This is a genomic window from Bradyrhizobium sp. 160, assembly GCF_023073735.1.
Taxonomy (GTDB): domain Bacteria; phylum Pseudomonadota; class Alphaproteobacteria; order Rhizobiales; family Xanthobacteraceae; genus Bradyrhizobium.
Window position 1 is genome coordinate 1 of sequence record NZ_JADPKD010000013.1, and the last position, 57,671, is coordinate 57,671.

General features: G+C 62.5%; 46 protein-coding genes and 1 pseudogene (1 of these 47 running past the window's edge). 15 read left to right on the top strand and 32 right to left on the bottom strand.

All coding sequences use genetic code 11. The annotated features are described in order from the left end of the window. Window positions 1-357: 357 nt before the first annotated feature. From amaB to IVA98_RS06190, 8 genes and pseudogenes are all read right to left on the bottom strand, one after another. A pseudogene (amaB, locus tag IVA98_RS06155) lies at window positions 358-1,923 on the bottom strand (L-piperidine-6-carboxylate dehydrogenase). A 29-nt stretch (window positions 1,924-1,952) separates the two neighbouring features. Beyond that, window positions 1,953-3,098, bottom strand: a complete 1,146-nt coding sequence (locus IVA98_RS06160) for an alpha-hydroxy acid oxidase (RefSeq protein WP_247303493.1) — start codon at window positions 3,096-3,098, stop codon at window positions 1,953-1,955. Window positions 3,099-3,106: 8 nt separating this feature from the next. Next, window positions 3,107-3,904 (bottom strand): IclR family transcriptional regulator, encoded by a 798-nt coding sequence (locus IVA98_RS06165; protein ID WP_247354464.1) that lies wholly within the window; start codon window positions 3,902-3,904, stop codon window positions 3,107-3,109. 105 nt (window positions 3,905-4,009) lie between these two features. Next, window positions 4,010-4,915, bottom strand: coding sequence for a 4-hydroxy-tetrahydrodipicolinate synthase (gene dapA, locus IVA98_RS06170; RefSeq protein ID WP_247303490.1), 906 nt, complete (start codon window positions 4,913-4,915; stop codon window positions 4,010-4,012). Window positions 4,916-4,950: 35 nt separating this feature from the next. After that, window positions 4,951-6,723, bottom strand: coding sequence for an ABC transporter permease subunit (locus IVA98_RS06175; RefSeq protein WP_247354465.1), 1,773 nt, complete (start codon window positions 6,721-6,723; stop codon window positions 4,951-4,953). Window positions 6,724-6,726: 3 nt separating this feature from the next. Continuing rightward, complete coding sequence (locus IVA98_RS06180; protein WP_247354466.1) at window positions 6,727-7,827, bottom strand: ABC transporter ATP-binding protein; 1,101 nt, start codon at window positions 7,825-7,827, stop codon at window positions 6,727-6,729. 28 nt (window positions 7,828-7,855) lie between these two features. Continuing rightward, window positions 7,856-8,941, bottom strand: a complete 1,086-nt coding sequence (locus IVA98_RS06185) for an ABC transporter substrate-binding protein (protein WP_247354467.1) — start codon at window positions 8,939-8,941, stop codon at window positions 7,856-7,858. Further along, window positions 8,938-10,407: an FAD-binding oxidoreductase gene (locus tag IVA98_RS06190; protein WP_247354468.1), complete on the bottom strand. Its 1,470-nt coding sequence runs from the start codon at window positions 10,405-10,407 to the stop codon at window positions 8,938-8,940. Before IVA98_RS06190 ends, IVA98_RS06185 begins: the two co-directional genes overlap by 4 nt. A gap of 180 nt (window positions 10,408-10,587) precedes the next feature. On the opposite strand from IVA98_RS06190, the gene IVA98_RS36920 reads away from it, so the two are divergent. Both IVA98_RS36920 and IVA98_RS06195 read left to right on the top strand, forming a co-directional pair. After that, window positions 10,588-10,719, top strand: a complete 132-nt coding sequence (locus tag IVA98_RS36920) for a hypothetical protein (protein WP_256468155.1) — start codon at window positions 10,588-10,590, stop codon at window positions 10,717-10,719. A gap of 702 nt (window positions 10,720-11,421) precedes the next feature. Continuing rightward, window positions 11,422-12,855: an FAD-binding oxidoreductase gene (locus tag IVA98_RS06195; protein ID WP_247354469.1), complete on the top strand. Its 1,434-nt coding sequence runs from the start codon at window positions 11,422-11,424 to the stop codon at window positions 12,853-12,855. 184 nt (window positions 12,856-13,039) lie between these two features. Here IVA98_RS06195 and IVA98_RS06200 read toward each other — a convergent pair whose 3' ends face one another. From IVA98_RS06200 to IVA98_RS06250, 11 genes are all read right to left on the bottom strand, one after another. After that, window positions 13,040-14,362 (bottom strand): NAD(P)/FAD-dependent oxidoreductase, encoded by a 1,323-nt coding sequence (locus IVA98_RS06200; RefSeq protein WP_247354470.1) that lies wholly within the window; start codon window positions 14,360-14,362, stop codon window positions 13,040-13,042. Between the two features lie 292 nt (window positions 14,363-14,654). Beyond that, window positions 14,655-15,983 (bottom strand): aspartate aminotransferase family protein, encoded by a 1,329-nt coding sequence (locus IVA98_RS06205; RefSeq protein WP_247354471.1) that lies wholly within the window; start codon window positions 15,981-15,983, stop codon window positions 14,655-14,657. 77 nt (window positions 15,984-16,060) lie between these two features. Continuing rightward, window positions 16,061-17,134: a phosphotransferase enzyme family protein gene (locus tag IVA98_RS06210; RefSeq protein WP_247354472.1), complete on the bottom strand. Its 1,074-nt coding sequence runs from the start codon at window positions 17,132-17,134 to the stop codon at window positions 16,061-16,063. Between the two features lie 49 nt (window positions 17,135-17,183). Continuing rightward, window positions 17,184-18,647: an aldehyde dehydrogenase family protein gene (locus tag IVA98_RS06215; protein WP_247354473.1), complete on the bottom strand. Its 1,464-nt coding sequence runs from the start codon at window positions 18,645-18,647 to the stop codon at window positions 17,184-17,186. Between the two features lie 73 nt (window positions 18,648-18,720). Beyond that, on the bottom strand, window positions 18,721-19,890 hold the full coding sequence (locus IVA98_RS06220; RefSeq protein WP_247354611.1) for an alanine racemase: 1,170 nt from the start codon (window positions 19,888-19,890) through the stop codon (window positions 18,721-18,723). Between the two features lie 27 nt (window positions 19,891-19,917). Beyond that, the gene (locus IVA98_RS06225; protein ID WP_249816806.1) at window positions 19,918-20,787 is read right to left on the bottom strand and encodes a GNAT family N-acetyltransferase; all 870 of its coding nucleotides are present in this window, start codon (window positions 20,785-20,787) and stop codon (window positions 19,918-19,920) included. A 186-nt stretch (window positions 20,788-20,973) separates the two neighbouring features. After that, entirely contained in the window at window positions 20,974-22,284 is a 1,311-nt protein-coding gene (locus IVA98_RS06230) for an NAD(P)/FAD-dependent oxidoreductase (RefSeq protein ID WP_247354474.1), read from the bottom strand. Between the two features lie 53 nt (window positions 22,285-22,337). Further along, entirely contained in the window at window positions 22,338-23,216 is an 879-nt protein-coding gene (locus tag IVA98_RS06235; protein WP_247354475.1) for an ABC transporter permease, read from the bottom strand. Between the two features lie 38 nt (window positions 23,217-23,254). Further along, the gene (locus IVA98_RS06240) at window positions 23,255-24,205 is read right to left on the bottom strand and encodes an ABC transporter permease (protein WP_247354476.1); all 951 of its coding nucleotides are present in this window, start codon (window positions 24,203-24,205) and stop codon (window positions 23,255-23,257) included. Between the two features lie 55 nt (window positions 24,206-24,260). Further along, complete coding sequence (locus IVA98_RS06245; protein WP_247354477.1) at window positions 24,261-25,928, bottom strand: peptide ABC transporter substrate-binding protein; 1,668 nt, start codon at window positions 25,926-25,928, stop codon at window positions 24,261-24,263. Beyond that, a complete protein-coding gene (locus IVA98_RS06250; protein ID WP_247354478.1) occupies window positions 25,925-27,616 on the bottom strand; it encodes an ABC transporter ATP-binding protein in 1,692 nt (563 codons plus the stop codon). Before IVA98_RS06250 ends, IVA98_RS06245 begins: the two co-directional genes overlap by 4 nt. 654 nt (window positions 27,617-28,270) lie before the next feature. On the opposite strand from IVA98_RS06250, the gene IVA98_RS06255 reads away from it, so the two are divergent. Together IVA98_RS06255 and IVA98_RS06260 are read left to right on the top strand one after the other, a co-directional pair. After that, the gene (locus tag IVA98_RS06255) at window positions 28,271-29,596 is read left to right on the top strand and encodes an NAD(P)/FAD-dependent oxidoreductase (RefSeq protein ID WP_247278840.1); all 1,326 of its coding nucleotides are present in this window, start codon (window positions 28,271-28,273) and stop codon (window positions 29,594-29,596) included. Window positions 29,597-29,709: 113 nt separating this feature from the next. Then, complete coding sequence (locus tag IVA98_RS06260; RefSeq protein ID WP_247354479.1) at window positions 29,710-30,186, top strand: Lrp/AsnC family transcriptional regulator; 477 nt, start codon at window positions 29,710-29,712, stop codon at window positions 30,184-30,186. Between the two features lie 15 nt (window positions 30,187-30,201). Here IVA98_RS06260 and IVA98_RS06265 read toward each other — a convergent pair whose 3' ends face one another. Beyond that, window positions 30,202-31,578, bottom strand: a complete 1,377-nt coding sequence (locus IVA98_RS06265) for an aspartate aminotransferase family protein (RefSeq protein ID WP_247354480.1) — start codon at window positions 31,576-31,578, stop codon at window positions 30,202-30,204. Window positions 31,579-31,917: 339 nt separating this feature from the next. On the opposite strand from IVA98_RS06265, the gene IVA98_RS06270 reads away from it, so the two are divergent. Next, complete coding sequence (locus tag IVA98_RS06270; protein WP_247354481.1) at window positions 31,918-32,607, top strand: haloacid dehalogenase type II; 690 nt, start codon at window positions 31,918-31,920, stop codon at window positions 32,605-32,607. A gap of 111 nt (window positions 32,608-32,718) precedes the next feature. Here IVA98_RS06270 and IVA98_RS06275 read toward each other — a convergent pair whose 3' ends face one another. The 3 genes from IVA98_RS06275 to IVA98_RS06285 form a co-directional block, all read right to left on the bottom strand. Next, window positions 32,719-34,176, bottom strand: coding sequence for an NAD-dependent succinate-semialdehyde dehydrogenase (locus IVA98_RS06275; protein ID WP_247354482.1), 1,458 nt, complete (start codon window positions 34,174-34,176; stop codon window positions 32,719-32,721). 203 nt (window positions 34,177-34,379) lie between these two features. Then, window positions 34,380-34,736 (bottom strand): cupin domain-containing protein, encoded by a 357-nt coding sequence (locus IVA98_RS06280; protein WP_247354483.1) that lies wholly within the window; start codon window positions 34,734-34,736, stop codon window positions 34,380-34,382. Window positions 34,737-34,749: 13 nt separating this feature from the next. Then, a complete protein-coding gene (locus IVA98_RS06285; protein WP_247354484.1) occupies window positions 34,750-35,673 on the bottom strand; it encodes a 2-hydroxyacid dehydrogenase in 924 nt (307 codons plus the stop codon). 346 nt (window positions 35,674-36,019) lie between these two features. Here IVA98_RS06285 and IVA98_RS06290 point away from each other — a divergent pair, with 346 nt between their 5' ends. Continuing rightward, entirely contained in the window at window positions 36,020-36,898 is an 879-nt protein-coding gene (locus tag IVA98_RS06290; protein ID WP_247354485.1) for a GNAT family N-acetyltransferase, read from the top strand. Between the two features lie 62 nt (window positions 36,899-36,960). Beyond that, a complete protein-coding gene (locus IVA98_RS37470; protein WP_524536351.1) occupies window positions 36,961-37,062 on the top strand; it encodes a hypothetical protein in 102 nt (33 codons plus the stop codon). Between the two features lie 17 nt (window positions 37,063-37,079). Here IVA98_RS37470 and IVA98_RS06295 read toward each other — a convergent pair whose 3' ends face one another. After that, the gene (locus IVA98_RS06295) at window positions 37,080-37,271 is read right to left on the bottom strand and encodes a hypothetical protein (RefSeq protein ID WP_247354486.1); all 192 of its coding nucleotides are present in this window, start codon (window positions 37,269-37,271) and stop codon (window positions 37,080-37,082) included. A 596-nt stretch (window positions 37,272-37,867) separates the two neighbouring features. Between IVA98_RS06295 and IVA98_RS06300 the strand changes: the two genes are divergently transcribed. Then, a complete protein-coding gene (locus IVA98_RS06300; RefSeq protein WP_247354487.1) occupies window positions 37,868-39,634 on the top strand; it encodes a hypothetical protein in 1,767 nt (588 codons plus the stop codon). A 286-nt stretch (window positions 39,635-39,920) separates the two neighbouring features. Next, complete coding sequence (locus tag IVA98_RS06305; protein ID WP_247354488.1) at window positions 39,921-40,754, top strand: hypothetical protein; 834 nt, start codon at window positions 39,921-39,923, stop codon at window positions 40,752-40,754. Between the two features lie 48 nt (window positions 40,755-40,802). Here IVA98_RS06305 and IVA98_RS06310 read toward each other — a convergent pair whose 3' ends face one another. Both IVA98_RS06310 and IVA98_RS06315 read right to left on the bottom strand, forming a co-directional pair. Further along, window positions 40,803-41,585: an enoyl-CoA hydratase/isomerase family protein gene (locus tag IVA98_RS06310; protein ID WP_247303486.1), complete on the bottom strand. Its 783-nt coding sequence runs from the start codon at window positions 41,583-41,585 to the stop codon at window positions 40,803-40,805. A gap of 136 nt (window positions 41,586-41,721) precedes the next feature. Continuing rightward, window positions 41,722-43,812: a molybdopterin oxidoreductase family protein gene (locus IVA98_RS06315; RefSeq protein WP_247332795.1), complete on the bottom strand. Its 2,091-nt coding sequence runs from the start codon at window positions 43,810-43,812 to the stop codon at window positions 41,722-41,724. Window positions 43,813-44,046: 234 nt separating this feature from the next. On the opposite strand from IVA98_RS06315, the gene IVA98_RS06320 reads away from it, so the two are divergent. The 4 genes from IVA98_RS06320 to IVA98_RS06335 are packed head-to-tail and all read left to right on the top strand — an operon-like array spanning window position 44,047 to window position 48,331. After that, complete coding sequence (locus IVA98_RS06320) at window positions 44,047-45,021, top strand: tripartite tricarboxylate transporter substrate binding protein (protein WP_247354489.1); 975 nt, start codon at window positions 44,047-44,049, stop codon at window positions 45,019-45,021. A gap of 15 nt (window positions 45,022-45,036) precedes the next feature. Then, on the top strand, window positions 45,037-45,507 hold the full coding sequence (locus tag IVA98_RS06325) for a (2Fe-2S)-binding protein (RefSeq protein ID WP_247354490.1): 471 nt from the start codon (window positions 45,037-45,039) through the stop codon (window positions 45,505-45,507). Then, window positions 45,504-47,636, top strand: coding sequence for a xanthine dehydrogenase family protein molybdopterin-binding subunit (locus IVA98_RS06330; RefSeq protein ID WP_247354491.1), 2,133 nt, complete (start codon window positions 45,504-45,506; stop codon window positions 47,634-47,636). The genes IVA98_RS06325 and IVA98_RS06330 overlap by 4 nt, the downstream gene beginning before the upstream one ends. Further along, the gene (locus tag IVA98_RS06335) at window positions 47,633-48,331 is read left to right on the top strand and encodes a molybdate ABC transporter substrate-binding protein (protein WP_247354492.1); all 699 of its coding nucleotides are present in this window, start codon (window positions 47,633-47,635) and stop codon (window positions 48,329-48,331) included. Before IVA98_RS06330 ends, IVA98_RS06335 begins: the two co-directional genes overlap by 4 nt. A gap of 14 nt (window positions 48,332-48,345) precedes the next feature. Here IVA98_RS06335 and IVA98_RS06340 read toward each other — a convergent pair whose 3' ends face one another. The 4 genes from IVA98_RS06340 to IVA98_RS06355 all read right to left on the bottom strand — a co-directional run bounded on the left by IVA98_RS06340 (window position 48,346) and on the right by IVA98_RS06355 (window position 52,042). After that, window positions 48,346-49,152: an SDR family NAD(P)-dependent oxidoreductase gene (locus IVA98_RS06340; protein WP_247280618.1), complete on the bottom strand. Its 807-nt coding sequence runs from the start codon at window positions 49,150-49,152 to the stop codon at window positions 48,346-48,348. A gap of 22 nt (window positions 49,153-49,174) precedes the next feature. Beyond that, window positions 49,175-50,467, bottom strand: coding sequence for a TRAP transporter large permease (locus IVA98_RS06345; RefSeq protein ID WP_247354493.1), 1,293 nt, complete (start codon window positions 50,465-50,467; stop codon window positions 49,175-49,177). Further along, window positions 50,458-51,003 (bottom strand): TRAP transporter small permease, encoded by a 546-nt coding sequence (locus IVA98_RS06350; RefSeq protein ID WP_247280616.1) that lies wholly within the window; start codon window positions 51,001-51,003, stop codon window positions 50,458-50,460. Before IVA98_RS06350 ends, IVA98_RS06345 begins: the two co-directional genes overlap by 10 nt. A 67-nt stretch (window positions 51,004-51,070) precedes the next feature. After that, on the bottom strand, window positions 51,071-52,042 hold the full coding sequence (locus tag IVA98_RS06355; RefSeq protein WP_247354494.1) for a TRAP transporter substrate-binding protein: 972 nt from the start codon (window positions 52,040-52,042) through the stop codon (window positions 51,071-51,073). 302 nt (window positions 52,043-52,344) lie between these two features. Between IVA98_RS06355 and IVA98_RS06360 the strand changes: the two genes are divergently transcribed. Further along, the gene (locus IVA98_RS06360; RefSeq protein ID WP_247354495.1) at window positions 52,345-53,127 is read left to right on the top strand and encodes a cyclase family protein; all 783 of its coding nucleotides are present in this window, start codon (window positions 52,345-52,347) and stop codon (window positions 53,125-53,127) included. A gap of 4 nt (window positions 53,128-53,131) precedes the next feature. Here the strand turns inward: IVA98_RS06360 and IVA98_RS06365 are convergent, their stop codons facing one another. Together IVA98_RS06365 and IVA98_RS06370 are read right to left on the bottom strand one after the other, a co-directional pair. Beyond that, window positions 53,132-53,860, bottom strand: a complete 729-nt coding sequence (locus IVA98_RS06365) for a Crp/Fnr family transcriptional regulator (protein WP_247332784.1) — start codon at window positions 53,858-53,860, stop codon at window positions 53,132-53,134. A gap of 292 nt (window positions 53,861-54,152) precedes the next feature. Continuing rightward, complete coding sequence (locus IVA98_RS06370; RefSeq protein WP_247354496.1) at window positions 54,153-56,846, bottom strand: bifunctional acetate--CoA ligase family protein/GNAT family N-acetyltransferase; 2,694 nt, start codon at window positions 56,844-56,846, stop codon at window positions 54,153-54,155. 342 nt (window positions 56,847-57,188) lie between these two features. On the opposite strand from IVA98_RS06370, the gene IVA98_RS06380 reads away from it, so the two are divergent. Then, window positions 57,189-57,671: the start of a bifunctional aminoglycoside phosphotransferase/ATP-binding protein gene (locus tag IVA98_RS06380; protein ID WP_247354497.1), read on the top strand. It continues 1,050 nt past the right edge of the window; the window shows 483 of its 1,533 coding nt (coding positions 1-483); the start codon lies at window positions 57,189-57,191; the stop codon falls past the right edge of the window.

The window sequence follows — 57,671 nt, forward strand, 5'->3', positions numbered from 1 at the left end:
GGATGCCGTCGGGCGCATCATCGACACTTACACGCCCGCAGAATCCTCAAACTACTTCACTGCCGCGGGATACTTGCAACCTGATCGGCTAACGCTCTAGCAGGCGTTTCCAAATGTGGAAGCGTCTCTCCCTGCAAGGGATGGGTATTCGAACGGCACCGACCTGCTCACGTGAGAGGCCGTTAGCACATCGCTACGTCAGCCATTCTCATCCGGTGATCTGTTCGGGAAGCGGCGCGGACCACTGCTAAACACCTGTTTGCTATCGCTCTGCAGCATAACTCGCCAAGAGTGCTTCTTGGAAATCCCTCACGCCAAGATCTACCCATCGAGCAAAATTTCCCGGACCGAAGCTCGTCACATCACGTCGAACTCGACGCCTTGAGCCAGCGGGAGCGTGCGACCGTAATTGATGGTGTTGGTCGCGCGCCGCATATAGGCTTTCCAAGCATCGGATCCGGATTCACGCCCCCCGCCGGTCTCCTTCTCGCCGCCGAATGCGCCGCCGATCTCCGCGCCGGACGGGCCGACATTGACGTTTGCGATCCCGCAATCGGAGCCGCGCGCCGACAGGAACGTTTCAGCTTCGCGCAGGTCGTTGGTGAAGATCGACGACGACAGCCCCTGCGGGACGGCGTTGTGCAACGCGAGCACGGAATCGAAATCGCGATACTTCATCACGTAGAGGATCGGCGCGAAGGTCTCGTGCTCGACGTGCCCCGTCTGCGCTGCCATCTCAACCAAAGCAGGGCGGACATAGTGAGCGTCGGGCGCGCCCTCGACAACGACCCGTTCGCCTCCATAGACCTTTCCATCAGCTGCCCTTGCAGCTTCGAGTGCGCTCTGCATCGCGCGATAGGCCCCTGCATCGATCAAGGGCCCCACCAGCGTGCCGCTCTCCAGCGGCGAGCCAATCGTCACGGATGCATAGGCCTGCTTCAGACGCGGCACGAAGCTCTCATACACGCTCTCGTGCACAAACAGGCGGCGCAGCGTCGTGCAGCGCTGCCCGGCGGTCCCCATTGCGGCAAAGGCAACGCCTCGCAGCGTCAAATCGAGGTCGGCGGTCGGCGCGACGATCGCCGCGTTATTTCCGCCGAGCTCTAGCAGCGCGCGGGCGAACCGTTTGGCGAGCCGCGGACCGACCGCGCGACCCATTGCCGTCGAGCCGGTCGCCGACACCAGGGGGACCTTCGAATGGTCAACGAGCGCCTCCCCAATCTCGCGGCCGCCGAAGAGCACCGCTGCAATCCCCTGCGGCGCGCCGCCGCCGGCTTCGTTGAAGCGCTTGAGCGCGCGCTCGAACAGAGCGTGCGTTGCAAGCGCGGTTAGCGGCGTCTTCTCCGACGGCTTCCAGACCAGGCTGTTGCCGCACACCAAGGCCAGCGCAGCGTTCCAGGCCCAGACGGCGACGGGAAAGTTGAAAGCCGAGATGATGCCGGTGACGCCGAGCGGATGCTAGCTCTCCATCATGCGATGCTCGCCACGCTCGGTCGCGATCGTCAGGCCGTAGAGCTGGCGTGACAGCCCGATCGCGAAATCGCAGATGTCGATCATTTCCTGGACCTCGCCGAGGCCCTCGGAAGCGATCTTGCCGACCTCGATCGAGACCAGCCGGCCGAGAGCCTCCTTGTTGGCGCGCAGTTCCTCGCCGAACAGCCGCACCAGCTCTCCGCGCCTGGGGGGCGGCACGAGGCGCCACACCAGGAAAGCCGCGTGGGTCCTCTCGATCACGGAAGCGGCCTCGGCGGCGCCGATCTCGGTGACCCGCCCGATCATTCCGCCGGTGATCGGCGTGCGAACGACCAGCGTGCCTTCCGTATAGTCGGGACGGCGAACCCCGAGGCTTGTGAGGAGTCCGTCGACTTCGCCGGCAAGGCCGGCGCTGCTGAAGGACTTAGGCGATGCTGATCTGGTGGACATGGCGGTTTTCCAAGTACTGGCGTCTAAATTCAATTGTTCGTTTGCGCGCATGGACGCAAGTCCGGAGCGCGATCCGCTCCGAGAAAGGCCATCGCGGTATCCATCTCGCGCAAGATCATGCGCAGGGCGGCTTCGGCGCCCGTCTCTCCTCCCGCGGCAAGACCCCATAGCGGCAAGCGGCCGAGAAGAACTGCCTCTGCACCCAAGGCCAGATATTTCAGGACATCCGTGCCGCGGCGGACGCCACTGTCCGCCAGAATGGTTAGACGCCCCTTGACCGCTCCCGCAATCGCTGGAATGCAGTCCGCCGGCGCCGGCAGGCAATCGAGATTCCGTCCGCCATGGGCGGAGACCACGATCGCATCCGCGCCGATCTCGGCTGCCTGTTCGGCATCCTTAGCCGTGAGCACACCCTTGATGGTGAGCCTGCCTGGCCAGATCTCGCGCAGCCAGCGCATGTCGTCCCAGCTCAGCCGCGGCTCGAGCCGGACCGCCTCGCAGATATCGGCGCGGGTCACGGCGGTGCGAAATGTGTGCGGATAGTGAGCGTAGTTCGGTATACCCTCGGTGACGAGATAGCGCGCAAGGACCCCGAACAGCCACGTCGGATGCAGTGCCATGTCGATCATGCTGCGCAGCCGCGGAGTGAATGGGATACCGAAACCGCTGCGCTGATTATATTCCCGGTTCGGCGAGACCGGCGTGTCGACAGTCACGAGCAGGTTCTCGCAGCCACAGGCAGTCGCCCGTTCCAGAAGACGCTCGGTCAGCGCGCGATCGCGCCAGACATAGAGCTGGAACCAGAGCAGCGCGTCCGGCGCGCCGCGCCGGATCGTCTCCACCGTGGTTACCGACTGCGTCGAGATACAGACGGGAATCCCTACCCGCGAGGCTGCGCGTGCGAGTTTGGTCTCGCCATCATGGGCGACGAGACCGGCAAGCGCCGTTGGCGCCACCGCGAGGGGCGCTGCCAGCTTTCGACCGAATAGCATCGTCTCGAAATCGCGCCTGTCATGCCCTGTCAGCACTGCGGGCATCAAGGTGATAGCGTCGAGCGAGCTGCGCAGGCGCCGCAGCGCCGTCTCGTCCTCCGTGCCCCGATCGATATATTCGAACAGCCCGCGCGGAAGGACTTGCCGAGCGCGTTGACGATAATCGCTTGCATTGAGGAGCATCGGCATCTTCAAGCCGCGTGGCGTTTGAACTTGGATTTCGAGATCGAAGTCGCGGCGACGTGAACGTGCTGCACCAGCTCGGCCTCGACACGCTCGGTGGTCCAACGCGTCGTAGGGACGGAAATGTTGACCGCGGCAACTGCTCGTCCGTGCTCGTCGATGACCGGCGCCGCGACGGAAATATCCCCCATGACGCTCTGGTTGATCTGGATCGAATAGCCGCGGGCGGCCGCGAGGTGCACCTGCTCGCGCAGCTTGTCGGGATCGGTGATCGTGTACGGCGTGAGCGGCTCGAGCCGTGTCCGCTTCAGCAGGTCCTGCCGCTCATTCTCTGGCAAGGCTGCCAGGATGGCGATACCGGACGCCGTGAAGTAGGCCGGCAGCCGGCTGCCGATCACGAAGTCGATATGAATGAGATGCCGGCCGGGAAAGCGAGCGACGAACACCACCTCATGGCCATCGAGCTCATGCAGGTTGCAGGTCTCGCCGAGATTTCGACTCATATCCAGAAGATACGGCGAGGCCTTGTCGATGAGCTCGTGGGCCTTGAGATAGCTGTGCGAGAACTGCAGCACCTTCGCGGTCAGACCGTAGTTGCGTGTACCTTCGATCCGCCTGAGGTAGCCGAGCGATTCCAGCGTATAGACCAGGCGTTGGGTGGCACTGCGATCGAGATTAGCCGCGCGGGCGATATCGGCAAGCGTCATGAAGCGGCGCGGCCCATCGAAGGCGTGCAGGACCTGGAATGCCTTTTCGGTCGAGCCAACGAACAGGGACGAGCGTGCCGGCGTCGTGCTCTTGGCCACCCTTTTTTCAGAGCCCGTCCCCGCACGAGCTTTCGGCGGGCTTTTGGCTTTGCCGGTTTTCCGTGGACCACCCTGGCCACTACGCGCCATGTTGCCGTGCCTCCATCATCCAACGTTCTCGGAAACCGCCAACTGCTTGCCGAACTCGGCGCGCAGGGCGGACACCAGCGCCGGCGCCGGTTGCAGCAGTGGTGCCAGCATGCGTGGCGCGTCGATGCCGATCATGTCCATGACCGCCTTCATCGGCCCCGGATTGGTCTCCGCGAACGCCATGTTCATGAGCGGGATCAACCGGCGATGCAGGCTCAGTGCCTCCGCCGTGCGGCCCGCAATCGCCGTCTCATAGATCTGGCGCCAGGCGCGCGGCAGAAGGCACGCCGTGACGATAATGCCGCCCTTCGCGCCGGCTGCGAGGTGCAGCGGAAACAGGCTGTCTTCGCCGCTCAGCACCGCAAAGCTATCGTCAACGTCAGCAACCACCTGGAGGAAGTGATACATGTCGAGATTGCAGGCCTTCATACCAATGATGTTGGGATGCCTTGAGAGCTCATGGAGGACCTTGGGCTCGATCGCGATCCGGGTTCGGTAGGGGATCTCGTAGATCAGGATGGGCACCGGCGAGGCATCGGCATAGCGTAGAAAATAGTCGCGGATGCCGGCCTGAGTCGGATTGGTGTAGTATGGGGTCAGGACGAGCAAACCGTCCACGCCCTCAGTGGCGAATTCACGCCCCGCCTGCAGGGCATCGTGAAAGCCGGTGTCGAGCACGCCCGCGATCACCGGCCCCCTGCCCGCCATCGCTTTTACCGATAGCCCCGCCATCTTGATGCGCTCGGCACGCGCCAGCGCGCCATATTCGCCAGTGCCGCCCAGCGGCACGACGCCGTCGATACCTTGCTTGATCAGCCAGGCGAACAACGCCGAGACCGCGGCGGCATCGATGGTGTCGTCGGCCTTCACCGGGGTCGGAATCGCGGGGAACAGGCCGCGGAGACGAGATGCAGTGAGCATGGAAGAGAAACCTCAGTTTTGATGGCGTTGAAGGCCTAGCTCGCTGCGGCGCGCCGGCGCAGGCGCTCCGCGAAGAAGATCAAGAGCCCCATGAAGACGAACAGGCAGGTGGAGACGGCAGCGATCACGGGCGAGACCTGAAGCGTCACCTCGTCCCAGAACTGCTTGGGCAGCGTGGCGTTGAGGCCGCCGGTCGCAAACAGCGCAATCGTCAGCTCGTCGAACGAGGTGGCAAAGGCAAACAGGAACGACGACATCATGCCGGCGCCGAGGATCGGAAACGTAACGTATCGTAGCGTCGCGACCGGCCGCGCGCCGAGGCTCTGCGCCGCAAGGTCAAGCCGCGTGTCGTAATTGCGCAGCACCGCCATCATGGTTATCACCACATAGGGCACCGCGACGACCGTATGCCCGAGGATCAGACCGAGGGCGCTGCCAACCAGACCGATGCTCGCGAACAGGTAGAACAGTCCGACCGCGATGATCATGCGCGGCACGACGATCGGCGACAGGATGAAGGCGAGCCAGGCAGCCTTGGCGGGGATCTCGCTCCGCACCAGCAGGAAGGCTGCGGGCGTGCCGATCAGCATCGCAAACAGCCCCGTGCCAACGCCGACCATAAGCGAACGCAGCAGCGCTTGCGCCCAGACCGGCGAGGTCAGCACGGTCTCATACCAATGCAACGTGAAGCCTTGCGGCGGCCAGTTGAGACCACCACTACCGAAGGACAGCGGGATCATCAGGAGCGTCGGTAGGCTGATGACCAGGAGCATGAGCCAGACGAAGACCTGCAAGCCGAGACCCGGCTGGTCAGGATTGGGCTTGCGTCGCTGCGAGGAGAGCAGGTGAATGATGCCGTCGAAGAGCGGCCCTAGCATAGTCAACAGCGCATCGCCGGCCTTCTGGATCGGACCGCTCAGGCGCGACGGCTTGGCCTTCCTTGCGGTGGCGGCTCCCGTCATCGTCGACAGGCCGAGCAGCCGGTCATAGGCGGCAAAGACGATCAGCACGACGAGCAGGAGCAGCACCGAGATCGCTCCGGCAAAGCCCCAGTTCATAGTCTGCTGGATCTGGTCGATGATGAGCTGCGTGATCATGGTCTCGCGGCGACCGCCGAGCAGCGCCGGCACGATGAAGAAGCCGATGGCGGTGACGAACACCATGATGCCCGCGGCCGCGACGCCGGGCAGCGACAGCGGGAAATAGATCTTCCAGAACGCCATGCCGGGCCTTGCCCCGAGCGTTGCCGCCGCACGCGGCAAGTTGCGGTCGATGTTATCCATCACCGACAACATCGTCAGTACGGCGAGCGGCAGCAGTGCATTCACCATCCCGACCAGGACGCTGCCGAAATTGTAGAGCAGGCCGGCCGGCGTCGAGATCATGCCGAGCGAGGCGAGAAGCTTGTTGATGACGCCGTTGCGCCCGAGCAGCACCACCCAGGCGAAGGCACGCACCAAAAAGCTCGTCCAGAACGACAGCAGCACGAAGAACAGCAGCCTTGCCTTACGCTCCTTGCCGACGATCGAGATCAGATAGGCGATGGGATAGCCGGTCATGACGCACACCAGCGTCGTCATCAGCGAGATCTTCAGGGTGATGAGGAGGACGTCGACGTAAACCGAGGATGCGAAGAGCTGGCGATATTGCGCGAGCGTGAAGCCGTTGTCGTTATGAATGCTCAGCAGCAGCAACTGGCCGACGGGGTAGACCAGGAAGCACGCGAGCAACAGCGCAAGGGGGCCACCCATCGCGACCCAGCGCCAGATCTGGCCTTGCGTTAGCACGCGTGTCTTGGCCGACACCATGGTTCAATGCCCTCCGCCGTCGCGGATCGCGACCGCGTCCGCCGGATTCCAGCCGAGCGAAACGAGCTGCCCGATCTCGTGAGGAACCGAGCTCGAGCGGGTCGGGTAGGCCGCGACGAGCTGCGGCAGGCCGGCCGTTTCGGGCGCAATATAGAGCCGAGTCAGGCTGCCGCTGATCATCACGTCGACCAGCCTGCCGGTCAGTCCGCCGGCTCCGTTTGCTGCGGCCTCGACGTGCAGGTTCTGCGGCCGCACCATGATCTTGATCGGCTCGCCGGCGGAAAAGCGCGATCCGTTGCCGACGGCGCGCGATCCGGCGTGTTGATGGGCCAGCACGATGTCGAGCCCCTCCGCATCGACACCGCTCACGGTGGCGCCGAGCAGATTGGATTCGCCGAGGAAGTCCGCGACGAACACCGAACGCGGACGGAAATAGAGATCCTCGGGCGTGCCGAGCTGCTCGATCGCACCGGCGTTCATCAGGCAGATGCGATCCGACATCGTCATCGCCTCTTCCTGATCGTGGGTGACGTAGACGATGGTAGTGCGGAGCTCGCGATGGATGCGCTTGATCTCGAGCTGCATCTGGTCGCGCAGCTTCTTGTCGAGCGCGCCCAGCGGCTCGTCCATCAGGATGATCGCGGGCCGATAGACGATGCAGCGCGCCAGCGCGATGCGCTGCTGCTGGCCGCCCGAAAGCTCGCGCGGATAGCGCTTTGCGACCTGCGGCAGGCGCACCGTCTCCAGCGCCTCCATCGTCCGCTTGCGCGCTTCGGCATCGTTCACCTTCCGCATCTTCAGTGGAAAGGCGATGTTGTCCTCCACGGTCATATGCGGAAACAGCGCGTAGTTCTGGAACACCACGCCGATGTCGCGCTCATAGGCCGGGCTATGCGTCACATCGGCATCGTCCACCAGGATCTGCCCCTCGTCGGGATGGGCGAGGCCAGCGATCAGGCTGAGCAGCGTGGTCTTGCCCGACCCCGACGGCCCGAGCAGCGTGAGGAACTCCCCCTTGCCGACGTCGAGACTGGTCGGCGCCAAGGCGACGAAGTCCCCATAGCACTTTGACAGCTTCGAGATGCGCAGGCTCGACGAGACCATGGACGGCTCCAATCCGCGGCAGGACGGCTCAGCTTAGGACCCAGCTGTCGAAGCGCTCGATCACGGCCGCCTGGTTGTCGAGCCAGTATTTCGCATCGATCTTCAGGCCGACCTTGATGTTGTCGGGATAGGTCGGGCAGTTCTTGGCGATCTCCGGCTTGACGTAGTGGAAGGCCTCCGGCTGGGTGAGACCGGCGGGGAAGTATTCCGTCAGCGCGGCCTGGCGCTTGGGGTCGGAAGCGAACTTGATGAACTCGCGACAGGCATCCGCATTTGGCGTGCCGGCCAGGATCGACCAGTTGTCGCCGCCCCAGATGCCCTGGTTCCAGACGATCTCGATCGGCGCGCCCGCTGCTTGCGCAGCCTGCGGACGCGACACCCAGGTCGGCAGCAGGTCGATCTCGCCCGAGGTCAGCATCTGCTCGACCTGCGCGCCGCTGGTCCACCACACCGCAACGTGTGACTTGATCTTGTCGAGCGAGGCGAAGGCTTTGTCGAGGTCGCAAGGATAGACCTGCGCGGTCGGCGTGCCCGCCCCCATCAACGCCTCTTCGACGGTGTCGAACGGGTGCTTGCGCACAGCGCGGCGGCCCGGGAATTCGGCGACATTCCAGAAGTCGGCCCAGGACTGCGGCGCCTTGCGACCCTTGAAGGCATCGGTGCGATAGGCCAGGACCGTGGTGTAGACGTTGGTACCGACGCCGTAGGGCGACATGAATTCCGCGGGGATCGACTTGATGACCGGCTCGGCCTCGAGGCCGTGCTTTTCAAGATAGGCCTTGTTGCCGGTGGTCAGCAGGAGGATCGCGGGCCAGCTGATCTTGGCCATGTCCCAGGTATAATTCTTGGTCTCGACCATGGTCTTGATCTGGGCGACCGGCTCGGCATTGGCCTGGACGCCGACGACCTCGATTCCCGTCGCCTCGGTGAACGGACGGTAGAACACCGCGCCATATGCCTTGGTGTAGATACCGCCGTCGTCGCGCACCACGATGCGCTTGCCCGCGGCGCGGGTGGGCGACCAGACCGCCGGTGCGGCAACTGCCATTGCGCCGGCTCCGGCACCGAGCAGCAGGCGACGGCGGGAGGTGATGATCTTCGGAAGATGGCTCATGTCTTCAGTCCCCTCTGTGATGGCGCGATTGATGGCGAGGCACTTGGTGACGGCGGCAGAACCTGGCCGGGATTGAAAAGGCGTTTGGGATCGAAGGCCTGCTTCACGGCGCGCATCAGCGCGAGCTCGACCGGCGGCTTGTAGCGCGACATCTGCTGCATCAAGGTGCGGCCAATCCCATGTTCGGCACTGAACGTACCGCGGAGTGAGACTGCGACATCGTTGACGGCATGACGAATGCGCTCGCCGACCGCATCGCGATCCGGCATGGAGTCCCACTCGGCAAAAGTGAAGAACGGGATCAAATGGATGTTGCCGTCCCCCACATGGCCGACGATGACGAAGGGCAGATCCGGAACGATGTCGTTCACCGCGCGCATTGCCTGCGCGATGAAGGCGGGGACCGCCGAAACCGGGACGGCGCTGTCCGACGTCAGCCCGACACCCGCCTTCTTGTTGGCTTCCGAGACGCTGTGACGCACCAGCCACATTGCCTTGCGCTGCGCCTCGCTCGACGCCACGACGCCGTCGCGGATCATGCCGGCTTCAAGCGCCTGCTCGAGCAGACCCTGCATCGTTGCGGTCAACGCTGCGATGTCGCCGGTGTCGGAGAGCTCGACCAGAACGTGCCAAGTGTCGATGTCCGCGACTGGGCATCGCCGCCCCGGCACCTGCTCGATCACCAACCGGACCTGCTTGGCGTTCATCAGTTCGAACGCCGATAGGCGCGAATTGCAGGCGGCCTGGAACAGCCCGAGCACGTCGAGCGCCTTTTGCGGATCGTCAACAGCGAGCCAGGCGACCGATTCCGCTGTCGGCAGCGGATTCAGTTTCAGCACCGCGCCGGTGATGATGCCGAGCGTACCTTCGGAGCCGATGAAGAGATGCTTGAGATCGTAGCCGGTGTTGTTCTTGCGCAGCGCATAGAGCCCGTCCCAGATCGATCCGTCCGGCAGCACAACCTCGAGACCGAGCACGTTGTCGCGGGTGTTGCCGTAACGCAAGACGCCGGTGCCGCCGGCATTGGTGGCAATGTTGCCGCCGATCTGGCAGGACCCTTCGGCGCCGAGGCTCACCGGATAGAGCCGCCCGGCCGCTGCCGCCGCTTCCTGGATGGAGGCGAGTACGCAGCCGGCGTCGGCGACCATCGTGTTGTTGACGGGATCGAGCGAGCGGATCCGCCGCATGCGAGTCAGAAGGACGATGACGGGGCGCTCACCCTGCTCGAAGGGCGTGGCACCGCCGCACAGGCTGGTGTTGCCGCCCTGCGGCAGCACCGGCACGCCGCCCGCGGCGCAGAGACGAACGACGGCCGCAACCTGCTCCGTGTTCGACGGCAGCACCGCGCAAAGCGCCGGCGCCCGGTAGCGGCCGCGCCAATCCTCGGTCACGCCCGCGAGGTCTTCCTCGCGTGTCAGCACGGCTGCATCACCCAGTAACCGCTCGAGTGCCTCGATCAAGGCCATCGATGTGCCTCCCTGGAGGGCCGACGATGGCCCGACCGTCAAGCCGCGATAATCGCACTACGATTAATTCAATCGTACTATGGTAACTATGAATTTCGTGCCGCGGCGAGTCAAGGCCGAACGAGATGAATCAAAGAACTCCGCCCTGAGAGAACGGGAGCTGGAACGAGCGTTGCAGGAGTGGCGAAGCCGACCAGGAGTAGATCATCGCGGGCGATCGAAGCGCTGATCGTGGCGGCCCAGGGCTTCGCAAGCGGGCTGTCGAACAACCGCAAGACATCGAAGGCGGGCAAGCATGCGACGCAGAAATGAACCCCACTGCGACTCGTTGAGTCGGTCGCAAGAGAGTGTCAGTCAACATCAGTTGAAAGAAGGCCGCGGGATGAGCGCGACACGAGGGCGCCCGGTCCGAACCTCTGGAGTGAGTCGAAAGCCTTTCAACGGCCGTGCGATCTGAATGAGCGATTCAGGCGTCTAGCACCAAGAGTGCGGAATCGAAGAAAATCGTAGTGTGGCGTACAAGATCGCGCGATTGGAAGCGGAGGTCCGCTACATCGCTAAACCCACTATTTCGGAGGCCTTGTTTTCCTATCGAAGGGCAGCCTAACTGGCGAATTGAGCCCGCGATAGTTCGTCAATAGGCGCCGTTCGTACGCAGAGCCAAGCAGGTTCAAATCGCGGAGGCGCAACCACTGATGCCGACATTCAGTTCGGGTTGCGATCTAACCAAGGGCCCATCGTCACATTTCGCATCCGACGTCGATCGGCTCGAGCTCCGTGCGCCACGTCCGTCCTCCGACCCCACGCTCCGAAGCCACAGTTTGCGCGGTTACCTGTGAAGTCATCGACCACTCCTCTCAAGTCCCAAAGGCTTCGCGATCAAGTGTTCGACCGCGGCGCAAGCTGCCGACAATCGTAGCAATTCGGCATTGGTTTCTTCCGAATGCCCCCCCGAACGGCAGCCAATGCGGCACAAGCGCGCAAATATGACCCGATGCCAATCGGGAGCTGAGCATGTCCCAGTCAGTACACGTTCGGGCCTTTCGCGATCTTGTCGGCGACGGAGGCTTCGTTGACGACCCGGAGCGGATGGCTACCTACACGACGGATCAACGCCAGCTCTCCACGGGCTCGACGTTTGCCGTGCTGAAGCCGACGACGACGAAGCAAGTCGCCGACATCGTGCGGCTGGCGGCCCACCACGGTATCGGAATCGTTCCGCAGGGCGGCAACACCAGCTACTGCGGAGGCGCGACGCCGGACGCCTCTGGACGCCAGATTATCGTGAGCCTCGAGCGGATGGACAGGATTCGCGAAATCGATCCGGTCTCCATGAGCATCTCTGTGGACGCCGGCGCCATCCTGAAGAACGTACAGGACGCCGCGGCGGCCGCCGGACTTCTGTTGCCGCTCAGCCTCGGCGCGGAAGGCAGTTGCCAGATCGGCGGCAACATCGGGACGAATGCCGGCGGGCTATCCGTCGTGCGTTACGGGATGACGCGCGATCTGCTACTCGGAATCGAGGCGGTGCTGTCGGACGGCACGGTAGTCTCCGACATGCGCAAGCTGCGGAAGAACAATACCGGCTACGACGTCAAACAGTGCTTCGTCGGAAGCGAGGGGACTCTCGGCATCGTCACGGGCGCAGTGATGCGTCTGGCGCCCTTGCCGACCCGCCGCGCGACGGCCTGGCTGAAACTGGCGCGGGGCGCGCCGCTCGCCGATCTTCTCGCTCTGATCCGTCGTGAATCCGCGGACCTGCTGACCGCATTCGAGTTCATGGCAGCCCGATCGATCGCGCTCGCGACCGAAGCAATGACCGATCCGTCCATCCTTCGAGCAGGCCCGGAAGGCGCCGTCCTCGTCGAGTTCGCCTCTTCGTCACGCCATCTCGACCTCGACGAGCTGATGGAAGCCGTTCTGGCTGAGGCGATCGAGTCCGGATGGATCGAGGATGCGCTCCTGGCGCAGAGCGGATCGCAGCGGGCCGCGATGTGGCGGCTCCGCGAGACCATCCCGGAGGGCGAGAAGCGGCGGAACGGATCGGTCAAGCATGACATCTCGGTACCGCTTTCGTCCATTCAGCGCTTCCTGGATCTGGCAGGCTCGCAGGTGCGATCGTATGACGCCGACCTTGAGCTCTCCGTGTACGGCCATGTCGGCGACGGCAACCTGCACTACAACGTTCTCGTTCCTCCGGAGGCCGACCGCATGGAGTTCACCAGGCGGATCGAAAGCGGCCTGTCGCTGCAACTCTACGACACGGCCGCCGCGCTCGGCGGCACGTTCAGCGCAGAGCACGGCGTCGGCCGGTTCAAAAAGCATCTCCTGGAGCGGTACGGCGATGCCGGCCGCATCACTGCGATGCGCCGTATCAAGACTGCCTTTGATCCAGCGGATATCATGAACTCAGGCGCGATCGTTGGTCCGTTCGGGAAGTCTGCCTGATGAACCGTCGGCCGGCGAACTGCGATGCTTTTGTCCAGGCCCAAACGGTGGGTCTTCGGCTGAGGCCGCCTCGATCAACCAAATCGTCTTGTCCATAAAGAAAGAAAGAGCCACTCCTTCGGAGTGGCTCAAGTTGGGAAGGAAACGCCAGGGTACGCGTCAGGCCTGAGTTCCGGCTCGATCTTCAGATGGCGGCGATGTCCAGCTTGGAGCCGTCGACCAGACGTGACAACCGGAATGGTGTGGGATCGACGCAAGGCGTGTCGTTGACGACAAGCTCTGCGGCCAGATAGCCGAGCCCGGGGCCCAGACCGAAGCCGTGGCCCGAGCAGCCCGCTGCGAGCACAAGGCCCTTCACCCCGTCCACCTGCGACACCACGGGCACTGCATCCGGCGTGCAGTCGACGAAGCCGCCCCAGGCGCTGTCGATCTTAATCTCGCCGAGTTGGGGGAAGGTTTTCCGGACGCTCTCCACCACTTGGCTCACCAGCCATTTCAAGGGCGGAGGATCCAGCACGCGATTCCGTTCGAAGATCCGATCGTCGTTGGTCAGCAGCGCCGGAAGTGAATCCGGCCCGGAAACGAACGATTGGCCGACGCCGAGCCTGACGTTCTTCAGGCGACGCAAGAACTGCGGCATGAATTCCCGGTTATACCGGATAGCCTGGGGCGTGATTTCGAGGTTCGCCTTGCCGCTGATCGCAAGTGTGTAGCTGCCGTCCAGTCGGCGCGTGATCGTGCAGTAGGGTGTCGAGACCGCCTCGCCGATATTGATTGTGGGGGTGGAACGCAGCGCAGTCTGCCGGATGCTCGCTTGGGGGAAACTGACCCCGAGCGGCCGAAGGAAGCGCGAGGACCAGGCGCCGGCTGCGCAAAGCACCGCGCTGGTTCTGATGTAGCCCTTCTCCGTGTGCACGCCCGCAATCTTGCCATTGGTCAAGTCGAGCGCCCGCGCCGCACATCCCTGGTGGATCGTGGCGCCCAGAACTCTGGCCCCCTCAGCGATCGCCGGCGCGGCGAGCGCAGGTTCGGCCTTGCCGTCTCGTTCCGAATAGGTCCCGCCGACCCATTTGTCGCGCGCTTCGGGGACGCGCTCGGCCACCTCGGCCCGGCTCAGCACACGGGTATCGACGCCGTACTCCCTGGCGACCTCGCGCCACTTTTCCCAGCCCGCGAGCACAGCCTCGTCATGGGTCGCGTAGACGAGACCGCAGCGACGAAATCCAAGGTCCCGATTGATGTCGCGCGTGAGTTCGTCCCACAGCCGCATGGAGAGCACCGAGAGCGGCAGTTCGCGCCGGTCGCGGTTCTGCTGACGGCACCAACCCCAGTTTCGGCTCGATTGTTCACAGGCGATGTGGCCCTTCTCGAGGAGCGCCACCGAGAGGCCGCGCTTCGCCAGGTAATAGGCGGCCGTAGAGCCGAGGATACCGCCGCCAACGATGACGACGTCGGCCTCGGCCGCGAGACGCTCATCGCTGTGAATGCGCTCGACGTGGGGCGACATGTTCCAACGAACCTCGGCTGCCAAGAACGCGGAAGCACAGTTCCGATCAGCCCTTCTTCGCACGGTGCGCCCGATAGAATGTGCTGAAATCATCTAGGGCTTCGCAAGATGTTCGTGTTTCTGACCGCTTCAGTGATACAAGCTGCTCAAGCGCGAACGAGTCCCAGTTCGGCGCAGGGCGGCGTAGTGGCTGCCAAGACAGGTGCAGATTTCGTTTAAAGCGTGATCGGGTTTGGTAGCCCGCGCCGCAGCTCGCCCCCGGAACGGGTGCCGCTCCGATGAGGTCTGCGATCTAACGTGCGATATTGATGAGCGCGCGCTCCATGGCTGCCAGGAACAGGTCAATATGCTCGGCTTGGCAAACGAGCGGAGGACGCACTTTAAGTGTATCTTCATTGGCCCCGGTCGTGCTGATAAGCACGCCGTCATCCCGCATTGCATTGACCAGGTCCAAAGCCATCGCACGACAGCTTGGCGCCGGGGTTCCTTCGGGCCCTATATCGACGCCAAAGAAGAGACCGGCGTTCCGGATCGCACGAACCTCATGACGTTGCTTTGCAAGCTTCTCCAGTCCGGCGCGGAGGCGCTCGCTCATCGAAAGCGCCTTCTGCGGGATTTGGTCGCGCTGCAGGATCGTTAACACTGCGTTCGCCGTTGCTATTCCGACTGTGTTTCCAGCGAATGTGTTCGAATAGCGAGAGGTGGCACCAAATTGGTCCATCCATGCTCTGCGACCAACGACAGCGCCAATCGGGAATCCGTTGCCCATCGGCTTGCCGAGGGTAACAAGATCCGGAACGATCCCGTGGCGCTCAAAGCCCCACATACGGGCGCCGGTTCGTCCGAAGCCCGGTTGAACTTCGTCGGAAATGACGAGACCACCCGCTTCCTGCACCGCCGCGACTCCGCTCGCGATGAATCCAGGAGGATCCACCCATACGCCGTCGCTGGAAAAAATACTGTCGAAGAGCATGGCCGCAACGCCGATGCCACGACGGCTCAGATCCATCATGGCTGAACGAATCTGTGTCTCGAAAAAATCCGCAGCCTGGGCTTCCGGTATGCCCGCTGGTCCGGGTAGGGACACCATCCGCACGAACGGGCTGAGCTTGACTGCGTCGCCCAGGTTCGGCGAAACCGCGGCCGTCGCAGCACTCGTGCCGTGATAGGCGTAGGTGGAAACGATCACGCCCTCATTGCCGCTGGCACACCGCGCAATGCGAAGCGCCAGATCGTTGGATTCACTCCCCGTGCAGGTAAACACCACGCGATCGAGCTCGTCCGGGAAAGTCCCGACGAGCCGCTCAGCATAATCGACAAGCTTTGGCTCGAGATAGCGCGTATTGGCGCTTATTCGGCCCGCCTGCTCAGCCATTGCAGCGTTTACTTCCGGGTGACAATGGCCGAGGCACGGCACGTTGTTGTAGAAGTCGAGATAGGCCCGCCCGTCGGGATCGTACAGCCACATACCTTCGCCGCGAACGAAGTGCACGGGCCGGCGATACTGGAGCCGATAGGAAGCGCCCAGAACTTTGTCCCGGCGAGCAATCAGCTCGGTTTCGCGGCTGGGAAGGTTTACTTCGCCAGGTCGGTAGCGATTGGGCATGAGATCTGTGGACATGTGCTGCTGCCTGTCTGAAAGAATACTGGGTCACTTCGCAATTTTACGGCCTGTCGATCGACCAAACCTAAGCGGCATCACGGCAAGCACGACGATACTGCCGCCATGACTACCGCCTCGCCCGATGCGCCATCCATAGGCTCCAGGATAGAAAGGCCGTGCTCGGCACGCGCGACGTTCTTTTTGATGTACTGGGCGTCGGCTGGAAAAAGGTGGGCGCGCCAGTAATTGACCAATATCAATGCGCTTTGTCGCGCCCGCATCAGTCCGACGAGGAGTCTTGCTTCAAGCGGCGAAAGCGCAATGACAGAGGCATAGCCACCAATGAGATGTTCGGCGCCACCGAGAGGAAGAGTCGGATCTGATACGAGGTGGCCTGCTGCGATCGCCAGATCTTGTATCCTGGGGCTCCAGCAGCCGTCACCAAAATCGATGAAGCCCAGACCTCGGCCAGTCACAATCATATTGAACGGACTGGGATCGTTATGAGTGACCTGCCAGACGACATTCGAGATTTGTGGCTCGACAAACTCCAGATACTCGGCCATGGCGGCGCGAACGCAATCGGCAATGCTCCCGCTTGGCAGGTACTGCTCTAGTTCCATCAGGCGCGACCAGCACCCGACGTGCCAAAGAACGGGCCGGTGGGCTGCAGGCACCTTGACTTGCGCAAGCGCTAAATCAAGCAGAGCAAGGGCGCGTCCAGTCCGAAATAGCAGGTCGGGAGTGCGCATCACCTGGTGCAGCGGAATGCCCTCGAGCCGGGTTTGCAGGAACCCGCATATGCCTTCTTCCTCAAACATCAATTCCCCGCTGCTCGTTCGCAGCACTGCGGGTGCAACGAAGCCCACAGCCCCCTCCAAGCCTGCCAAGGCTGAGGTCTGGAAGCAGAAGCTGTCGACAGCCTCCGGTCTGGTCGACGTCTTCAGGATGCACCGGCGGCCGTCCGGGGTGTCGACTTCAACGGTGCGCTCGATCTCGGAGGACAACGTCGCGATCGAGCCGGTCACTCCGTAGTGACGCTTCAGCAGCGCCGCCGACATGTCCGGTCCGGAGGAGTCGGACCGCATGGCCAGGACTGCGACGGCCGCGCGAAAATAGGTTTCGGTTGACGCTGACGCGCAAGAAAGCTGGTCGACTGTTGCAATCACGGGTGTTTCTATGCCGGTGCTTGAAAGCGGCTTCTGATGCTGCCAGCATTCATCGAAAAAACCCGAGAATGGCCTTGGTCTCAAGATACTCCTCCATGCCCTCGATGCCGTATTCGCGACCGTTGCCAGAACGCTTGTATCCGCCAAAGGGAGCATTGGGGTCCCAGTCAGGATAATTGAGATGGACTTGACCCGACTGGATCTGTCCGGCGACGGTTCGCACCGTCTCCATATCGGTGCCCTGCACGTGGGCGCCGAGACCATAGACCGTGTCATTGGCGATCGCGATCGCCTCGTCCACGGTGTCGTAGGGAATGATCGACAGCACCGGGCCGAATATCTCCTCCTGCGCGATCCTCATGTCGGGACGGACGTTCGAGAAGATGGTCGGCCGCGCATAGAAGCCAATCTGAAGATCGCCGGGCCGCCCGGGTCCGCCGACGACGAGCTTGGCGCCTTCTTCCAGGCCGACACCGATCATGGCCTGGACTCGCTCAAACTGTGGACGGTTCGCAATCGGACCATGAGTCGTGTTTTCCGCAAGCGGGTCGCCGACTACCAATTGAGAAGCGGTCGCCCCTGCAAGGATCTCGACCTCTTCCATGTGTGAGCGAGACACGAGCATGCGCATCGGCGCGCTGCAGGATTGGCCGAGATTGCGGAAGGCGCCGGCGACGCCGAGCGGAACAGCACGGCTGAGATCGGCGTCCGGCAAGATGATATTCGGCGACTTGCCGCCGAGCTCCTGGGCAACGCGCTTGACCGTGGGCGCCGCCGCTTGCGCGACAAGAACGCCGGCGCGTGTCGAGCCGGTGATCGAGATCATGTCGACCTGCGGGTGCGACGCCAGAGCGGCGCCCACGATTGGACCTGTCCCGTTAACGAGGTTGAAGACGCCGGGCGGACAATCGGCATCGTCCATCAGCTCCGCGAATAGCAAGGCGCTCAGCGGCGACAATTCGCTCGGCTTCAACACCACCGTGCAGCCAGCCGCGATCGCCGGGCCCACCTTGGCGGTGATCTGGTAGAGAGGCCAGTTCCAGGGGGTGATGAGGCCGCAGACGCCGATTGGCTCGCGCATGATCGCGGTGCTGCCGCGCGCGGCGACGAACCGATAATTCGCGAGATTGTCGCGGGCGAGGCGGATATGTTCGGCGGCCAACGGCACCTGAGCGCGGCGCGCGTAGGTGATCGCAGCTCCCATCTCGCACGTAAGCGCCTGCGCGAATAGCTCCAGCCGCTCAAGGAGCAAGGCGTGAATCCGGTCGAGCAGCGCCGCTCTCTCAGCAGGCGGTGTCGTGGACCAGCCGGCAAAGGCTCGCCTGGCGGCTGCGATGGCGCAGTCCACGTCGTCGTCATCGCCGAGCGCGACGTCAACGATCGGCTGCTCCGTCGCCGGATTGACGACGGTTGCTGCTGCCGTGACTGATCCGATTGGCTTCCGCCATTCTCCGTCGATGTAGAATTTTCCGAGAAAGCCGGCTTCCGTGAGGTGTCGAAGGTGCGAGGTCATTGGAAGCGATCCTTGATGCGGTAATGGGGGCTGATCAGCGGCAGACAACAGGGCCGGGAATGGCCGGCCAGCCCTACCAGCCACGCATCCGCGGCCATTGAGCTTCGATGGCGTCGCTGCCGGTGGAGACGACATTGTACAGCTCGTGTTGCGAGGCCGTCGCGCAGGCGTGATTGGGCAGGATCCTGACTTTCGCGCCGATCGAAAGATCCGGCAAAGCCTGCGCCGACCCGGACCTGATGGCGAGGATGCCGTGCTCCTGGTTCGCCTGCGCAACGATCAGGTCAGGATAGATTTTGCCGGACAGGTCGCAAACGAGGCCGTAGCCCTGGTCGACCGCCTGCGCCGCAGTGCCGCGATCGCGCGACAACGCCATCCAGCCTGCGTCGACCAAGATCCAGCCCTTCTCCGGCTTCGTACCGATCACGGTGGCGAGCACCGAGATCGCGATGTCGCCCGTCGTGCAGACACCGACGCCGTGCATCACCAGATCGAAGAACATGTAGACGCCCGCCCGCACTTCCGTGACGCCGGTCAGGTCTTTCGCGAAATGGGCAGTCGGCGTCGAGCCGACGCTCACGATGGGGCATTCATGCCCCGCGGCCCGCAACGCCGCCGCAGCGGCGACAGCCACGGCCCTTTCATTCTCGGCCGCGCCCTCAAGAGCCTCCGGCGTGGAGAGGCTATAGGATTCGCCGGCATGGGTGAGAATGCCGGCAAGTTTAACGCCGGCCTCGGCCAGGGCGACCGCGACCATGCCGAGCTTGGGATCGGTGGCGGTCAGCCCACCGCGGTGACCGTCGCAGTCGATCTCGATGAAGGCGGACGGGGTCACGCCGGCGGCGCGGCCGGCCGCGCCCAGCATCACCGCCTGCTCAGGCGAATCGAGCAGCACCTTGAGATCGATACCTGCTTTCCGGAGACGCATCGCTCGCTCGGCGGTATGTGGCGCCAGACCCACAGCATAGGTGATGTCCTTGAAACCGTGCTGGGCGAAATACTCTACCTCCGCCAAGGTGGAGACGGTGATTGGTCCAGGACCCGACCGATGAGCGCGTCGCGCGACGTCGATGGATTTCGCCGTTTTCATATGGGGACGCAGCACGACGCCTCGCGCTTCCATACGCGATGATAGACGGGCGAGATTGCGATCGAGCCGGTCCTTGTCTAGCAGGAGGGCCGGTGTTGCCAGCGCGCCCACCGTTTCGGCCGTCTCGCTGCTTCCGATAGTCAGTCCGCGCAAATCCGAGCTTCCCACGTCGATGTCTCCTTAGCCAAACGACTGGTTAGCGAACGCGAACAGGCGCGCTGGTCCGGTCGAAGGCGCCGGTGTCCCCAGGATCATGGTCGTGGCGTCGCTGACCTGCTGCAGGCCGATGCCATCGAGCCACTCTCCGAGCTGCGACGTGGCAGAGGTGTCGATGCGGACGAAGGAACGCCCGAGCGGTGCGAGCGCAGCCTCGATCAACGCGCGGGCATCGGCCGGGCTATCGGCGACGACAGGGCCGATGACATGGCCGCGGCCGAAGAGGCGACAGATGGCGTAGCCGCGCGGCGTGCCGCCACGTTGCAGGACATAGCCATCACCGCTCTGGAGGAGTCGATCCAGCATCCGCCGCCTCTCCAAACCCGTAGCTTCCTGATCGAGCCGCGTGATGGCCTCAAAATCCGATACAGCCATCGGCTTGATGAGGCCGGACGGCGGCATCTCAAAACACCCTCGTGGGATGCCGTGATGCTGATGGATGGTCCCTAAAGGCACGAAGCCACGGCGTCGGTAGAGCATGATGCCTTCCGCCGTCGAATTCAGCATGACCGTCCGTGGGCGCGCGGACGCCAAGAGCGCGTCCATCAGGCGCGCCCCGTAGCCGCGGCCCTGGGCGGCTTTCGCCACGATAATCATCCCGGCGGACGCATAGGTGTCGCCATACGGCCACCAGGCCGCGGTCCCGATCACCTCACCTAAGCGCTGGAGAACATAGCCATGGCCCAACTGCAGCGCGACATCCCAATCCTCAAGCCGATAGGGCCAGGACATCTCCTGCGAGAGCTTTAGGGCGCGGTGCAGATGCTCTCTGGCGAAGGGAACCAGGACCACGTTTTCTTCGACACGATTTCCCTGGTACGCTGCGCTTGTCATGATGCTTCGATGTCTTTTGCTCGGAGTTGCCCGACTAATCGCCAGTGGCCGATGGTGATGAGGGCTTTCTGTTGGTCCTCGGATCGCCTGCAGCGTATCTTGAGCTCGACGGCATTACGCAACCAAGCTGGAGCAAAGTTCGGCATAGTGTTTCGAAGATGATGCAGCATCGCAGCCAATCTGCCGTCAGCGGCTGGCGCGCCACATCGCGATCCGGTCACGCATCCGGTAGCTCTGAATGAACGCAGGCATGAACCACGGATTGCCGCGATAGAACGGGATGAAGGCTGGAGGCCTGAAGTCCAACGCGGTGCGCGCCCGCTCCTCGTGTCCCATGAGCTTTTGGGCGGCATGCATTCCGACCCATGGCGCCCAGACCACGCCCGAGCCGCAGAAGCCGGTTGCATAGACGATGCCGTCCTTTTCGAAAATGCGCGGAATCATGTCGCGGTTCATGGCGACATTGCCGAACCAGCTGTGCGAGAGGCGAACGCTCTCCAGTTCCGGAAATAGATTGACCAAGCCCTTGCGCAAAAGCAGCTTCGGAGCGATGGGATCGCCGACGCGGGAGCTGTCGCGGCCGCCGAGCAGAATTCGTTTGCCATCGGGCGAAGGCCGGTAATAGAAGCCGACCTCCCGATTCTCCGTGATCATCATGCGTTTCGGCATCAACCGCGCCATGACTTCGGGTGCAAGCTCTTCCGTTGCAATGATCCGGCTGCGGACCGGGACCAGCCGGCGGCGCAGGAAGGGTACGGCGCCGTCGGTGTAACCGTTGGTACACACCAGTACCTGACGCGCCTGCACCGGACCGGCCGCGGTGACGACGCGGAAATCGGAGCCATCTCTGTCGATCGAGATCACGGGCGTCCGCGCGTGGACTGTCAGTCCAGAAGCGAGCGCGACCCGCAGCAGTTCGGCGTGGAACTTCGCCGGGTGCAGCCCGCCGATGTCCATCCGAACCGTCCCGCCGCGATAGAAATCGGTGCCGATGTACTTGCGCTGCTCGGCATACGGAACTGCGTAAGCTTCGATTCCAAGTTTCCTTGCGAGCCTCTCCGCGGTGCGCGCCATGGCCTCGTATTGCTCATAGCCGAAGGCGCCCTTGAACTGCCCCACCGGCTGGAAGTCGCAGGCGAGGCCTTCCATCCTGATGAAATCGTACAGGAACTCGCGCGCGGCCTTGCCTTCCGCCTCGATCGCCAGCGCCTTCTCATCTCCGAACCGGCGCGTGAGCGTCGCGTAGTCGGGCCGAATGGATCCGCTGGTGATACCGCCGTTGCGCGTCGAAGCTCCTTCGCCAGGGTCCATGGCATCATAGGCCGCAACCGAGCGGCCCTCGCGCGCCAGCACCAGACCGGCCGAGAGCCCTGCATAGCCCGCGCCCACAATCAACACGTCGAGCTTCTTGGCTATTGGCTGCTGGCGCGGTGGCTCAAGCGGCGCGGCTTCCCACCAATAGGGCGTGGCCTTCTCGGCAACTCTCGGCGCGTGCATGGCTTTGCTTCTCGTATGGTTGATGGGTTCAGCCGCGGCTCGGTTCAAATCGTTCAGATGTGGTCGTTTCGAGCGTCGAGTGCATCGCGCAGACCGTCACCGATGAAATTGAAGCTCGTCACCGCCATCGTAATGGCGGCGCCGGGAATGATGGCGAGCCAGGGAGCGCTCGCCAGATATTGCTGGGCGCCATTGAGCATGTTGCCCCAGCTGGGCAGCGGCGGCTGGATGCCGTAGCCGAGAAAGCTGATATAGGCCTCCAGAAGGATCGCGCGCGCGACGGCCAGACTTGCGGCGACGATGATGGGACCCATGGCATTGGGCAGGATCTCGCGGAACATGATGTGCGCCCTGCTAAGCCCGACCATGCGCGCAGCCTGGACGAACTCGCGCTCGCGCAGCGAGCGGACCTCCGCCTCGACGATTCGCGCAGTCTCCATCCAGCTCGTGACGGCAATGATCACGGTGATCATGACCGGGCTCGGCCGCAGCGTTGCGGCCAGCGCCAGCACGAGGAAGATCGAGGGATAGGCCAGGAAGCCATCCACCATCCGCATCAGTGCCGCCCCGACCCAGCCTCCGCGATAACCGGCCGTCACGCCGACGAGCGTACCGATCAACGTCGATAGCAACATCGCGGAGAATCCCACCGCCAGCGAGACGCGCCCGGCCATCAAGAGCCGCACGGCGAGGTCACGCCCCAAAGGATCCGTGCCGAAATAATGGTTGCCTGTCAGGGGCGGAGCAAAGCGGGCGCGTAGATCGATCTGGAGGGAGTCGTAGGGTAGAGCATAGGGACCGATGGCGCACGCCAGCACAAGCAGCGTGATCATCGCGATTCCCAGCAGTGCCAGATGGTGGCGCATGAAGCGGTTAACGGCACGGCTGTTCCACCAGCGGGTCGGAGCTGCGTGCGCGACGATGGTGGTCATATCTACTCGCTCCTCTTATCTGGCGTGAGTCCGCAGGCTCAGGCCAGGCGAATGCGTGGATCGACGGTGGCGATCACGATATCTGCGATCAGATTGCCCAACACGACCAGGGTGGCCGAGAAGATCAACAGCCCCATCACGACCGGATAGTCGCTGTAGCCAAGGCTGTCGAGAAACAGCCGCCCCATGCCCGGCCAGGTGAACACGGTCTCCGTGACCAGCGCGCCGGTGAGAATGCTGGGCAATTGCATCCCTGCCAGCGTGATCATCGGCAACAGCGCATTGCCGATGACGTGTTTCAGCAAGATGCGGCGTTCGCTCACGCCCTTGGCCCGGGCCGTCTTGACGAAATCCTGACTGAGCGCATCGAGCGTTGCCGTCCGCATGTAACGGCTCCAGATCGCGACATGAACCAGCGACAGCACCAGGCTCGGCAAGATCAGGTGATGCAGATAGTCCAGCACCGAGCCGTCGCCGATCGTGTACATGTTGCCTGCGGGCACCCAACCGAGCTTCAGAGTAAAGATGTAGATGCCGATCAGGCCGAACCAGAAAGTCGGAACGGACAGCGCCACCATGGCGCCGACAGTGGCGCAGTAATCGAAGAGGGAATAGCGGTGGGTGGCACCGCGGATTCCGATCCACGTGCCGGCCGCGATCGCCAACGCGGTGGATGTGCCCATCAGCAGCAGCGTCGCCAGCAGATGGCGACCGATCACTGCGAGCACGGAAGAGCCGTCGCGGAAAGAGTGTCCCCAGTCGCCCTGCACCAGTCGCCAGGCCCAGTCGAAATACTGGATCCACAGGGGGCGATCGAGGCCCAGTTGTGAAGCGAGCCGCTCGACGTCCTTCTGGGTCATGCCGGGGTCGAGCCCGAATTGCGCGAGGGGGCCGCCCGGCATGAGGTTGAGAACCGTGAAACCGATGATCGAGACGATCACCAGCAGCACGATGCTCTGGACGAGGCGATTCAGCAGGAAGGCGGACATTTGAGTCCTCCATTAGCGTGGCAATGCCATCCGCAGCGGTCGGTCTGGCAAGACATCAGCTCGCCCAATACCAGGCAAGCGCGTTCCAGGACTCAGTGCGAGTATTGCCGTTCGGGACGAATCCATTGATCCCCTTCTTGAGACCTTCGACCGAGTTGCTCTGGTACAGCGGCAGGAAAGGCAGGTCGCGGCGCACAAGTTCCTGTACGCGAGAGTAGATCGCGCGACGCGCTTCGGGATCGAAGGTGCGTGCACCTTTGTCGAGGAGGGCATCGACCTCCGGATTTGCATACTGCGCATTGTTCGAGCCGCGGCCGCCCTTCGCTCCGATCGAGCGCGAGTGCAAGCGATTGGTGACATCCGGATCGGCGCCAATCAGATACGAGCTGCCGACGATCACGGAATCGAACTGCGATTGCATCCAGAACTCGCCCCACATCACGGCGGCCGGTAGGTTCGATATTCTCATCTCGACGCCGAGCTGCGCGAAGGTCTGCTGCAGGAATTGCTGCAGCTGCTCGCGAAGCGGATCGCCCGACGTGGTCGAATTGGAAAAGGACAGGCGAACGCCGTTCTTGGCACGAATGCCGTCCGCGCCCTTAGCCCAGCCGGCTTGATCGAGAATCTTGCCCGCGCGATTCACGTCGAATTGGTGCGGGGGCAGATTGGGGTTGAAGAAGAAGGACTGCCTGGGCATGAAGGTCTCTGTCGCGGTCGGCACCCCGTAATAGAGCCCCTGGATGATCGACTCCTTGTCGATCGCCGCATAGAGCGCCTCGCGAACCGCAAGCTCCTTGAACTGCGGGCGCTCGAGATTCAGGTAGAAGGACTCGAACGAGGTCCTTGGGACCAGCGTCACGACACGGTTCGGCAGCGTCTTGGCTTCCGCATAGTGATCGGGCGTGATGTAGGGTTGACCTACGAGATCGATGTCGCCGCTCTTGAACTGGGTGTAGAGGACGGTGAGATCGGGAATGTATTTGAACACTAGCCGCTCGATATGCGGGCCTTCACCGAAATAATCGGTGTTGGCCACGAGCTCGAGATGGTCGCCGGCAACCCGCTTTTCCCACTTGAAAGCACCGGTTCCGACCGGCGCCTGGTTGAAGGCGGCGTTGTTCGGATTGGCCTCTTTCTCGAGGATGTGCTTGGGCACAATGAAGGTTTCGGTCAGGAAGGACAAATACGGCGCAAAAGCCTCTTCCATTCGCCACGAGATCTCCGTGGGTGAGACCACCGTGATGTCGCGCACGAGAGCATGGCCCGCCGTGCGCCAGCTCCGGAAGTTGGGGTTCGTGATCAGTTCAAGCGTGAACTTCACGTCCTCGGCGCTGAATGGTTTGCCGTCGTGCCAGCGGACGTCGTCGCGCAAGCGAATGCGCCATTTCAGGCCGTCCTCCGAAATGCCCCCGTTCTTCTGGTTCGGCACTTCCACGGCGAGATTTGGCTGAATGACGCCTTGAGGATCGATGCGGAAGAGCGCATCGAAGACCGAGAAATGCACGCCATCATCCACTTCAATGTGGGCCATCAGCGGATTGAAAACGGTCGGCTCTTGTCCAAGCCCGACGATCACGCGGCCACTTGGCTTTGCCGAAGCGCGAGCAAACGCAGGCTTGCCCAACAGGTTTGGCGCGAAGATGCCGACAGCTCCCCCGATGGCCACCATTCGCAGAGCATCGCGCCGCGAGTAGTTCGGTGTCGTCGCAGAATGCTTGGTCATAACGTAGCTCCTCCGTTGTGCTGTCCGCTATAATCTGCACGTTCGGGCATGCTCCCGGGTTGCTCGCCCGGGATCGCTGCCACCAGTTCTCGCGTGTAGGTGGATTTCGGATCGAGGAAGATCTGGGACGGCGGCCCACGTTCCACGATTTGTCCTCGATGCATGACGGCGATTTCATCGCAGATTTGGCTTGCGACGCGCAGATCATGGGTGATGAAGATCATCGAGACGCCGGTCTCGCGCTGGATCTGGTCGAGCAGCTTCAAGATCTGGGCCTGGATCGATACGTCGAGCGCCGAGACCGCTTCGTCGGCAATCAGCAATTTTGGTTTGAACATCAGCGCGCGCGCGATGCCGACGCGCTGGCGCTGCCCGCCGGAGAACTCGTGCGGATAGCGCTCAAAGGCGCCTGCATCCAGCCCGACATGGGCCAGAAGCTCCCGCGCGCGCTCGCAAGCTTCGTCATAAGGCATGCCATGCGCGACCGGGCCGACTGCGAGAATTTGCCCGACCGTCGATCGCGGATTGAGCGATGCGAAAGGATCCTGAAAGATCATCTGGATCTTCGGCCGTAGCGGCCGAAACTCGGCTTCGGAAAGCCCGGCGATGTCGCGGCCTTCGAATAGAATCGAGCCGCCGTCGCACGCCATGAGCTTGATCAGCAGCCGCCCGAGCGACGACTTGCCCGAACCGCTTTCCCCGACGACGCCGAGCGTGCGTCCCGACGTGAGGTCGAAGCTGACCCCATTGACCGCGGGCACGATGCGCTGCGTACGGAAAAGCGCGCTGCCGCTGCGATAAGTCTTTGCCAGGCATTCGACCTTCAGAATCGACGCTCGTTCCCCGGCTTCCGAGGGAACGCGGTCCTTGCCGGTCAGGTGGGGCACGGCTGCGATCAGGCGGCGCGTATAGAGATGACCGGGCGACTTCAGCACCTGCGCGGCACTGCCCTGCTCCACGCAATGGCCCTTCTCCATCACCACAACGTGGTCGGCAATCTCCGCGACGACGCCGAAATCATGGGTGATGAACATGACGCTCATTCCCTTGCGGCGCTGAATGTCGCGGATCAATTGCAGGATCTGCGCCTGGGTCGTCACGTCGAGTGCGGTGGTCGGCTCGTCTGCGATCAGGATCGCAGGTTCGAGCGCCAGAGCCATGGCGATCATCACCCGCTGCCGCTGCCCGCCCGAAAGCCGGAAGGGATATTGGTGATACATGAGCTGCGGATCAGGCAGACCCACTTCAATCAATAAGTCTATGGCCCGGCTGCGACGCGAGGCCGGCGTACCGACGTCGTGCGCGGCCATCACCTCCTCGATCTGCGCGCCCACGGTCATCAGCGGATTGAGCGCCGAGAGAGGATCTTGAAAGATCATCGAGATGACTCGGCCGCGCAGGCTGCGGAGCTTCTCAGGCGCGAGGCCTACGATGTTCGTCCCATTCAGGTGGATCGCCCCCGAGGTGACTCTGATCACCTTCGGCAGAAGCCCCATGATCGCATTGGCGGTGACCGACTTGCCCGATCCAGATTCCCCGATGATACAGAGAATCTGTCCGCGTTTCAGATCAAAAGAGACGTTTTCGACGGCGTGGGCCCGCTCCATTCCTTCAGGCAGACTCACCGTCAGCTCGCGCACCGACAGCGCGACATCGGCGGGGCTTACCACCTGGCTGCCAGAAGCCATATGAGCATCCTCCCCTTTCAAGCCAGTGCCGTCATCTTGACGCGGCCGGCGCCTTCGGATCCTTGCGCCTTCGCGCTCCCTGGGCAGGTCGTAATTCGCCGCTCAACTTGCCATTCCTTCATTGGAGGCTGCGACATGATTCAGGCCTCTTCGCGCATGAAGCAAGAGCTATTGCTCAGAGCGTAGCGACCCGATCGGCCTTTTCGATCAAAGCGAACCTCAGCTGGCATCCACGTCATGGCTTGATCGCTTCTGCGAAGGCCTGCTCCTGGACACGGCTCATGCAAGTTGCCTCCGTGGACCTTGGCTGATCGATCGATTGGTGCTGCCAATCTTGATGATTTCGATCACCGCGGAGTCGCCGAAAGGTGGCATCCGGGCAGCATGAACTTCTGAAAACGAAGGCCGGTTTGGCATTTCAGTCTGCGCCGCCATGCCTGCGACGCCCCCTGCTCAGGAGGCAGGCCAATGGAATGCGAGAGGCGCGTGAATCAGCCCCAAAAGGCTGCAAGCTGCGGCGAGCAAACTAATTACGCAATAATTGCCTGTATCGAAGGCAGCAAACCGCACGATGTTTGGTCCCGCCGTGAAAGTCCGCCGGGCCTGCCGCAATCCGCCGGCTACGATGCGGCAACCACCGGAGATCATACCCCGATGAGCGCGCCGGTCCTGCACATCGAATCCAGTCCGTCCCTGCCCCGTGAGGCGGACGTCGTCGTCATTGGCGGCGGCGTCGTGGGCGTATTCACAAGCTACTATCTCGCCCGTCGCGGCCTCAAAGTTGCTTTGCTTGAGAAGGGCCGCATCGCAGCCGAGCAGTCCAGCCGCAACTGGGGATGGTGTCGCCAGCAGAACCGCGACGCGCGCGAGCTGCCGCTTGCAACCAAGAGCCTCGATCTCTGGGAGAAGGTTGCCCATGAGACCGGTGAGGATACCGGCTTCCGCCGCTGCGGGCTTTTGTATCTGTCGAACGACGAAAATGAGTTGGCCGGCTGGGCAAAGTGGCGCGACTTCGCCAGGACCGTTGGCGTCACGACACATATGTTGAGCTTGGAAGAGGCGAGCGAGCGAGGCAAGGCGACGGGCCGCAAATGGAAAGGCGGTGTCTTCTCTCCAACCGATGGGACGGCAGATACCTCAAAGGCAGTGCCCATCGCCGCGCGCGGGATCATGGCGGCGGGCGGCACGGTGCACCAGCTTTGCGCGGCCCGCGGCATCGAGCTCAGTGGCGGCCGGGTCAGCGGTGTGGTGACCGAGGCGGGCACGATCCGGGCGAAGACGGTGGTGATGGCGGGAGGCGCCTGGGCTTCGTCGTTCTGCAACCAGCTCGGAATTCGATTCCCGCAGGCATCGGTGCGCCAGTCCATTCTCGCCGTGGGACCCGGCGCAACTGGCCTGCCTGACGCCATGCACAACTCGCTGGTGTCGGTCACGCGACGTGGCAACGGCGGATACACGCTGGCAATCAGTGGTCGCGCACGCGTCGACCCGACGCCGCAGCAGTTCAGGTTCAGCCGCGAATTCCTGCCCATGTTCGTCCGGCGGTGGCGAAGCCTTGCCCCTGGGGCGTTCGAGGGCTTGCGGCAGGGGCATGAATCTATGGGGAAGTGGGCGCTCGATCAGGTCACCCCGATGGAGCTGAATCGGATACTTGATCCCCGTCCGGACATGAGACAGATTCGGCTGACACATCAACGAGCTTGCGAGTTGTTGCCTGAACTCCGGCGCGTTGCAATCTCCAACGTCTGGGCCGGCTATATCGACAGCACGCCGGACGGCGTGCCGGCCATCGGTGAAGTTGAGGCAATTCCAGGTTTCATCCTCGCGGCGGGGTTCAGCGGTCACGGCTTCGGAATCGGCCCCGGCGCAGGGCACATGATTGCCGACATCATCACTGGTCGTACGCCGATCGTCGATCCACGCCCCTACAGGCCGGAGCGGCTGAAAATGAGCGCCTGGGGCAAGGTCAGCGAGTTCTAGATCCGGTCTCCGCCCCGGTTGGGAAAAGATGCTGATTGATGCTATGAGACTACATATGACGCTGAAGCTCGAAGCCTAGACGCCGTTGTCTCACCCCATCTCGTGGCATCTCTATGAAGCTCGACAAGATCGACATCAGGATTTTATGCGAACTGCAGAAAAACGGGCGGATTTCCAACGTCGAGCTCGCAGAGCTGATAAATCTTTCCCCGAGCCCATGCCTGATGCGCGTCAAAAGGCTCCAGACGGAAGGCTTCATCACCGGCTATTCCGCCCAGATCGATGTTGCCAAGCTCGGACAAACTCTAACTGTCTTCGCTGAAATCACCCTCAAGAATCACCGGCAGATCGATTTCGCGCGCTTTCTCACGACCATTGAAACGATCGATTCCGTGGTTGAATGCCATCTCGTTTCGGGCGGGTACGACTATCTCGTCAAGTTCATTACGGCGGGCATCAGCGAATACCAGGCCGTCATGGAACGGCTGGTCGAGATGGATATCGGGATCGACAAGTATTTCAGTTTCGTCGTGCTGAAGTCCCCGATCGTGAAATCGCATCTGCCGCTCGAAAGCATATTCAACGGGTAGCGACAGGCTCGGCCCTTATCCTTTCATCGCCGCGCGGACGTCCTTGTCTTCGAGGGTCTCGTCGAGCGTCATCCTGGTCCGCTCGATGATGCCGTCGATGTCCCCATCCGTACAGCACAGCGGCGGCGCATAGCCCAGCACGCCTTGCGCGAAGGCGCGGATGACGAGGCCGTTATCCCATGCACGGTCGAAAATGCGGCGCGCCGCGTCGGCCTCCGCCGGCAAAGGTGTCTTGCGCTCCTTGTCGGTGACAAGCTCGATTGCCGCCAGCATGCCGCGACCCCTGATATCGCCGACAAGCGGATGATCGGCCAGCGCGCGAAGACCTTCCATCAGGCGGTGCCCGGCCTTCCGGCCGTTTTCCAGCAAGCCATTTTCATAGAGATCAAGGCACGCGAGCCCAACGGCTGCGCTGACGGGATGAGCGGAATAGGTGTAGCCGTGGCCGACGGCCGCCTTCCCGGCGCCATCGGCAATCGTGTTGTAGACGCCGTCGCACATGAGAACGGCCCCCATCGGCACGTAACCCGAGGTCAGCCCCTTTGCCGTGGTCATGAGATCCGGCACGACGTCATCCTCTTCACAGGCGAAGAGCGGACCGACACGGCCAAAGCCAGTGATGACCTCGTCGGCAACGAACAGAATATCGTGCTCCTTGCAGACTGCGTGCATTGCCTTCAGCCAGGACGGCGGCGGAACGAGGACGCCTCCTGACCCCTGTATCGGCTCGACATAGAAGGCGGCGACGCGTTCGGCGCCAAGTTCGGCGATCTTGGCCCGAAAGGCCGCGACCGACGCCGCAATGATGGCCTGGGGATGGGAACCAACAGGATTGCGATAGGCGTAGTGCGACGGGATTTTGTGCTGCCAGGTGTGGGGCACCCCAAAGCCTGCATGAAAGGCGGGCAGCGCCGTCAAGCCAGCCCCTGCCGTCGACGATCCATGATAGCCAGACTCGACGGAAATGAACTGGTCCTTCTGCGGCCTCCCTTTGGAATGATAGTAGTACCTGATGAAGCGGATCGTGCTGTCGACTGCATCGGAGCCGCCCAGCGTGAAATAGACATGGTTCAGATCGCCAGGCGCCAGTTCAGCCAGCCTTGCGGCCAACCGGATCGCCGGGTCGGAGCCCAACCCGAAGTAACCCGTCGCATAAGGCAGCTCCTGCAGCTGCCGCGTAGCCGCTTCAACGATGCTGTCCTGTCCGTAGCCGGCATTGACACACCACAGACCCGCAAAGCCATCCAGCAATTGACGTCCCGAGGCATCGGTCAGCGTCGCGCGCTTGCCTGACTTCAGCACGCGGACGCCCGTCGCCTCATGACTTCGATAAGAAGAGACCGGGTGAATCAGATGCGCGCGATCGAGCTCAATCAGCGAGTTGCTCAACATATTGTCCTCCAGATCGGCCGCGATGTTTGTGCGAGCAGCCCGTTGTGTGCAGGCTCAACATAAGTTGCCGAAGACAGCAGTTGCTCCCAGGCAGGACATGGACGAAGGGCGTTTTGACTTTGATTGGGCACCACTGTGGCATCTTATGCCGGCATGGTGCGGCGACGGCATTGAGGCTAAACGAGGAGAGCCGTCGTCGCGCAACTCTCTACCACGGCTGCGATCCGATACGACACAATCTGCTCCCGACCACCGCGACATCGGCGCTTTATCTCGTCGGCTGCTCGCTATGGTGGGTGTCGTACCGGCAAGCGGTGCGAGATCGCAAGGATTGGAGCTATGGCGACGTTCAGACCCAAATATATCACCTTCGACTGCTACGGCACGCTGACCAATTTCGACATGGCCGGCGCGGCGACCCGTGTCTATGGCTCGGAGCTTTCTGCCGCGGCGATGGCAAAGCTCATCAAGGACTTTTCAGCCTATCGCCTGGACGAGGTTCTCGGCGCCTGGAAACCGTACTTCGAGGTGGTGCACAACGCCCTGGAGCGCGCCTGCAAGCGCAATGGTATCGTCTTTCAGCCGGAGCATGCCCAGCGAATCAATGAAGAGATCCACACGTGGGGTCCGCATGCCGACGTCCCGGCTGGTCTGGCCAAGGTTGCCAAAGAGATCCCGCTGGTCATCTTGTCGAACTCAATGAAGAACCTCATCATGTCCAACGTGGAGAAGCTCGGCGCTCCCTTCCACATGGTCATCACGGCCGAGGAGACTGGCGCCTACAAGCCGCACATGAAAGGCTTCGAATACATGCTCGACAAGCTGGGCTGCGGCCCGGAAGATATCACTCACGTCTCCTCCTCGTTCCGCTACGATCTGATGACGGCCTACGATCTGGGTATCAAGAGCAAGGTATGGGTGAACCGCGGTCACGAGCCGGCGAACCCCTTCTATGAATACACCGAGGTCTCCGGCATCGGTGGCTTGGCTGCCGCAGTCGGCCTGGAGCCTCTTCGCAAAAGCGCCTGAGCGCAGTTCTTTCGGGATCTCTCGCGGGACTTCAGTAATAGAGATCTGCGCTGGTCAAGGAAAAGGGGGCGGTTCAACCGCCCCCTTTCTTATTTCAGATGCGATGGACGCTCAGCCCAAGCCGCCGACATGGAGAGCCTTGCTCTCGAGATATTCTTCGATCCCGAGCTGAGATCCCTCGCGTCCCAGTCCCGACTGTTTGACACCGCCGAAAGGCGCGACCTCCGTCGAGATCAGGCCGGTGTTCAGGCCGATCATGCCGAACTCCAGCGCTTCGGCAACACGCCAGGAACGCTTCAGGTTTTCAGTGTAGAAATACGCCGCAAGACCGAAGGGCGTACCGTTTGCGATCGCTATCGCCTCGTCCTCCGTCTCGAACCGGAAAAGCGGCGCGACCGGCCCGAAGGTCTCCTCCGAAGCCAGTAGCATCTCAGTCGTCGCGCCGCCGAGCACGAGGGGCCGGACATATTGCCGACCTTCCGGCACCGCCTCACTCTCCGAGATGATCTTTGCGCCCTTGTCCAGGGCATCCACGACGTGCCGCCTGATCTTTTCGATCGCCGCGCCATTGATCATCGGCCCAATCGCGACTCCTTCTTCCGTACCGGCGCCGACCTTCATTTTCGCGACCTTGCTGGCGAGCTTCTGTGCAAAGGTATCGTAGATGCCTGATTGCACGAGAATGCGATTGCAGCAGACGCATGTCTGTCCGCCGTTACGGAATTTAGATGCAATTGCGCCCTCCACGGCGCTGTCGATATCGGCATCGTCGAAGACGATGAACGGCGCATTGCCGCCGAGCTCGAGGCTGAGCCGTTTGATGCTGTCGGCGGCACCTTTCATCAGCAGCGCGCCGACGCGAGTCGATCCCGTGAACGAGATCTTGCGGACGGTCTCATTGGCCATCAGCTCCTTGCCAATGTCCGCCGGCATGCCCGTCACGATGTTGATCACGCCAGGTGGAATTCCTGCCCGCTCCGCCAGCACACCGATCGCGAGGGCCGAGAACGGTGTGAATTCAGAGGGCTTGATGACGACGGTGCAGCCCGCGGCCAGCGCGGGTGCCACCTTGCGTGTAATCATCGCGTTGGGGAAATTCCAGGGCGTAATGATCCCGCAGACGCCGACTGGCTCTTTTAAAACCAGAATGCGGCGATCGATCGTGGGTGACGGGATCGTCGATCCGTTGATCCGGCGCGCCTCTTCCGCAAACCATTTGACGAAGGAGGCCCCATAGCGGATTTCGCCGAGCGATTCCGCCAAGGGCTTGCCCTGCTCCAACGTCAGCAACAGCGCGAGGTCCTGCTCGTGGCGCCGCATGAGGTCATACCAGCGCTCCAGCAGAACTGCACGTTCAGCATGAGCCGTGGTCTTCCAATGCTTGAACGCGTCAGCCGCAGCGTTGATGGCGGCCCTGGTCTCCTCGCACCCCATATCGGGGATGGTGCCGAGAACTTGCTGGCTAGCAGGATCGATGACATCAACCGTCGCCTTCGCACTCGCGTCGCGCCAGTGGCCGCCGATCAGTGCCTGCTGGCGAAACAGATCCTCGTCTTTCAATGCAACCATGTATTTGTTCCCTTGCTCTTCGGGGTCAAACCGCCATCACTGCCGGATATGTGATTGGCGAGACAAAGCCGTCTCATACAGCACCGCGCGCCGCATATTTCATCGAGAAGGAAGCGTCTGGCCGCGTTGAATCCGGTCAGATGGGATCTCGAAAGTCGATTGTTCTGGCCGTCGTTTAGTGAGGCCGCAGTCAGGCATCGTGCTCAGTCATAGTGGCAGACATAGATCTTCCGCACGGTCTCGATCGTGCGCCAGACGCCTACAAAGCCCGGCTTCATCACAAAGCTGTCGCCGGCGCGGAACGTCTTCGTCTCACCACCTTTTTCCTCGATTTCGATACGACCCGAGATGATATGGCAGAACTCGAAGATGGTGCCCTTGATGGAATGGGTCTCGCCGGGGGTTGCCTCCCAGACGCCAGTCAGCACCTTCTCGCCTTTCGAGGCGTCCTGCGCCCAGGTCTTGAAGGACGGATTGCCCGAAATGAGCCGTTCCGGAGCCGGCACGGCCTTCTTCGGTGCGAAGTCCGGATTCGTGTCGATGGCAATCAGAAGTGACATGGCATCTTTCCTGTTAGTAGCCGAGCGTTCGATCGACCAGGCCGATCGGATTTCGTCCGGCGTGATGGCGCCGGATGTTCTGTATGACGGATTGCGCGGCCGTATGCGGTTGCGTCACGGACGCGATATGCGGCGTGATGATCACCCTCGGATGCGACCAGAGCGCGTGGTCTTCCGGCAGCGGCTCGGGATCGGTCACGTCGAGCATCGCTGCGGCCAGACGCCCGCTATCGAGCGCTTCGATGAGTGCGCCCTGGTCAAGCTGCGGACCACGGCCGACATGCAGCAGCCTTGCTCCGGCCGGCAGGAGAGAGAACAGCTGTGCGTTCAGGATGCCGCTTGTTTGCTCCGTCAGGGGCAGAAGACAGACCAGAACGTCCGTTGCTTTCAGAAAATCGCCAAGCTGACCATCGCCGTGGAAGCAGGAGACACTCTCGATCTTCTTGTTGCTGCGGCTCCACGCGGCAAGCGGAAATCCAAACGGCTTCAGACGCTCAATCGCGGCTTGCGCCAACATGCCGAGGCCCAGAAAGCCGACGCGCCGATCGGCCGCCTGTGGCGTTGCAAGAGCCTGCCATAGGCTTCTTCGCTGCTGCTCCCGATAGGCAAGCATCTCGCGATGGAGTGTCAGGACCCCAAGCACGACGTACTCCTGCATCATGCGTATGATGCCATCCTCGACCATGCGCACGAGCTTGACGCGGTCGGGTATGGTCTCCGGCTTGAATTGATCGACCCCCGCACCGATGGAAAAGAGCATCTCCAGATTTCGAAAGCGCGAGAGATCGTCGGGCACGTTCCAGGTTAGTAGGTACCGTACCTTTTCCGGCTCGAAGGATTCGCTGGAATGATAGAATTCGAGATCAGGGAGCTCGCGCGCAAAGACCTGCCGGAAAATAGCCGCCCGAGCAGCATCGGAATTGAAAAGGAACGCCATCGACGTGGTCCTCTCAGGTCCTCGCCCGGGATGCGGCGCGTTGAGAGCGGCCTGGCCCGCCACCGAGGGCTGGAAAGGCGGCGAGCCCTCCAGCGAAGCCTACAACGTTCACGGGGCTCACCCTGTCTGCTGTTGCTGGCTATCGATAGGCCGCAACCAGTAGCTTTCCCTGCTGAATCGAGTTGCACTGGCGGCGGATCATTCCGAATACCGCGTGCCAAACAGGCGAAACCTGCTGGCCTTCTGCGCTATGCTGCTGCAAAAGAGGGCTTGTGCGGCACGCAGCAGAAGGCCGGCGGGAGATAGGCCGCGGGCTTTGAGCCCCGCGAAGGAATGGATGAGCTGAATGGGACGAATGGTACGCGTGAAGTCCTTTGAACTGGTGGCCAAGGACATCAATGACGTTGATGTGAAGCTGCTCCACGCGCTTTCGATCGGAGTCGGCTGGCCGCATCGCCCCAAGGACTGGGATTTCCTACGCCGCGTCGGCCACGGTATCGTCGCCGTTGATGGCATAGACCGCGTTTTCGGCAGCGCGATGTGGTTCCCTTATAGTCAGGAATTCGCGACGATTGGCCTAGTGATCACATCGCCCCGAACCCAGGCGCAAGGTACTGGCCGCTGGCTCATGGAGCAGGTTTTCGAGCGGTGTGGCGACCGGAATTTAGCCCTCAACTCAACCCATGCCGCCTATCATCTATATCTGTCGCTGGGGTTCACGAAGGAAGCCACCGTATATCTGTGGCAAGGAGAAATCGTCTCACCACCTCCGCCGGTGCCGGCTCTGGTCGGTGAAGTGAGCTCGCTGTCCACGGCGAACATCGGCGAGATCGCGGCACTGGATGAACGCGCGTTCGGAACTAGCAGGCAGAGGCTGCTCGCATTGCTTTCTGAAGGTGCGTCAATCTCCGTCTTGCGCCGCGGCGGAGAGGCCGTCGGTTTTTCCATGAAACGCGGATTCGGGCGCGGTCATGTGATCGGCCCGATCGTCGCCAGCAATGATTGTGACGCGATCCATCTCACCGCTGTGCATCTTAAGGATCTCGCGGGACAATTCGTCCGCGTCGATACGCGGGAGCAGACGGGTCTGTTTGCCGACTTCCTTCAACAGAGCCGCCTCGGAATGACCGAGACCGTCACAACGATGTCTAAGGGCCGGCGATTCCTGAACCGCAAGGAAAATGAACCGTGGGTCTACGGGCTAGCCGGTCACGCGTTGAGCTGAGGCTATGAAGCGATGCTCCGTGAGGACCGTGCCATGGGCAGTGGACAGATCAAGGCGGATCACTGTTCCGCAGTGAGCGGCTCGCGAAATACGATCGCCTACTCGAAATCGAGCGCGAGCTTGGCGCTGGGACCGTTTACCAAAGTCCATTTCCGAACGCCTGAAAGCAGGGCGAATGCAGCTATAGTGCTGCCTGCGAGTTGCGATTCGTCCTTTTCGGCGAGATAGCGATGCCTGTGCGGCTGGGCCTGTTTGCTTCGAACTGCTCGCGTGCAAGACCGATCAGACGAGCGAGCGTCTTGAGGGCCTGATCTGCGCGGATCGAAATAACGTAAGTGTCAGTGATCGGAATTTCTTCGTTCTCTTTCCTCATGAATGAAATCCTAAAAATCGCCAAGATAAGCGGTGCTCGGCCGGCACGCGTTATGTTTTCTGGATTCGGATGGCCAAGCTCAGCGCAGCCGGAGCAGTAATGTCTGCAACCGTGACGAAGCGATGAGTGTGGTTGCGGGTTGATTTGAACCTGTGGGCTAAGCCGTTGATGTTATTGGGCTCGATTTCAGACAAAAAATAACCCCAGCAAGTCCTTCAGACTGCTGAGGTTATTTGCCAACTTGGTTGCGGGGAGGCGCAACCACCGATACCGACATTCGGTTCAAGTTGCGATCTGATTAAGGACGGCCCCTTCATCCGGATAAAGTGGGAATCTTCTAAGTTATTGATCTTTCTCTTGATATGAGCGCAACACTCAGCGTCGCCCCCCAAACATGATAGAGAGCAGAAATGTGCTTTCGCAAAAGTGCTGGGCGACCTAGGCTCGCGCTTACCGAGCGAAAAGGGGATGCTAGTGCCCGAACAAAATGGCGCCCCCAAATGACGCTCAGAAAACCATCCACAATATCGCAATTACTTTGTTGTCTTTATCTTGCAATGCCGGTCTCCAACTGCCGCGTTTCGCGAGAGGTATCTGTGTTTAAGCCGATTTCCGTCTGGTCCATTCTGCTCATCACCGCATTCTTCTCCTTCGATAGCGGTGTGTGGGCAGGTGACGCTCAGATTCCGTCCCTGCTGGAATGTTCGCCCGTTTCGACAAATCCAAAATCCAAAAAATTCGTGACAGCGCTTGCGCTTTCCTTTTCCGATGGCTCGTTCAAAGGTGAACGGAAGACCGAGTCGCGCCCAGGCAAGGAATCGTACTCCGGCTCTATCGATCGGGACCAAGCCATTAGAATTGCTGGGCAAGGAGGCTATCAGGATGGCTCGGATAGCTGGCGCTCCACATTTTCCGGGACGTTGAGCAAAGGCGGTACGACCGTTCTGAGGGGATATCTCGATACTGCCCGAAGAAGCGGCCGGAGAGATTGCTCGATTACGTTCTTGCCGTCTTCAGACAAGCTGGCATCCTTGCTGACGGGCTCGTCCGCGCCCGCAGTTCCCGACCCGACCGTACAGGCAAAACAGCAGCTCCGAAGCGAATGGGTCCAAACCTCCACCGCCTCGCCCGCGCAGCAACAGGCAGGGCCGACGAGGACTGGCACCGGCGAGCAGAAGCCGCAAACTGCTGCTGCAGTGGAAAAGCCGGCTGCCGCAGGAAGCGGAAGCCAAAATGCGTCGCAAGCCGAGCCTAGCAAGTCGACGGCGGATGTCACCGCCAACTCTCCCGTGAACGACTACATCGTGGCACATGGCGGTTGCGCTGCTCTTTCGCGCTCTTGGGAAGCCGAATTTCATCGACCTGACAGAGCACCTCCCTACGGAAAGCCGTTCGTGAACTGGGACCAGGACGACTTCTTAGTTTTGAGAAAATGGGTGGGACAGTGCCTGGATCCGTACCTCGTGCAGCGGGGCCTTCGCGAGCAATCCCTGCAAATCTATGACTCGAAGGTGCGCACGTATCAGCGAGAACAAGAGCAGGCTCGCGCCGAGGCCAGGCGGCAGGAGCAACTCGCGGCAGAAACGAAGGCGCAACTCGACGCTCTTATTGCGCGGTACGACTCCTCCCTCACACGGGCCCAGGTGGCTCTTCAAGAGTTCGAACCCAAGGCCGCCACTTTCCTAGATCAGACAGCGAATGTGCAGCTCTCGGATATGGCGCGAATGCTGCAATTGGGACGAGAAGCCGCATCGCTCGGATCCATAGCGCAAAACGCCGCTTCACAGGCATCGACGGCTGCGTCGGCTATAAGCCGCTTCGGGTATCAGCAGGTCCAGCGGCCTTTCCTCGATGACCGTCACAAGAACGAAGTCACATCTCAGCAAATTGAGGGAGTACGCGCACGAGTGCAGAACGCCGCTTCGCGAGTGGGCACTACGCTCGACAGACTCGAACTTATCCAGTCCCGTTATCAGCCGTGCAGCCAACGACTCTCGGAAGCTGCCGTTCCGAAGGAGATCATCGAGACCAAAATATTCTCGGCGAACGGCGATCTTGACAACTACCTCTTCGAGGTCATTTGCCCGTCGAATAATACTCGTCTCGTCTATTCCGCCGCGAGTTGGTCCTCCAAGCAGGTGGAATTCGATCTCGGCACGGCACCTGTGCGGCTTTGGTTCGATCTTCGCGACGACGACGGGTCCAAGACGTGGACGCAAGAGTTGAGCGGCGGCCCAACCCCGAGATCTCGCCTCGTCTTGAGGCGGGTCAGATCGGGCTCGACTGATGAGTCCGCGCAAGCGAACTGGGAATCGGTAAACCTCCTCAACACGGCAGTGCTGCTGCTCGCGCTATCCCAATAGCCACCCCAAGACAAGAAGGCCGTCCCGAGAGGGCGGCCTTCTAAAACCAAGCCTGCGTCCCGAACGCAGAGAGCTTCTTCTAAGTTATTGATCTTTCTTGAGGTGGCAGTCCTTCCCCTCCCGTTTTGTTCACGGTCGTTTCACACAATTCATTGCGATTTCGTTGCGGCGTTGCTCCACTAGAACCGGAAGTGGCGGCGTCCCATGGGTGTGGGCAACTTTGTTGAACGCCGGTGCATAGGCGTTCGTCGACGCAGTTTATCGAAAGCTGCTTGTCGCAACAAAAGTGAGTAACAATGGAGAGGTCGTCGTCCGCGAGCGTCGTCGCTACGCAAATGTGGCCATGGCGAGCTGCCGGCGGGCCTGGTTCGTCGGGCAGCGCGCTCAAGAAAAAATAGTACCAGCGAGCAATCCATTTTCACGGATGGGATTAAGATCACGTGCGCCCGGCCAGCCGATACGGCCCACACCAACCGCAACTTGGGATGAACTCGTCGCGTTCAGGGCTGCCGCGAAAAGGCTCGACTATCGCTCCATCGCAACTGCTGCTTTGTTGTCATGGGAGTGGCTGCAGCGGGAGCAGCACGTGTTTGGCTCCTTCGACATGTCGCACTACCGTCCTAGCGAACGGCCAAACAGCGTCAGGATCGTGCACCCAAAGAATGGAGAGGAAGCCTGGTGGCCACTGTTAGACGAAACGGGCGCCCCTCTCTTTCCTGAACTTATGGACGAGCTCGATGAGATGAAAAAGACCTCGCTCCCGGGGTTGGTATTCCGGCGTGACCATGCCCATCGTCGGTCGGTAACCCCGCTTCCATGGATTACGCCACGCAAGGACCTGCGCTATCTGCGCAGCGTGGTGAAAAAGATCATCGCAGCGGCCGACCTTCGTCAGGAACTTTCCTTTACTTCCTTCCGGCACGGAGGCTTCACCGAAGGTGCCGATAGCGATCTCACGGACGCAGAGTTGCGTGCCGCAGGCCGTCATAGATCAAGCCGCCAACTGCCAACCTACGCCAAGCGCACCGGCAAACAGTTGATCACAGCCACAAAGAAGCGTCGCGAGCAGCGCAGAAGAGCGCTCCTTGTTCGACTAAACGCCGATCACTCCTCGGAATAAAGCTGCTTTGAAGGACCACAGCATCCAACCGTGCCCTGACATGATCGCCTATTTTCCGGTCCAAGATGGCAATCGCTTCTCGCTGAACGCCTTCAATCCCTCCTTGGCGTCCTCGGTCATCGCGAGCAGCGCGATCTGGCTTTCGGTGTAGGCGATGCTCTCGTCGAAAGACATCGATGCGATGGCGCGCATGGCGTATTTGCCGCGGCGGATCGCGGTCGGCGATTTGTCGACGATGCGGCCGATCAGCCAGTCGACCTTGGCGTCGAGTTCGGCCGCAGGCACGACGTAATTGAGGAGGCCCGCGGCCTGCGCCGCCTTGACATCGAACGGCTCACCCGTGAGCGCCCATTCGTTGACAAGCCGCGGCGGCGCGATCCTCTGCAGCAGGCTCAGGACCTGCATCGGGAACACGCCGACCTTCACCTCCGGCAGGCCGAAGATGACGTGATCGGCTGCAACCGCCATGTCGGTCATGCACAATAGGCCCATGCCGCCGGCCATGCAGACGCCGCCAACCCGCGCAATCGCAGGCTTGGTGGCGTTCTGTGACAAACGTAGCAGATCCGCATAGTCGACATTTGGTTTGGAATGATCCATCGCGAAAGCCGCGCCGGAATTCTGCAGGTCGGCGCCCGCGCAGAACGCCTTGTCGCCCGCGCCCGTCAGCACAATGACGCGGACGTCCTTGTCGTCATGCGCGTCGCGATAGCCTTTGCTGATGCCGGCGATGACATCGCCGTTCAGCGCGTTGCGCTTCTCCGGCCGGTTGATGGTGATCCAGAGCGCCTGCCCGCGCTTCTCGGTAATGACGGCTGTGGTGTCGCTCATGGCACGCTCGCTTCCTTGGCCCGGTTTTGCTGTCATTTGCGGCAGCTCGGGCGCGAGGTGCAAGCGCAATCTGCGGCGAGGCGGAGCTTTAGCGCCTCGACACAAATTTAGAGAGCAATCGAAGCGACAGTGTGCTTCAGCCCGCGGCCGCCTTCCTGATCCAGACCTTGTTGTCGTGGAATGCCGCCCCGCCAATCGGCGCGATGGTGTCCGCGCCCGTCAGCATGTTGATGCCGCGGCCTCCGATATGGCCCTTGTTCGGGTGAACGGATTCGGCGATCAGAACGCCGCGCCGCACGCCCTCGAACAGCGTTGCGACCAGCGTGCTCTCACCACGGCCGTTGCCGAGCGTCACCGCATCGCCGTCGACGATGCCGAGCGCGGTCGCATCCAGCGGATGGATCATCACGCTCGCCCTGCCCTCGCGCGCCTGCGAGGACGGCGTCTCGTTGAAAGTCGTGTTGAGGAAGCTGCGCGAGGGGCTGGTCGCGAGGCGGAATGGATGGGCCTGATCCGTGTGCTCGATCACCGCCCAATGATCCGGCAGCGACGGCATCTTGTCGAAATCGCCCATCGTCTGACCGAACGGCGGATGCGCCCAATCAGCCTTGAAATGGAACTTTCCGTCGGCATGGGCGAAGCCGTCGAGATAATGCGAGGTGCGGAAATCGGGTTGCAGGTCGCGCCAGATATCAGCCTCCAAGCCGGCGATGTCGCCGTGATTGCTGAGCTTGAGCGTCGCGTCGATCAGTTCGCGGGGCGTCATGTCGAAACCCGGATGCTTCGCACCAAGCCGCGGCGCCAGCCCCTGCAACACCTCGTGATTGGAGCGGCATTCGCCGGGCGGGTCGATCAGCTTGGGCCCGACCGAAATGTGCTGATGGCCACCGCCGTAATAGAGATCGTCATGCTCCATGAACATGGTCGCCGGCAGCACGATGTCGGCCATCTCGGCGGTCTCGGTCATGAACTGCTCGTGCACCGCGACGAAAAGATCCTCGCGCGCAAAGCCCTGCCGTACCAGCGCCTGCTCCGGCGCCACCGTCATCGGGTTGGTGTTCTGGATCAGCATCGCCTTGACCGGGCCCCTGCCCTGCAGGGCTTCGGCATCGCCGGTGAGGATGCGGCCGATCTGCGACTGGTCGAGCGCGCGCGTGGTCTTGTCGATCGCATCGTGGCCTTCGATGATGGATTCGTTGAAATGCCAGAGCGCGTAATTGTTGAAGAAGGCGCCGCCGCCTTCATATTGCCAGGCGCCGGTCACGGCGGGAATGCACAGCGCCGCATGCATCTGCGTCGCGCCGTTGCGCGAGCGGGTGAAGCCGTAACCGAGACGCAGGAAGGTCCGCTTGGTCTCGCCGACGGCCTTGGCAAAGGCCTCGATCTCGGCCACCGGCACGCCTGAGATGGCCGAGGCCCATTCGGGTGTGCGCGTCTTCAGATGCGCCTCGAGCTCATCAGGGCAATCGGTGTATTTGTCCATGTAGGCGCGGTCGGCATAGCCGTCGCGGAACAGGACATGCATCACGCCGCAGGCAAACGCGCCGTCGGTGCCGGGTCGCAGGAGAATCTTGATGTCGGCCTGCTTCATGGTCTCGTTGTCGTAGATGTCGACCGCAGCGATTCTGGCGCCGCGCTCCTTGCGCGCGCGCGAGGCGTGCGTCATCACGTTGACCTGGGTGTTGACGGGATTTGTGCCCCAGATCACGACGAGGTCGGACAGCGCCATCTCGCGCGGGTCGACGCCGGCGATCTTGCCGGTGCCGATCGCGAACCCGATGCGCGCAACATTGGCGCAGATGGTCTGATAGAAGCGCGAATATTTTTTCACATGCGTGAGGCGATTGAGACCGTCGCGCATCACGAGGCCCATGGTGCCGGCGTAGTAATAGGGCCAGACCGATTCCGCGCCGAATTCGCGCTCGGCTTGATTGAAGCGATCGGCAATCTCATCCAGCGCCTCGTCCCAGGAGATCCGTGCGAATTGCCCAGAACCCTTCGGCCCAATGCGGCGCATCGGAAACGTCAGCCGCTCGGGGTGATGGATGCGCTCGGCGTAGCGGGCGACCTTGGCGCAGACGACGCCGGCCGTATAGGTCTGCTGCTTCGAACCGCGGACCCGGCCGATGCTGCGGCCCTCGACCACCTCGACATCGAGGGCACAGGCCGAGGGACAATCATGCGGGCAGGTCGAATGGCGGATTTCGATCTTGGCGTGCTGGTTCATGTCCCAGTTCGTAACACCAAAATGCCCGTCAGCCGAGGGCATTTATCCGGCAATTCCCATGCGATTTGCTCAGATCACGTGCGCTTCCGGTTCCTGCCGCGACTGCGAAGAGCGGCGCGGCCACAACGAGACGGTCGCGACATTCCCGGCACGATCGGCTTTGTGAGCGGTCGACAGTCCACATCCCCTGCCGCTACAGTGCCGGCCAACAAGAACGACATCAGGGAGGTGGGCATGAAAGCCCGAAGATTCATGCAGGCTCTGGCGGCCGGCGTGCTTGCCGCGTTCTCCGCGGCCTCCTCCTTGGCACAGGATTATCCGACCCGCTCGGTCCGCATCATCGTGCCCTTTGGCGCCGGCGGGCCTGCGGACGTCGCGGCCCGGCTGATCGGCAACGTGCTCCAGGAAAGCCTTGGCCAACCCTTCGTGATCGAGAACCGCACCGGCGCGGGCGGCGTCATCGGCACGGTCGAAGCGGCAAAGGCGGCCGCCGACGGCTACACGCTGTTGATGATGTCCAATACCCAGACCGCGAACGAATCCCTGCTGACGGGGGACAAGCGCAAATACGAGCTGATGCGCGATCTCGCGCCGATCGCGCCGGTGAACTCTTCCGATCTCGTCATCGTGGTGAATCCGCAAGTCGCAGCAAAGACGTTGCAGGAATTCATCGCGCTCGCTAGGACGCGGCCAGGCAAACTGAACTACGCCTCCTCCGGCCAGGGCACGCCCTATCACATGGCCGGCGAGCTGTTCAAAGTCATGGCCGGCGTCGATATCGTCCATGTGCCTTATCGCAACAGTGGCGAGGCGCGCAGCGGCGTGATCGGCGGACAGGTGCAGATGATGATCGACGCCGTGCCGGCAATGGCGCCGAACATCGGTGAGAACCAGGTCCGCGCGCTCGCCACCACCGGCAAGCAGCGCTCGGCCGTGCTGCCGAACGTGCCGACCGCGATCGAGGCCGGGGTGCCTGGCTACGAGGCGACGATCTGGCTCGGCCTGATGGCGCCGGCGGGGACGCCGAAGCCTGTCATCGACAAGCTCAACGCGGCCGTCAACGCAATGGTAAAGCGGCCCGACATCATCAGGCTCTGGACAGAACAAGGTGCCGTGCCCATGTCGATGACGCCGGAACAGTTCGAAAAATTCCTGCGCGGCGACATCGAGAAATGGGCCGACGTGGTCAAGAAGTTCGACAAGTCGTGAGGCCTTAGCGCGAGAATGCCTGCCATTCAATTCCAGCTCAACGGCGCAGCGATGGCCGTGGATGTCGATCCTGATCAGATCCTGCTCGACGTGCTGCGCAGCCGGCTCGGTGTCAACAGTGCGCATTTCGGCTGCGGCGCCGGTGAGTGCGGCGCCTGTTACGTCATGATCGACGGCCGCGCGATGGCTTCATGCGACATGCCGATGTGGTCGGTCGCCGGCAAGGACGTCATCACCGTGGAGGGCCTCGGCACGGTCGAGCAACCGCACGCGCTGCAACGTGCCTTCGTCTGCGAACAGGCGATGCAATGCGGCTATTGCGTATCGGGGATTCTGATCAGCGCTGCGGCGCTGCTGAAGCGCAATCCGTCACCGACGGAGGCCGAGGTTAGAGCCGTGCTGGACTGCAATCTCTGTCGCTGCGGATCGCACAACCGCATGGTCCGCGCCGTGCTGCGGGCGGCATCGGAGATGGCGACGTCATGAATGTGTCGTCCCCTGCCCCGAAGCTGTCGGCCAGCCTCGCGGCCAATCCAAGACTATCGTCCTGGGTGCGGTTCACCGCCGACGGCCGGGTAGCGATCTCGCCCGGCAAAGTGGAAATCGGCCAGGGCATCGTGACGGCGCTGGCGCAAATTGCGGCGGACGAGCTCGATCTCGATATCATCAGGATCGAGATGATCCGCGCCTCGACGGCAATGAGCCCGAACGAAGGCGTCACCTCGGGCAGCCTGTCGATCCAGCAATCCGGCCGCGCACTGCGCCACGCCTGCGCCGAGGTGCGCCAGCGCTTCCTCACTGCTGCATCGGAGCGCTTCGGCGTCGATGCGGCGCTGCTCCGTATCGATGACGGCACGATCTCGGGACCGGGCAATGTCAGCACCAGCTATTGGGAGCTGGCTGGCGAGGTCTCGCTGGACCACGACGTCACCGCGGGCGCGACAGCGAAAAGCGCCACCGAGCGTCTCGTCGCCGGACATTCCGTGCAGCGCGTCGACATTCCCGACAAGGTGTTCGCGCGGCCGCGCTTCATCCACGACTGGGCACTGCCGGGCCTGCTGCACGGACGCGTGCTGCGGCCGGATGTCTCGGGCGCCAGATTGACTGCGCTCAATGAGGAGGCTGCGCGCGCTGTCCCCGCTCTCGTCACGATCGTTCGCGACGGCGGCTTTGCCGGCGTGGTTGCTGACAGCGAGGCAGCGGCGGAAGCCGCTCTGAAAGCCTTACGCAAGGGCGCGACATGGTCGGCCGGCGATGCGCTGCCCGATGAAGATGATTTGACGGGCTTCCTAAGAAGCCAGCCGGTCGAGACCACCATCATCGAGATCAGGACCGGAGCGGCGACGAACAAGCCGGCCCAAACCCTGCGCCGCCAATACACCCGCCCCTACATCGCACACGGCTCGATCGCGCCGTCCTGCGCCATGGCGCAATGGGATGGCGATCGCGTCCATGTCTGGACCCACAGCCAGGGCGTCTATCTGCTGCGCGCCGATCTCGCGATCGTGCTGAAGCTGCCGGCCGGGAACATCGTCGTCGAGCACATGGAGGGCGCCGGCTGCTACGGACACAACGCGGCCGACGACGTCGCGCTCGACGCCGTGCTGCTGGCAAAGGCTGCCGTGGGCCATCCGGTGCGGGTGCAATGGTCGCGCCATGACGAGATGTCCCATGCGCCGTTCGGTGCGGCCATGGCTATCGAGATCGAGGCCGATGTCGACGCCGACAACGAGATCGTCGGCTGGCGTCACACCATCTGGAGCAACGGCCACGCGGCGCGGCCGGGGCGCGCGGCGCAGCCGGCGCTGCTTGCCGCGACTGAGATCGCAAACCCGTACCCGCGCATGATCTCGTCCAACCCGCCGGTCGCCAATGGCGGCGGCGCTGATCGCAACTCCGTTCCACTCTATGACCTCCCGGCCTGGACGATCACGAGCCACCGATTGCTGACGATGCCGGTACGCACCTCGGCGCTGCGGACCCTCGGCGCACAAGGCAATGTGTTCGCCATCGAATCCCTGCTCGACGAGATCGCCGCCCTGCGCGGCGAGGACCCGATCGCATTCCGTTTGCGCCATCTGCGCGACGAGCGCGCCAAGGACGTCATCCGCGCCGCTGCGCAACGCGCGGCGTGGAAACCGCAGAAGCGAACCGGCATCGGTCACGGCGTCGGCTTTGCGCGCTATAAGAACATGGGAGCCTACTGCGCCGCGATTGCCGAAATCGAAGGCACCGACGACATCCGCGTGAAGCGGCTGACGCTTGCCGTCGACGTTGGCGAAGCCATCAATCCGGACGGCGTCATCAACCAGATCGAGGGCGGCGCGATCCAGGCAACGAGCTGGGTGCTGAAGGAGCGTGTCCGCTTCGAGCGGGCGCGAATTACATCGACGTCCTGGACCGACTATCCGATCCTGAGATTCAGCGAAGTGCCGGCAGTGGATGTCGAGCTCATCCAGCGGCCGGAGACCGAGCCAGTTGGCGCCGGTGAGGCCGCGCACGGCCCGGTGACGGCCGCGATCGCCAATGCGGTCTACGACTGCCTCGGCGTGCGTGTGCGCGACCTGCCAATCACGCGCGACAGGATCATTGCAGCTGCGGAGCTTGCATCGTGACGACAGTGAACATTTTGAGCGGCGGCGCAGCGCAAGGACTGGTGCGCGGCCTCACCGACGCCTTTAACGCGCAGACCGGCTTCGGCATTGACGGCGAATTTGGCGCGGTCGGTATCATGGCCGACAAGTTGCGCGCGGGAAAACCTGCGGACCTCGTGATCCTGACGCAAGCCCTTCTTGCAAAGCTCATCGGGGAAAAGCTTGTCACGGCCTCCTCGATCGCTGATATCGGCCAGGTCGAGACTGCGCTGGCGGTCCGCAACCGAGATCCCGGGGTGACGGTGAGGACCGAATCCGATCTGCGTGAGGTCTTACGGAGCGCCGATGCGATCTACGTCCCCGATACCAAGGCTTCGACGGCGGGACAGCATGTCGCCAAGGTGCTGGATCAGCTCGGTATTGGCTATGAGGTCGCGTCACGCCTCATGATCTTTGCGAACGGCGCGACTGCGATGCGGGAGCTCGCGGCGTCCACCGCGCAAACGCCGATCGGCTGCACGCAGGCGACCGAGATCATCGCAACCGACGGCATCGCGCTATCGGGATCGCTGCCGCCGGGCTGCGAGCTCGTGACGATGTACACGGCCGGCATGACAGCGCGGGCCGCGCATCCAAAGGAGGCGGCCGCGCTGATCGCCCTGCTGACTGGCGCAGAGCAGAAGGAGCTGCGCCGGCGCGTGGGCTTTACCGGCTAGATGCAGATGGCCGCCTATTTGTGTAGCTGGGTAAGGCCTGTCGGTGGGCCGTCCACGGCCGTCCAGCCGCCGTCGATGAACATCGTGCTGCCGCTGACATAACTCGCGGCGTCCGAGGCGAGATAGGCCACCGCGGTGGCGACCTCGTCGGCGCTGCTCCAGCGGTTGAATACGGTATGGCCGGCGTAGAGATTGTAGATGTCAGGCCGCTGCTTGAACGGGCCGGTCAACGCGGTCTCGGCGATGCTCGGCGCGATCGCATTGACGCGCACGCCGGCATGCCCGACCTCGGAGGCAAAGCCCTTCACCAGAAGGCCGATCGCCGCTTTGGTCGAGCCATAGACGCCGAGGCCCGGCTCGATCGTGACTGCGCGCACCGAGGAGCAGGCGATGATGCTGCCGCCCTTCTGCTCGACCATGATGCGCCCAAAGGCCTGGAAGAACCAGACCGTGCCTTTGACGTTGAGGTTCAGGACGCGATCGAGATCCTCCTCGGTATAGTCGAGGATGGTCTTGCGGATATTGAGCCCGGGCGTCGTCACGGCGATGTCGAGCCGCGGAAACTTCTGCATCACGGTTTTGGCCAGCGCCTTGACGTCCGCGGCGCTTGCGGCGTCGCAGCTCGCCGCTTCCGCCCAGCCGCCCTTGTCCCGAATGCCGGCGGCGGTCGCTTCCGCCGCATCAAACGCGCGATCGGCGCAAACGACGCGGGCACCGAGCCCGGCCAGCGCCTCGGCCGACGACTTGCCGATGCCGGATGCGGCGCCGAGAACGACTGCGGTCTTGCCGGTGAGATCGAAAAGCTTGCGATAGTCCGTCACTGATAGCTTCTCCCTGATGCTGCTATCCCTTGTAGCCCATCAGCAGGCGGGGCAGCCACAGCGAGAACGCAGGGACGTAGGTCACGAACATCAGTGCTGCGATCAGGGCGGCATAGAACGGCAGGATGGTGCGCATCACCGCGCCGACCGAGATGCCGCCGATGGCGCAGCCCACGAACTGCGTCGTTCCGACCGGTGGCGTGTTCAGCCCCAGCGCGCAATTGATCAGCATCAGCATGCCGAACTGCACCGGATCCATGCCCGCCTTCATCGCGATCGGCAGGAAGATCGGGGTGCAGATCAGGATGGTCGCGGCCATGTCCATGAACGTGCCGAGCACGAACAGGATGACGTTGATGAGCAGGAAGATGACCCAGGGTTGGGTCGAGACCTTGCTCATCATCGCGCCGGCGAGATCGGCGACTTCATATAGCCCCATCAGATACTGGAACATGGTGGAGACGCCGATCAGCAACAGCACCACGCCGGTCGTCTTCACCGCCTTGGCGGCGGCACGCAGGAAGTTGCCCCAGGTCATGGTGCGGTAGATGAAGAACGTCAGCAGGATCGTGTAGGTGACCGCGACGGCTGCCGATTCAGTGGCCGTGAAGACGCCGGATAGGATGCCCGCCAGGATGATGCCGACAATCAGAAGGCCAGGCAGCGCGGCGGCGAGCGAGCGGAAGACCTCGGCCCAGCCCGGAAACTTGCCGGCCGGATAGCCGCGCTTCACCGCGACTGCGTAGGCGGCAACCAGCATGCACACCATCAGCACGAGCGCCGGCAGCAGGCCGGCGGCGATCAGCGCGCCGATCGAGACCTTGCCGCCGGCGGCCAGGGCATAGATGATCATGTTGTGGCTGGTCGGCATCAAGGCTCCGACCAGCGAGGCATGGGTGGTGACGTTGACGGCGTAGTCGGTGTCGAACCCCTCCTTCTTCATCATCGGGATCATCACCGCGCCCATCGCCGACACGTCGGCCACAGGCGAGCCGGAGACGCCGCCGAACAGCGTGCAGGCGACAACGTTGGACATGCCGAGCCCGCCGCGGATGTGCCCGACGAGATTCTTGGCGAGCTGCACGATCTTGTCGGCGACGCCGCCATGCAGCATCAGCTCACCGCTGAAGACGAAGAACGGAATGGCGAGGAACGAGAAGATGTTCATCCCCGACATCATCTGCTGGAAGATGACGGCAACCGGCAGACCTTCGTACAGGATGGTACAGATCGCCGAGAGGCCAATCGCGAAGGCGACGGGGACGCCGAGGACCAGGAAGCCGAAGAACGTGGCGCCGAGGATGATCAGTTCCATGAGGGGACGACCTCTTCGCCGCGCAGGAGAGCAACGATATGCTCGATTGAAAAGGAGACGATCAGGACACCGGAGGCGATCAGCGGCACGTAACGGATCACCTCGGGCAGGCCGAGATTGGGGATCTTCACCGTTCCAACCGACGCCCCCAGGATCCAGCCGTTATAGGCCATCGCAATGCCGAACACGGCCACCAGGACGTGGATCACGAGCTCGATCTTTTCCCGAATGTAATCCGGAAGCATCACAAGCAGACTGTCCATGCCGATGTGTCCGGCATCGCGCACACCGACAGCGGCGCCGATCAAGGTGACATACAGGATCAGAACCAGCGCAAGGTTCTCCGTCCAGGTCGGGCTCGAATTGAGCACGTAACGCCCGAACACCTGATAGAACACGATGATGACGATGCCGAGCAGGCCGGTCACGGACAGATACATGCCCGCGCGCGCGACGGGAGCATTGATCCGCGACAGCAAGCCGGTGGACGGGCGTCCGGCGACCGCCTCGTGGCTTGCGACGTGTGGATCTGTCATCCCGTCCCTCCCGCGCGAGGGTCCGGCGTCGCAACGCAGGGCGACTCCGGACCCGGCACCGCTGTGCTTACTTCGTGTCCTGGATGCGCTTGACGAGGCTCTGGAGCTTCTCGTCACCGGCGAACTTCGTGTAGACCGGCTTCATCGCCTCGACGAATTCCGCCTTGTTGGCGATGGTCACGACCTGAACGCCGGCCGCCTCGACCGTCTTGCGGGAGGCCTGCTCGCGCTCGTCCCAGAGCTTGCGCATGACAGGCACCGATTCCTTGGCCGCCTTGCGGACCATCGCCTGATCTTCCTTGCTCAGCGTGTCCCAGACCTTCTTCGACATCACGAGAACTTCCGGCGCCAGCGAGTGCTCGGTGACGTTGTAGAACTTGGCGGCCTCGAAATGGCGCGAGGACTCGTAGGACGGCCAGTTGTTCTCGGCAGCGTCCACGAGGCCGGTCTTGAGCGCGGTATAGACCTCGCCATAAGGCATCGGCGTCGGGTTGGCCCCGAGGCTCTGGATCATGCCGACCCATAGATCGGATTGCTGGACGCGGATCTTCAGGCCCTTGAGGTCGGCGAGCGACTTGACCGGTGCCTTAACGGTGTAGATGGACCGGGCCCCGCTATCGTAATAGGCAAGTCCGACCAGTCCCGCCGGCTCCATCGCCGCCAGGATCTCATCGCCGATGGGACCGTCAAGGACGGTGCGCATGTGCTGCGTGTCCCGGAAGACGAAAGGCAGGCACAACGCGATGGTTTCCGGCACGAAATTGTTCAGCGGCGATGCGTTGATCCGCATCATGTCGAGAGCGCCGATCTTGAGCTGCTCGATGGTATCCTTCTCGGAGCCCAGGGCTCCGTTGGGAAACACCTTCACGCCGAGCTTGCCGCCGCTCGCCGCCGCGAGCTGCTTGCCCATGAACTTGACGGCCTCGACGGTCGGATAATCGACGGGGTGGATGTCGGCGGAGCGGAAATCGCGTGCGGTCGCCAGGGGCGCTGAGACCGCCAAGGCAAGGGCTGTGATGATACCGGTGAGCGTCTTCATCTGCTTTCCTCCTGGTCGATTGAGTTGATTATGTCGTTGTCGGCCGGCTGCGGGCCGCCTTGGGTCGCTCCACTTCAGGTGTGAAGTCAAGCGCCAATGTCGTCCGTAGGGCGGGCGGCATTCTGAGTCCAAGCCAAATCCAGCATTGATCAATGCAAGACTTGCATCGATCAATTTCGGGCGCAATTCGCATTCTGGTGGGCACGGTGGGCTGGCTCGACGTCGCCGGCACGTGACTTGACGCCGCCTACCGAGCCCCCTCAACATGTTCGAAACAGCGGACCATATCGAGGAAAATGCCCATGCCGCGGAAGCTGATCGATATCTCAGTGCCGCTCCGAAACGACGTGACTGCCGATCCGCCAGGCAACCATCCGACGATCCAGTACATCGATCACCAACAAGGGCTGCCGCGCATGCTGCAGTTCTTCGATGGCCTCAAGGCGGAAGACCTTCCGGATGGCCAGGGCTGGGCCGTCGAGCAGGTCGCGCTGTCGACCCACAACGGGACGCATCTCGATGCGCCCTGGCACTTCCATCCGACGATGAACCGGGGCGAACGGTCGTGGACGATCGACGAAGTGCCGTTGGAATGGTGCTTTCAACCCGGCGTGAAGCTCGACTTCCAGCATCTGCCCGATGGCTACGTGGCGAGCGCCGGGGACGTCGAGAAGGAGCTGAAACGGATCGGACACACGCTGGCGCCGCTGGAGATCGTCGTCGTCAACACCAGCGCCGGCGCGAAATTCGGCCAAGCCGATTACGTCAATTCCGGCTGCGGCATGGGCTATGAGGCCACGATGTACCTGCTCGAACGCGGCGTCCGCCTGACCGGCACCGATGGCTGGAGCTGGGACGCGCCGTTCGTCTACACCGCGAAGAAATATGCCGAAACAAGGGATGCCGGCCTGATCTGGGAAGGCCACAAGGCAGGGCGGCACATCGGCTATTGCCATCTCGAGAAGCTGCACAACCTCGATCAATTGCCCTCGACCGGCTTCACGGTCTCATGCTTCCCGGTCAAGATCGAACGCGCCTCCGCCGGTTGGACCCGCGCGGTCGCCATCGTCGACGATCAGGTCTGAGATATCACTCGCCGGAGAGGCCGCTCTCCGCGAGTTCGCGCAGCGCATCGATATCCAGCACGACGATGGCGCCGTGCTCGAGACGAACCCAATTGCGGCCGGCCCAGACGCGCAATTGCTTGTTGATGCTCTCGCGCGTCATGCCCACCATCTCGCTGATCTCCTGCTGGGTGATCGCGAGTGTGCCGCTGCCGGAGTCGAACTTGCGCTCCTCGGTGAGACCGATCAGCGCGCTGGCAAGCCGGCCCGGCAGGTTCTGCAGGATCACCTGCTCGACCTGCTGGCTGGTCCAGCGCAGGCGCGCGCAGAGCAGCTCGATGAATTTCATCGCCAGCGCCGGCTGGCTCTTCACGAATGGCAGGAAATCCCGGCGATCGATGATGTAGAGCTCGCAATTGGTGTTCGCGGTCGCATCGGCCGACCTCGGCGCGCCGTCGAGCACCGCGATCTCGCCAAAGATCTCTCCGGGACCGATCAGATTGAGAATGGCATTCCGCCCATCCGGCGACGAAGAGGAGATCTTCACCGTTCCCGAAATCACCGCGAACAGATTGTTGCCGGGATCGCCCTTGGCGGCGATCGTCGCACCGCGCTTCACGGTTGTGTGCTTGGCATAGCGGCAGAGCTGATCGAGCGCCTCCGGCTCCAGATCCGCGAAGATCGGGTGCTTGCGCAGAACCGATAGCTTGTTGCCCGCTGACTGTCGGGGGTCGCCGGTCTTGTCCTGAGGCACGCCACGGGGCTCCTAAGACTGCGAGGCATCGAGGTTCCTGCGTAGTCAACGTTATCAGGCTTTTCAACCGGAAAGCATGGGCGCGGTTTTAGGCAAATGCCGCGAAAATGCCCCGGCTAGGCGAAAGGGCGGCAACCGAAGGATGCGTCCATGCATTTAGATCGCTGCAAAATTGCAGGCAGTGCAAGTCGCGATTGCGTTGAGGCGCTGCCGAACGCCCGATACCGGTCGGGCATCGGTTGGCCAACGGGTCTGTCACATCTCGGGCTGAAGCCCCTCCTAGCGGGTAAGCTCAGAGCTTCAGCCTGACTTCGCAGATATCAGGTTCGGTCGGATCCGGCTTGACCGCGAAGCCGAGCTGGCGGCACATCTCGAGCATCACGATGTTCTCTTGGAGCACGTCGCCCGATATGGTCTTGAGCCCTTCCGACTTCGCGTAGTCGATGATCAGCTGCATCAGGGCCCATCCTAATCCCCTGCCCTTGAGGTCGGACCGCAGCAGGATGGCATATTCGCCGCTTTCGTAGATCGAGTCCGAGTGGAGCCGGACGACGCCGACCATCTCACCGGTCTCCTCGGCGAATGCGATGAAGGCCATCGCACGCGCATAGTCGAGCTGGGTCAGGCGCGCGATGAACTCGTGGGTGAACTCCTTCATCGGCGCGAAGAAGCGCAGGCGGAGGTCGTGCGGCGTGACGTGACGCAGGAATTCGTGGATGGTCGGCTCGTCCTCGGGGCGCAAGGGCCGCACGAAGATGCGCCAGCCGTCCTTCAGTACCAGGCGGCGCTCCCATTGCGACGGATAGGCCCGAACGGCGAAATTGGCCGGGCCGGAGCCGGCGAACTTCCGCTGCGGCGGAGCCACGGCGACGCGGGCATCGACCGCGGTCACACCGGTTTCGTCCGCGAGTAGCGGGTTGATGTCGAATTCGCGGATTTCGGGAATGTCAGCGGCCATCTGCGCCAGCTTGACCAGCACCATGGCGACGGCATCCGGCTTCACTGCCGGTACGTCTCGGTAGGCGCGAAGCAGCCGCGACACGCGCGTGCGATCGATCAGGTCGCGGGCGAGTTGCAGGTCGAGCGGCGGAAGCGCAAGCGCCTTGTCGTTGATGATCTCCACAGCCGTCCCGCCCCGGCCGAAGACGACGACGGTGCCGAAGGTGGGGTCATCGGCAAGACCGAGGATCAGCTCGCGCGCCTTCGCCTTGACCACCATCGCTTGCACGATGACGCCGCCGATGCGGGCTTCGGGACGCAGTTTTCTGGCCCGGTCGAGAATATCGGTGGCAGCCGCGCGCACCCCATCCGGCGTGGTCAGATTGAGAACGACGCCGCCGACATCCGATTTGTGGACGATGTCACGTGACATGATTTTCAGCACGACAGTCAGGCCTTGCGCGAACATGTCGCTCGCATAGGCCACCGCCTGCTCGACATTGGTCGCAGCATAGGTCGGCACCATCGCGATTTCGTAGGTTTCGAGCAGGTGCTTGATCTCGACCGGCTCGAGCCATTTGCGGCCGTCGGCGATCGCAGCAGTGACGATCCGCTTCGCGGCCGGCGCGTCCGGCACGAACGTATCGGGCATCGCCGGCGGAACCTGGCTCAGCTCCTCCACCACCTCGCGGTGCCGGACCAGATGCATGAAGCCGCGCACGGCATCGTCCTCGGTCGGGTAGTTCGGAATGCCCCCGCCGGAGAGCGTCCGAATGATGTCTTGATCGGCTCCGACCCAGGCGGCAAGGACGGGCTTTGCCCACTGGCGGTGCTGCTCGCGGTATTTTCTGACGAACTCCGTCACGCTCGTGGCGATGTCGGCCGCTGAGGCGATCGCCGTCTGCACGTTGAGGACAAGCACGGCATCATTGTCGGGATCGGCGAGCAGCACCTCCAGCGCCGCCGCGTAGCGCGAGGCGTCGGCGTCGCCCACGATGTCGACGGGATTTGCACCGGACCAGGTCGGCGGCAGCACGTCATCGAGCTTCCTGCGCCCGTCCGCCGAGATCGGCGCCGGGATTCCGCCAAGCTCGACCAATCGATCGATGGCAAGGACGCCGATGCCACCGCCATTGGTCAGGATAGCAAGGCGCTTGCCCGTCGGCGATTCAACGCGGCCGAGCGTCTCGGCGCAATCGAACAGCTCGCGCAGATCGGAGACCCGCAGCGCGCCCGCGCGGCGGAACGCCGCGTCATAGACGGCGTCGGCGCCGGCGAGCGCGCCGGTATGCGTGGCCGCGGCCTTCGCCCCCTGCGCCATCCGGCCGGACTTCACCAGGACGACCGGTTTCACGCGCGCGGCGGCGCGCGCCGCCGACATGAACTTGCGAGCGTCCTTGATAGCTTCGATATAGAGCAGGATCGCGCGGGTCTTGTGATCCATCGCGAAATAGTCCAGCAAATCGGCAAGGTCGACATCGATCTGATCGCCGATCGAGACAATGCCGGAGAAACCGACGCCGCGCTGCGCCGCCCAATCGACCATGCCGGCCGCGATCGCGCCCGATTGCGAGATCAGCGCGAGACTTCCCGCGCCTGGCATGTGTGCTGCGAAGCTGGCATTGAGGCTCACTCCAGGCATCATGATGCCGAGACAATTTGGACCAATCAGCCGCATGCCGTATTTGCGGGCAGCAGTGATAGCAGCCTCGTGGAGGGATCCCGGTCCGTGGCCGAGCCCGGCCGAGACGATCAGCGCGCCCGCCGACCCGCGACGTCCGGCCTGGTCGATGATGCCGGGAACTTCCTGCGCCGGCGCAGTAATGATCACGAGCTCGGGGACGAAGTCCAACCTGTCCAGATTCTTCACCGCGGCTATGCCGCCGATCTCGGCGTGACGCGGATTGACCAGGCCGAATTCCCCTTTGAATTCTGCGCTGCGGATGTTCTGCAGGACGGCGCGTCCCACGGAGACCGGGCGGGCACTCGCGCCGACCAGCGCGAGGGAACGCGGCGACAGCAGATTCTTGAGGCGGTAGGTCGACATGAAAGCAAATGCGCCCGGTCGCTGGCGGTTCCGATGGTGGAAGATCGGGCCGCAAACTGTTCAGTTTAGTGCGAGATCATAACCCAGCAGGATGGCTGGCCAATGACGGTCTTTATCACACCGCCCCTAACGATCCCGTTCAGACGCGAATGATGGCAGATCGCTTTTCCTTGGCCGCCAGAGTAGTCCGGCTTTCGTCGCGACGCTTGATCTCCGTCAAGCGCGGTACCGGCAGCTTGGAGGGACGTTGACCAAAGTCAAGGACTGGCCACCATCTCGTTCCAGGGGGTAACCTGATTGCGGCCGGAGTGCCGTCCGACGCATCTGGATGTGCCAGCAGGAATGACAGACGAGTCCGCGACCCAGGACCGGATCTTTGCGGCTCTCACCAATTCCGCCACGCATCCGGGCGTGAGGCGGATCGATACGCACGCAGCTTCGGTGTTTCTCGACGGCGACCGCGCGCTGAAGATCAAGCGGGCCGTGCAGTTTCCGTTCCTCGACTATTCGACTCTCGACAAGCGCAAGGCGGCCTGCGAGGAGGAGATCAGGATCAACCGGCCGCTGGCGCCGCAGATCTATCACCGCGTCGTGGCGATCACAGAGGAGCCGGATGGGTCGGTGCAGATCGGCGGCCCCGGCCGGCCGATCGAGTATGCGGTCGAGATGTCGCGCTTCGACGAAAGCCAAACGCTGGATCATCTGGCCAAGGCCGGCCCGCTGGATGACGATCTAGCCTCGGCCGCCGCCGACGCGATCGTGGCTTCGCATGCGGCGGCAGGCCACTCCCACGGCAGGGCGTGGATTTCCTCCATCCCTGGTCTG

Coding starts and splice junctions, on each gene's coding strand:
- IVA98_RS06360 (WP_247354495.1), top strand. CDS start 52,345: ATGCCGCGGAAGCTGATCGATATCTCAGTGCCGCTCCGAAACGACGTG.
- IVA98_RS06175 (WP_247354465.1), bottom strand. CDS start 6,723: ATGGTGTCGGCCAAGACACGCGTGCTAACGCAAGGCCAGATCTGGCGC.
- IVA98_RS06230 (WP_247354474.1), bottom strand. CDS start 22,284: ATGCACGCGCCGAGAGTTGCCGAGAAGGCCACGCCCTATTGGTGGGAA.
- IVA98_RS06265 (WP_247354480.1), bottom strand. CDS start 31,578: ATGTTGAGCAACTCGCTGATTGAGCTCGATCGCGCGCATCTGATTCAC.
- IVA98_RS06180 (WP_247354466.1), bottom strand. CDS start 7,827: ATGGTCTCGTCGAGCCTGCGCATCTCGAAGCTGTCAAAGTGCTATGGG.
- IVA98_RS06285 (WP_247354484.1), bottom strand. CDS start 35,673: ATGGCGTTCCTTTTCAATTCCGATGCTGCTCGGGCGGCTATTTTCCGG.
- dapA (WP_247303490.1), bottom strand. CDS start 4,915: ATGCTCACTGCATCTCGTCTCCGCGGCCTGTTCCCCGCGATTCCGACC.
- IVA98_RS06350 (WP_247280616.1), bottom strand. CDS start 51,003: ATGACAGATCCACACGTCGCAAGCCACGAGGCGGTCGCCGGACGCCCG.
- IVA98_RS06270 (WP_247354481.1), top strand. CDS start 31,918: ATGGCGACGTTCAGACCCAAATATATCACCTTCGACTGCTACGGCACG.
- IVA98_RS06215 (WP_247354473.1), bottom strand. CDS start 18,647: ATGACCTCGCACCTTCGACACCTCACGGAAGCCGGCTTTCTCGGAAAA.
- IVA98_RS06200 (WP_247354470.1), bottom strand. CDS start 14,362: ATGTCGCCCCACGTCGAGCGCATTCACAGCGATGAGCGTCTCGCGGCC.
- IVA98_RS06310 (WP_247303486.1), bottom strand. CDS start 41,585: ATGAGCGACACCACAGCCGTCATTACCGAGAAGCGCGGGCAGGCGCTC.
- IVA98_RS06370 (WP_247354496.1), bottom strand. CDS start 56,846: ATGTCGACCTACCGCCTCAAGAATCTGCTGTCGCCGCGTTCCCTCGCG.
- IVA98_RS06225 (WP_249816806.1), bottom strand. CDS start 20,787: ATGACAAGCGCAGCGTACCAGGGAAATCGTGTCGAAGAAAACGTGGTC.
- IVA98_RS06290 (WP_247354485.1), top strand. CDS start 36,020: ATGGGACGAATGGTACGCGTGAAGTCCTTTGAACTGGTGGCCAAGGAC.
- IVA98_RS06255 (WP_247278840.1), top strand. CDS start 28,271: ATGAGCGCGCCGGTCCTGCACATCGAATCCAGTCCGTCCCTGCCCCGT.
- IVA98_RS06205 (WP_247354471.1), bottom strand. CDS start 15,983: ATGTCCACAGATCTCATGCCCAATCGCTACCGACCTGGCGAAGTAAAC.
- IVA98_RS06245 (WP_247354477.1), bottom strand. CDS start 25,928: ATGACCAAGCATTCTGCGACGACACCGAACTACTCGCGGCGCGATGCT.
- IVA98_RS06315 (WP_247332795.1), bottom strand. CDS start 43,812: ATGAACCAGCACGCCAAGATCGAAATCCGCCATTCGACCTGCCCGCAT.
- IVA98_RS06345 (WP_247354493.1), bottom strand. CDS start 50,467: ATGGAACTGATCATCCTCGGCGCCACGTTCTTCGGCTTCCTGGTCCTC.
- IVA98_RS06330 (WP_247354491.1), top strand. CDS start 45,504: ATGAATGTGTCGTCCCCTGCCCCGAAGCTGTCGGCCAGCCTCGCGGCC.
- IVA98_RS06275 (WP_247354482.1), bottom strand. CDS start 34,176: ATGGTTGCATTGAAAGACGAGGATCTGTTTCGCCAGCAGGCACTGATC.
- IVA98_RS06235 (WP_247354475.1), bottom strand. CDS start 23,216: ATGACCACCATCGTCGCGCACGCAGCTCCGACCCGCTGGTGGAACAGC.
- IVA98_RS06355 (WP_247354494.1), bottom strand. CDS start 52,042: ATGAAGACGCTCACCGGTATCATCACAGCCCTTGCCTTGGCGGTCTCA.
- IVA98_RS06320 (WP_247354489.1), top strand. CDS start 44,047: ATGAAAGCCCGAAGATTCATGCAGGCTCTGGCGGCCGGCGTGCTTGCC.
- IVA98_RS06190 (WP_247354468.1), bottom strand. CDS start 10,407: ATGGCCTTGATCGAGGCACTCGAGCGGTTACTGGGTGATGCAGCCGTG.
- IVA98_RS06260 (WP_247354479.1), top strand. CDS start 29,710: ATGAAGCTCGACAAGATCGACATCAGGATTTTATGCGAACTGCAGAAA.
- IVA98_RS06160 (WP_247303493.1), bottom strand. CDS start 3,098: ATGCTCCTCAATGCAAGCGATTATCGTCAACGCGCTCGGCAAGTCCTT.
- IVA98_RS06280 (WP_247354483.1), bottom strand. CDS start 34,736: ATGTCACTTCTGATTGCCATCGACACGAATCCGGACTTCGCACCGAAG.
- IVA98_RS06240 (WP_247354476.1), bottom strand. CDS start 24,205: ATGTCCGCCTTCCTGCTGAATCGCCTCGTCCAGAGCATCGTGCTGCTG.
- IVA98_RS06185 (WP_247354467.1), bottom strand. CDS start 8,941: ATGAGCCATCTTCCGAAGATCATCACCTCCCGCCGTCGCCTGCTGCTC.
- IVA98_RS06250 (WP_247354478.1), bottom strand. CDS start 27,616: ATGGCTTCTGGCAGCCAGGTGGTAAGCCCCGCCGATGTCGCGCTGTCG.
- IVA98_RS06325 (WP_247354490.1), top strand. CDS start 45,037: ATGCCTGCCATTCAATTCCAGCTCAACGGCGCAGCGATGGCCGTGGAT.
- IVA98_RS06295 (WP_247354486.1), bottom strand. CDS start 37,271: ATGAGGAAAGAGAACGAAGAAATTCCGATCACTGACACTTACGTTATT.
- IVA98_RS06195 (WP_247354469.1), top strand. CDS start 11,422: ATGTCCCAGTCAGTACACGTTCGGGCCTTTCGCGATCTTGTCGGCGAC.